The following is a 57,459-nucleotide window of genomic DNA, read 5'->3' on the forward strand; positions in this document are numbered from 1 at the left end:
ATGGGACAGTTTTCATAGAGTTGAAAATCTTCAAATAATAATTGCTGAGAGAAGCTAGGTATACTTAAAGCCAGTAATAATATTAGAATATAATACTTTATCATAATAATGATTATGGCACCTAACGCTCGAGCGCAAAGGCCTGGGCCGGGTTTTTGCTACCCGTGGCAGGCACCCAAACTTTTATCTTTTCCACTTTTCATTTTTCACTTTTTCACTAATACGCGCCTGCCGCGGGGAGCAATTTTAAGCGCCGGCCTGGCCTTTGCGCGTCTTGTTAGGCATTGTTTTATTCTCTTAATATCAATGCTATAAGTTCCGGGACTTGTTTTGCAGGTGTTGGGAAATTGTGGAGGCCAGCAGTATTGCCTTGGCTTACATATTCTGATAATTTATTGTTTGACGTGTCGTAGATTGAAATGATTAGAATATGCATAAAAGGTTTAAAATCCCAAGACCAGTAATCTTGATACTTGATAATATATTCGTTTGTATTAGGATGAGCATTCAAAAGATTTTGTTCGTTAGTTATTTCACATGAAATATGAAATTTGACTAATTCATTATAAATCAAGGAATCAATCCTTTGAATGGATGGTTTAGAGGTAAAAACAAACTGATCTATCTGTTTATAGTTTGGATATATACCCGCTGGAAAAATATTGGATTTAGAGTTATGGATAATTAGAAATTCTTTATCTGGTATGATCCTATCAATTGTTGAATTTGCGACAAAGACACTTGTCTTACAAGATGAAAAAATTAACAATCCAATTAACCAGGTAAACCAAATAGTCAAAGTAGATAATTTTCTGAACATAACGTCTATTTTTAAGTAATAATGCCTAACGCTCGAGTGCAGCGCCCTGGCCCGGGATATTATTGCACCATACGGGCAGGTGCGTTGCTCAAAGCTTTAAGGTTACACACTCTATTTCAAAAAGCACCTGCCCATAGGGTGCAAAGAATGATATAATCCGGGCTGGTCGCTGCACTATTGTTAGGCCTTGTGTTTAATATAGCTGGCTTTACCATCGATCGCTTCTAAATTGATCTGTTGACCGTAAATATCCACCTTTTCCTCCTTTGAATACGTTTCCCAACTCTTCACTAATCTTTTAAATTCAGATTCAGAACAAATTTCAAATCGCTTAAGTGCCCAATACATTCCGGTAATTGATACGGGTGAAAATTTAGATTGGGTATGTTTTTGACATTCTGGACACCACATCATCGGTGGTTTAATATTTTTTTCTTTTCTAATTTGGTTGAGTTTTGTATTCAATTCCGAAACTAGAAATAATTGTTCCGAAATGGATAATGAATCATTCCATTTCTCCTTCAGAAGAAGTTTTAATTCCTCAAACCATACGGTATGACTTTGACCTATAGGCATTTTACAAAATTAATTCATTGTCTGACTCCTATGACGGCAAATTTGGATTCTTTTCTAACTCTTTCATTTCCTCGTGAGTAAGCCCATATGGAACGCCATTCTCTGTGAAACCAATTATAAACCCAATATTACCATCACTTTTGAATAGGAGATCATTTTCAGAAAATGCCGCTTTTCTCTCTTTATTTTTAATCTTTCGTTTTTTACTCATGGTTTTTAAACATAAGGCCTAACGTCTGTGTAACCACACCAGGTTGTGTTATATCATCCTTGGACATGATTGATGGTAAGGTTATACATCCAATAAGTGTAGGTAACCAAACCTGAATCTTTCCAAGGATTATTGTTATCTAACTTGCCTGGTTTCATGGCATTAAAATTAAGTGATTTATATCAGATATCCAAATTATCCAAAGGACTTTTTATATTTTCCAGCCCTTTCTTTGTGATATGTGTATAAATCTCCGTCGTTTTAGGGCTTTGATGACCCAAAAGTGCCTGTATATATCTTAAATCAGTGCCCCTCTCCAGTAAATGAGTCGCAAAACTATGCCGTAAAGTATGGACCGTCGCTCTTTTATTGATTTTTGCATGCTCCAAAGCAGCCCTGAAAACTTTCTGAATGCTCTGCTCACTGTATTGACCCCCAAACTGACCTTCGAATAACCACTCCTTCGGCCGGTATTCTTTGAAATACTCACGCAGTAAAATGAGAATTTTTATCGATAACAAGGAAATCCTGTCCTTTTTACCTTTTCCCTGCCTGATTACGATCACCATTCGACCGGAATCTATCTCATTGATCCTTAAATTGATCAACTCACCGATTCTCATACCCGAAGAATAAATCAACGAGATGATTGTCCGATGCTTTAAATTTTGGATGCTTCTAATCAATGATCCTACTTCCTCTTCACTTAAAACATTCGGTAATTTTAATTCCCTCCTGGGGCGTTGGATATAGTAACTCCTCACCGGCCTCCCCAATACTTGCTCATAGTAAAACTTGATGGCATTGATCGCCTGGTTCTGGTACGACATTGAAACATCTTTCTCCTCGATGAGATACAACAAAAATTCCCGGATCTCTTCTTCCGAAATTTTTAAAGGATCCTTTCCTTTATAAAATTCTAAAAACCCTGACAGCATGGCTTTATATGTTCTTATCGTGTTTTGACTGTAATTCTTCAAAGTCAGCGTCTTGATAAACTCCTCCGGCACTATACTTCTTACAGTCTTACCGTCCTCCCGTCCTATAGTCCTCCCGTCCTCCCACCCTGCAGTCTTATCTTCCTTAAACACCAGTTTCCCCTCAAACCTTTTATTCAGTTTTTCCATAGGTCCCGCCAGCAACGATATATGCCAGCATTTTTCATTTGGATCCCACCGTGCACCAGGAATAGTCTTCACCAGGTCGATGATCTCACGATCGTAAGGGAAATGCAGCTTCAACCTATCTTTCCCTTCAATTTGGCCTTTTGTAATTTCGATGTTTTTCATTTTCTATAAGATATTTTTAAATCAACTTTTTGGTACTGTTTTGTGTTTTTGTGTGTTGGTGGCAAAAAAGGATACTGCCACCAAGGCATTTTCTTTTTATGTTAATCCGGAAAAAAGAAAAATATACCCGATTCACCCTCATTATGGTAGTGAGTTTTTGACTCTAATTTCTTTTCCCTAAATCTTATTCAATTGCATCTGATAAATTATTATTTTTACTATAACTACCTGGTGACTACTTAATGACCACTATCTGACAACCTTATGACCACTTTATGACCACTTTATGACTACCTAATAACCAATAACCAATAATCAATCTTATGGAAAGAAAGGAAATCAACCGGAGACAGTTCATCGGAACCACTGCAACTGCAGTTGCCGGTTTTACAATTTTGCCCAGTTTTGGGATCAAAGGTATGTGGAGAAAATCCCCCAGCGATCTATTAAACATTGCCGGGATCGGGGTTGGCGGTGTGGGTGCGACTAATATCGATAATTGCATCGGGGAGAATATCGTTGCCCTTTGCGATGTTGATTGGGCCTATGCTAAAGGGACGTTTGAGAAGTACCCGAATGCCCGGGTTTACAAAGATTACAGGAAGATGTTCGATGAGATGTATGGCCAGATCGATGCCGTCGTCATTGCCACACCCGATCATACCCATGCGATGATTGCAGCTGAAGCTATGCGCCGCGGCCTGCATGTGTACCTTCAAAAACCGCTGACCTACTCTGTTTCTGAATCGCGCCTGCTTACCCAATTGGCAAGGGAATACAAAGTTGCCACGCAAATGGGCAACCAGGGCAATTCCGACGAAGGGATCAGGCAGGTTTGTGAATGGATCTGGGATGGCGCCATCGGTGAAATACAGGAAGCTCATGCCTGGACTAACCGCCCGATCTGGCCGCAGGGCCTTGAGCGGCCGCTTGACGAGCCGCCTGTCCCGCCAACCCTGGAATGGGACCTGTTCCTCGGCCCGGCCCCGTTGCGTCCGTATAACCCGGCTTACCATCCCTGGAACTGGCGCGCCTGGTGGGACTTCGGCACAGGCGCACTCGGCGATATGGGCTGCCATATTTTCGACCCTGTCTTTAAAGCATTAAAATTGGGTAACCCGACTTTTCTTTACGGCAGCTCCACACAGGTGAATACGGAAAGTGCGCCTAAAGCCTCGATAGTCCATTACGAATTTCCGGACCGTGGGGAATACAAAAATCTGAAACTGGTTCCGGTCAAAGTGTCCTGGTTTGATGGCGGCCTGCTGCCTCCGCGCCCTGCAGAGCTGAAAGACGGCGAACCCATGGGCGACTGGAGTGGCGGATGCCTCTTTACCGGCTCAAAAGGCAAACTGCTTTGCGATTCCTATGGCCTTAACCCGCGTCTGCTGCCTGAAGAACTCAACAATAGCTATAAAAGGCCTGATCCTTACCTGAGAAGGATAGAATATGCCATGGAAGGCGGACATGAGAAAGACTGGCTGCGAGCCTGCAAGGAAAGCCCCGACAGCCGTGTCGAAACCAGTTCGAATTTCGATTATGCAGGACCGATGAACGAAGTAGTGGTCATGGGAAATCTCGCTATACGCCTGCAGGACCTTAAAAGAAAACTACAGTGGGATGCAGAGAAAATGATGATACCCAATATTTCAGATGAAGATGAGATCCGGGTGGTTACGACCGACAAGTTTACGGTTATCAACGGTCACCCTCATTTTGATACCAAATACGCTACCATCAAAGCCAAACCGGCGGCTGAGGAGTATATCAGGCGTACGTACAGGGAAGGGTGGAAGCTTTAGGAGGTTTAAGTTTTAAGTTTTAAGGTTTAAGTTGGGGACTTTTTTAATTATTAATTATTAATTTTTAATTTATTTCTACGTTATGAAAACAAAAATTATGATCTGCTTTATGGTAGCTTTTGCTCTGAACGGTTTCAGCCAGGAAGAAGGCTGGATCTCTATTTTCGATGGTAAGACGACTAATGGATGGAGAGGATATAACCAAAAGACATTCCCGGAAAAAGGATGGGAAGTGGTAGATGGTATGCTGCATGTGATCGGCACCAACCGCGGAGAGGCAGGGGGTGGGGGCGATATCCTGTTTGACAGGAAGTTCAGGAACTTTGAACTTTCACTGGAGTGGAAGGTTTCAGAAGGCGGTAACAGCGGCATCTTCTTCCTGGCCCAGGAAATCCCCGGCGAACCGGTTTGGAAGAATGCGCCGGAGATGCAGATACTTGATAATGAAAGGCACCCGGATGCCAAATTGGGAATTAACGGAAACCGTGCTGCAGGCTCTTTATACGACCTGATCCCGGGTAAATTCGAGGCAGTAAAACCTGCCGGCGAATGGAATCAGGTGAAAATCCTGGTATATAAAGGTACCGTCGTTCACTTTGTCAATGGCCAGCAGGTGCTGGAATGTCATCTCTGGACCGACGACTGGAAAGCCATGGTCGCTGCCAGCAAGTTTAAGGATTACCCGACTTTTTATAATACGGCAGAAGAGGGTTATATCGTGCTGCAGGACCATGGGGATGATGTGTGGTTCCGGAATATTAAAATTAAAGAGATGTAAAAAGATGAAAACCATTTTTAAAATTTCAATTATGATTTTGCTGCCTTTCTTTTTCGGTTCAAACTGCTCTTCGCAGGATAATAAAAGCGAATCAGGCCTGGTTGACCGCAAACCCGCCGTGGCCGGGCAGTTCTATGCTTCAAGCCCCAACACGCTCAAGTCAGATCTTTCAAAACTCTTCGCAAAAGCGCTGCCAAAACAATCAGGAGTGGTCCTTGCCCTCATCGCACCGCATGCCGGCTATGTCTTTTCCGGGGAAGTGGCTGCTACGAGCTTCAACCAGCTTGATCCGGATAAAAAGTACAATAACATTTTCATCCTGGCTTCCAGCCACCGGATGAGCTTTGAGGGTGCCTCCATCTATAACAAGGGTGATTATATTACCCCGCTTGGAAAAGTCAAAGTAAACCTTGACGTGGCTAACCAGTTACTTAATGACTACCCGGTATTCAATTCCAAAGCTGAAGCCCATATCAGTGAGCATAGTCTTGAGGTGCAGCTTCCTTTTCTCCAATATAGGCTTAAGCAGGATTTTCAAATCATTCCAATCATTTTGGGAACTCAATCGCCATCGACTTCAAAAAAGATCGCTGAGGCCCTGAAACCGTTTCTGAATGAGAAAAACCTTTTCGTGATCAGTTCCGATTTCTCCCATTATCCATCCTATGAAGATGCCTGCCTGGTCGATAAAATAACGGCAACGGCCATCACCATGAATTCGCCCGATATCCTGCTGAAGACCCTGGAGGATAATGATGGCAAGGGCATTGATAACCTGGCAACAAGCCTGTGTGGTTGGACATCGGTGTTGAGCCTGCTTTATATGACTGAAGGAAGGCAGGACCTGACATACAAAGCAATAGAATACCAAAATTCTGGAGATTCAAAGATTTATGGCGATACAGATCGCGTGGTAGGATATTATTCCATCGTGGTTGAAAAAAAAAGCTCTTCTAAAGATGATAAGGGATTCAGCCTGGATGATCAGGAAAAAGAAAAACTGCTTGATATCGCCCGACAGACAATGGAAGAATATGTTTCAAACGGGAAAATCCCTGTGATAGATGAGAAAACGCTTTCTCCCATACTTCGCCAGCCTTTCGGGGCTTTTGTGACGCTAAGGAAAGATGGTGACCTCAGGGGTTGCATCGGCAGATTTGAAGCTGTAGAGCCCCTGTATAAGGTGGTCCAGCAAATGGCCATCTCGGCTTCTACTCAGGATTCCCGTTTCCCGGAAGTGACACCAGCTGAGTTTGATAAAATCGATATCGAGATATCTGTCCTGACGCCGCTTAGAAAGATTAACTCCATTGATGAATTTCAATTGGGGAAACATGGTATTTACATGAAAAAAGGCTTTTCCACCGGTACTTTCCTGCCCCAGGTGGCCCAGGAAACAGGATGGACTACGGAGGAATTCCTTGGACACTGTGCCCGCGACAAAGCCCGTATTGGCTGGGACGGCTGGAAAGACGCCGAACTATATGTTTATGAGGCTTATGTATTTGGGGAAAAGGAATAAAAATAACTAGCGGGTGCAAATGGCTGTAAAAGGGCAGTAAGCGCAGTTTTCCGCATCTTCCGTTTGAACGAAGGGAATTTCAGGGTCGAGTATTTTTTCCAGCAAAGCTTTCAGCATTTCTTCAAATATTTTCATCGATTCTATATCGACTTCCTTTTCCTCCGGAAGTTTTACCTTCATAAACCCTTCACTGATCTTTCGCATCGTGATATTGCCCGTCTCTATCTTCTGATCTGAGTTTTCGTGATTCTTATAATAAAGATAGGCATATAGTAAAAGCTGGAATGCCTTTGCCATCTTTAGGTCACTGGTCAGCTTATCCCACGATTTAACCTTTAATTCATTGGACTGCACCGAGCCTGTTTTATAGTCAATTATCCTGATAGAATTCTCCCAGACATCAATCCTGTCGGTCTTTCCTTTGAGCTTAACCAATATTTCCTTGCCGGAAAGCTTGCAGCTAAGCAAACTATCGAAAAAACTCTCCAGGGAAATGATCTTTAATGATGCCGAAGGGTTATCGTTTGCCTGAAGGGCCTCTGCTTCCTGTTTAATGAACTGGTTGATAAGAAATAAAGATACTTTGAAGATAAGGTGGTTCTTCCCGTGATCGAGGTCACCTTCATGGTATTCTTCCGTGAAAGCATCCTTAAGGTATTTTTCTGTCTCTTTGATCCTTTCCAGCAATGAAGCCGGGTCAACAAATTTTCCCGTAAAAGGCTGGTAAACCTGTTGAAACACATGATGAATGGCGGTTCCCATGGTTTTTGACTCGATGGTCTCTTCTATGGTTTCCGCTTCCGATAACCCGAGCATTTCCTGGAAGTAAAATTGCAGGGAACATCTTATATAAAGATTAAGGGTGCTTGGGGAAAACCCCTTGTTTGCTTTATCCATCAGCCTGGCCATAATGACAGGTGTTTTGGCCATTGTAATCCCCTTATTTTCACCTGTTACCGGAGAGCTCGGGCTCAGGAGCTTTTCCTCAAAAAGAGTGTCGGGGTTATATTTCTTAAGTTCGTAACCTAACTGGGTGATAAAGCGGCTCTTTTCCCCGCCCTTCATCTGGTCGCCTTCGGTATCGTAAAGCAGGAATATTCTCCTGGCACGCTGGATCATCCGGTAAAAATGGTATGCGAAGACAGAATCTTTCTGCTGATATGTCGGAAGGCCAAACACGATTTTTATATCAAAAGGAATAAATGAATTCGGTGTCCGTCCGGACGGAAGGATGCCTTCATTCACAGAAAGCACGATAAGGTTTTCAAAGTCGATGGCACGGGTTTCCAATACACCCATCACTTGCAGCCCCTGCAGCGGTTCGCCGCTGAAGGGCAACCTGCTGGCATCCAATATCTGGAATAATATTTTGTGAAGTGTTTGCAGCGTCAGGATGAAAGGATAAGTTTCCATCATAGTCCTGCATCGTTTGATAATTTTGGAAAGATGGAAAAGATATTCCAGGTCCACCTGCTGATCGGCTGCCTGGACCTGCCCACCGGCTATCATCCGGTTACGGATCAGTTCCAGTATTCTTATCGTCCCGTCCAATGCCTGCAAAGGGGTTTCCCAGATAGAGAAAAGATTTTCAAGCAGGTTATTCAGTTCAGTTTCATTACCAGTCGATAAACGCCGTATTTCTTCTGGAGTCAGGAATACACGGTTTTTCTCCCTGATGGATTTAATGATCTTTTCTAAGGAGATTTCTTTGGATTGATCAGGAGGCTCAAATAATAACAGATAGGGATGTGCCAGGATTTTCAGAACATCTTTGACGTAAAATGACTTTGAAGCGTTTTTTCGCTGTTCGGCAAACTTCTCCGCGTTTTCCTGCATCTGGAAGAGCAGGCTGGCCAGGTGATAAAGATGGGTGTATTTAAATGGATAACCCATGGTGACATTGACGGGCCCTAAATCTTCAGGTAAAGAATACAGGACCGGAAGAAGCAGTTTTTCATCGGCAAGCACCAGGGCTGTCTTGTCAGGTGCCTCTACTTCCGATCTGAGCAAATTGACGATCTGGCTTGCCTTTATAGCCTGTCCCATGCTCCTGGGGATCCCAGAAACGCTGATCTCCTTTTTCATCAGTCTGAAATCATTTTCAACCCATTTCACCGGATCAGCAGGCCATTTGCCAAGATAATTCCGGATAAATTCCCCGGCTTCCTGCCCATGGTCTTTGATATAATATTCATCGGCATCCCAGAAAATCTCGGCCAGATTTTGATGCAGCAAATGATCGATGATTTTTTCCTCAGCACCTGAAAGAGCATTCAAACCCGCAAAAAATATTTTCTGCCATGGAAAATTACCTGCAAATTCTTTAATATTTGTAGCTGCAATCCGGTATGCCAGCCCCTGGTAAACAAGATTTTTTTCAGTTAACCGTTCATGAAGCCGGTTATAATAATCCAGGAAAGAATGATAAAACTCAAGATAACTTTTCTCATGATCTGTCAGGGGGCTTTCGCCAAGGTTCCAGACTGATAAGGCACGCGCTTCACTAAGAAAGTTGAAGATCTTATCCGGCTCAACCAGGTACTGGTCGATTTCATCGAAATCCTGTAGCAGTACCTGCCCCCAATCGGCAAAAACTTCGAAATCCTGTGCATTTGCGCCGTGGATTTCTTTATGGACATGGTAAAATTCGAATAGCAGACCGGCAGGATCGATGATCTGCAGGCCGGAAATGGAAGTTATAAAGTCTTCAACAGAAAATGTCTGTGGCGACCATGCCGTTCTTTTCAGCTCCCGGGCAAGGTATTTCTTCAGGTAAAGGCCTGCCCGCCGGTTCGGTAAAACCACGCAAAGCTGCCGGGGGTCATCGCCGTAGCGGGCTGCAATTTCTTCGGCCAACCGTTGAAGAAATGGTTTCATAGCTGTGCCTTATATTCCGGATGATCTGTCAGAAACATTGAAACAACAGCCAGTTGGTCTGGCTTTCCAAGGTCAAACCAGGTCTGTCCGGGCTGAAGATATCCATAAATTGACTTTGTTTTTGTTAACTTCAGGTAAGTATCGATGATGGAAAACCTTCCTTCTTCTTCCATCAGCCTGAATATTTCCGGGTTGATAATATGAATCCCGTTGAAAGCCAATGGCCGTGCCTGTTGAATCGAATCCCCGGCCCAACGGATTTCTCCGGAAGATGAATCCGTCCAGCCCCTTAATTTTAAAATATCATCAAATAATAAATAGCGCCGCGTCTGGCGTTCACTGACGGAAAGAGTGGCCACGCCTCCTCTCTTAAAATGTTCAGAAAGTAAAGCTTGAAGACTGATATCACTGATCACGTCTACGTTATGGACCAGGAAAGGTTCCTGCCCATCAAGGAACCACCGGGCTTTCAGGATGGCACCGCCGGTATCGAGCAATTGGCCGCTTTCATCGGAAATCGAAATGTTTGCTCCCTGAAATTGGTGCCGGTTTAAAAATTCCTTGATCATGCCGGCATGATGGTGCACATTGACGATGATATCGGTAAATCCATCCCTGGCCAGCTTCCGGATGGCGATTTCCAGCAGGGTGACCCCATTGATGCTGACCAGCGCTTTAGGGGTGTTGGCTGTCAGTGGCATCAGGCGGGTACCCATTCCGGCTGCCAGGATTAATGCTTTCAATGCAGGTTCAGATTTTTTTTAGGTTTACAAAGATTTTTCTCTTTTTCTGCCTGTGCACCGCAGGTTTTGCACTCATAGTCAGCTTTTCTGCCGAGCTTGGCTATGGTCTTCAAATCTTCTTCTTTACAAATCTTTTTCCCCATCTCACTAAAATAGTCAATAATAATTAAAACTGAGCTTATTCCGAAAAGTCTTTTTTGCCACTAAAGCACCAAAACACTAAATTTCACGAAAGTTTATTTTGATTTATATATTCTGTGGGATTTGGTGTTTTTGTGTTTTTGTGGCTTTAATTGATTTTATCTTTTAAATTTTTGTAACCCATCCAACATCTTATGAGCAATTTCAATACTTATCTGAGGATATTTTTGTTTCAACCGAGATGCCAGCGATTCCGCGCAATACACCGACCGGTGCTGCCCGCCCGTACAGCCGAAACTTACCATCAGTCTGCTGAACCCGCGTCCAGTATAATTTTCAACGGATTGACTCACCAGTTTTTCCGCACCCTTCAGAAAATCAATAACTTCAGGAGAATTTCTAAGGTAATCGATGATGATCTTTTCCTTGCCGTTGAATACCCTGTAACGTTCTTCCCGTCCCGGATTCGGCAGAGCCCTGCAATCAAATACAAAACCTCCGCCATGCCCGCTCAGATCGTCCGGAATGCCATGCTTGTAAGAGAAACTGTTAATTAAGACTGTAAATTTTCCTGCCATAGACTGTACATCGACTTTCTGATATTTTTCAAGTCCTGCCAACGATTTAATAGCTGGTAATAATTCCGGCAAATTCAATTGGAGATCAACATGAGTGAGCCACCAATCAAGGTTCTTCAACGCGAAAGGAATGCTTGAAAGAAAATGCAGCTTCTTTTCTATTAAACCCCTGAAGCCATAAGCACCCAGTACCTGGAGCAAACGGATCAGGACAAAGCCGTAATACTGCTTTTTGAATGTTGCCTGATCTGTTCTGACAAAAGGTGAAAGCTCTGAAAAATAAAAATCGAGCAATTCTTCCCTCAAAGGAAATGGCAAATCCGCTTTGACCTGGAAAAGCAATGACGCAATGTCATATTGCAGCGGCCCTCTCCGGCCGCCCTGATAATCAATGAAATAAGGTATACCGCCTTTTACCAGGATGTTCCTTGACTGGAAATCGCGGTACATAAAGTAATCAGATTCTGCATTGTTCAGGTAATTCACCAGTGTGTCGAAATCATCCTCCAGTTTTCCTTCATGAAAGGGTACATGCAATTTCAGAAAATAATACTTGAAGTAATTCAGGTCCCACTTCATTGAACGGGTATCGAATGATGAATGAGGGTAGCAATAATTATAATCAAGGCTTTTACCGGCTTTAACCTGAAAACGTACAAGTTCCCTGAGTGATTCCTGGTATAACCGGATAATTTCTTGCGGAATACCGGTGTCCGGAGGTTTATTTTCAAGGAGAGAAAACAAAGAGGTGTCGCCCAGGTCTTCTATTAAATAGATATTATTTTCAGGGTCAAAACTATAGATTGATGGAACATGAAGGCCGTTTGTAAGAAAGTGCCTTGTGAAATGCAGAAAAGCGCTGTTTTCCTCCTTTACCGGGTTCCAGACACCAATGGCGCTTACACCTTGATATTTTAACCGAAAATACCTTCTTTCAGAACCCGATGGCGGTATAACTGTAACATTGTCAGGAAAATTTCCTGACCACTGTTTGAAAAGTTCTTTTAGGTTTTCAAGGTCTGACTTCACAATAATGGGCTATATTAAGGCAAAAGTAACAATTATATCCGTGGAAGGTTTTACTGTTGTAAGAGGATGCTCGAAAAATAAACTTATATTTGCCGAATGATAACTCAAGTCGGATTAACTTATAAACATTACACAGTATGGGCAAATCAGCCGTTGATATCCTGAAAGAAGCGATCTTGCTGGAGCGTCGGGGGAAAGCATTTTACACGACAGCAGCAAGGCAGACAGAAAGCGAAGCCGCACGAAAGATTTTCGAAATGATGGCTGCAGAAGAAGATGAACACATCAACTTTCTTTCCAGGCAATTTGCTCATTATGAAAAGAATAAGGCATTCATGAAAGTTGATGAAATAGCTGATACAGACGAGGCGACAGTGATGGCAATTTTGTCTGAAGAAATAAAAACACAGGTCAATGCTGCTGGCTATGAGGCCGCAGCTATCTCAGCCGCCATGGATTTTGAAACAAGGGCTGTCCAGATTTATTCCGATCGTGCCGGATCAGCTACCGACCCTAATGAAAAAAAGATGTACCAGATGCTGGCTGATTGGGAAAAAGGCCATCACTTCTGGCTCCATAAGATCGATGAAGATCTGAAGGAACAAGTATGGTACGATAATAATTTCTGGCCTTTCTAAAAATATAATTATGAGTTCAGCAAAACTTGATTTCGAATCAAAACTAATTCACGCTGGCGGTTTTGAAGATGCATTAGGTAGTGCAGTCACACCGATTTACCAGGCTTCTACCTTTAAATTCAGGAATGCCGACCATGGAGCACAGTGTTTCACGGGCGAAAGTGACGGCTACATTTATACCCGGCTGGCTAACCCAACGATCAGGGAGCTGGAAAAAACAATGGCTGAACTTGAAAACGGATTTGGTGGCATTGCCACTTCTTCAGGGATGGGAGCAGTGAATACTGTTTACATGGCTTACCTTGGCCAGGGCTCACACATCATCTGTCACGAAGCCGTTTACGGGCCCTCCAGGATTATCCTGGAAACAATATATAGCCGCTTTGGAGTTGAATATTCCATGGTAGATACGACAAATATTGAAAATGTCCGGAAAGCTTTCCGACCAAATACGCGCCTGCTATATACCGAAACTCCCGCCAATCCAACCATGGGGATCAGTGACCTTGCCGCGCTGGCCGAACTGGCGCATGAGCATGGAGTCCCTCTCGTGGTCGACAATACATTCTGCAGTCCCTACCTGCAAAGTCCGCTCGATCTTGGCGCTGATATCGTGCTGCATTCTATGACGAAATTCATCAACGGGCATGCTGACGTTGTTGCCGGGATACTGGTGGCAAAAAATGAAGCTGATTACAAGAAATTAAGGGGTATGATGACCAATCTGGGTTGTAATATGGACCCGCACCAGGCTTTTTTGACCCGTCGGGGACTGAAAACCCTGGCCATCCGGATAGACCGGGCGCAGGAAAGCTCTGTTGTTATTGCCGAATTTCTTGAAAATCATCCAAAGGTTGCATGGGTCAAATATCCGGGCCTGAAATCACATCCGCAATATGAGCTTGGACTGAGGCAAATGAAGGGACCTGGCGCTATGATCAGTTTCGAATTGAAAGGCGGACTGGAAGCAGGCAAGGTGCTGATGAACAATGTTCACCTCATGTTGCTGGCCGTTTCGCTTGGAGGTATTGAAACCCTGATCCAGCACCCGGCTTCCATGACCCATTCTAAAATGAATATCGACGACAGGCACCATGCCGGCATTACCGATGGGCTTGTCAGGCTTTCAGTCGGAATCGAAAAAATAACCGATATTATCCACGATCTGGAACAGGCACTTGCAAAAATCCCATAAGACTTCCTGGTTTTTCAACAAACCTATTTTTTCATCATATTTTTTAAGCTTTTAAATAAATGCTATTTTTGCAATCCTTTAAAAATTGCTGAACCAATCCCGAAGTAAAATCCGGGAATACATCTGATACTAATAAAATAAAAGTTAACCTGATCTCAATCTGTTTGCGGTTTAAGCCGCCGGAGATGAGAATACTAAAAAGTAATAATTATTACGACTATGGCGAAAAAAAACCTTACCGCTGATACTAATCAGCCGGAGCCCCAGGAGAACATTGATAATGTTATTGAAACATCAGCTGGTATTGAAGCTGAAATCCAGAAGCAGGAAAAACCTTTTGCAGAAGAGCCCATTGCAGAAGAGCCTGTTGCAGTTGAGTTAGTACCAGAACCGTCTGTAGCAGAAGAACCAGTGGCAGAAGATCATGTTAAAGAGAAACCTGTTAAAGAGAAACCTGTTAAAGAGAAACCTGTTAAAGAGCAAATCGTTCCAAAAAGCTCTGTAATAACGGAAATTCCTGAATTGGCTGCTTCCCTTGTGGGTCATGCGGAAGATGCTGAGCATCATCCTGAAATCCATGCAGATGCTGCACTTTTACTGGAGATCAATGAGCTGGAAGTTGTCACAGCCGAAGCCGAGTTAGAAGAAGAGGACGAAGAGGGAGCTGAATTTCACGAGGAAATCGTTGAAAAATACGATACTTATGACCGTGAAAAACTGGTTGAGATACTGGAAGAAACTGTCAAAGAAGAAAACATCCTGAAGATCAAGACAAGGGTGGCTTTGATAAAGGTCGCTTTCCTGAGGCTTTCGAAGGAATACCGTCAGCTTATGCTGGATAATCATCTCAAAGTTGGGGGAATCAGGGAAAACTATACGCCTGCATCAGATGTACTGGTGGAAAAATTTAACCATGTCTTTGAAACTTATAAGAAAAACAAGATAAAATTCAATGAGCAGCAAGAAGTGGTCAAGCTGCGAAACCTTGATGCCAAGAAAGCCATCCTTGATGAGTTGAAAGAATTGATCAACTCTGAGGAAACCCTGAAAAAGACTTATGACCAGTTTAAAGATTTGCAGGTCAAATGGAAAGAAATCGGCCTGGTCCCTTCCACAGAGATCAATAATTTATGGCAGAATTATCACTTCCTGGTTGAGAAGTTCTTTGATAAAGTAAAAATCAGCAAAGAACTCAGGGACCTTGACCTGAAAAAGAACCTGGAGAGAAAGATGGAATTATGCGAAAAGGCCGAGGAACTCCTTATCGAACCTTCTGTTGTAAGGTCTTTCCAGCAATTACAGAAATATCATGAAGAGTGGAAAGAGATAGGCCCTGTTCCCCAGGACAAAAGGGATGAGATTTGGGAACGATTTAAAACGACTACCGATAAGATTAACGAAAGAAGAAGGGAGCACTATACCAGCCTTTCCAAAGACCAGGATACTAACCTCCTGGCGAAAACCGCCCTCTGTGAAAAAGCAGAGCAGCTTGCCTCCATGGAAATCGATAACCTGAAGGAATGGCAGAACAAGACCCGGGAGGTCAATGAACTTTTTAAAGTATGGAAAACCATTGGCCCGGCACCAAAGAAAGAAAATGACGAAATCTGGGAAAAATTCAAAACATACCTAAACGGTTTCTTTGCTAATAAAAAAGAATTCTTTTCCAGGATTAAGCAAGAGCAGCTGAATAATTTCAATATAAAGCTGGATATTGTTAAACAGGCCGAAGCCCTTAAAGACAGTACAGATTGGAGGATAACCACACAGGAACTTATCAACCTCCAGAAAGAATGGAAAAATATCGGGCCCGTACCCAGGAAACATTCGGATAAAATCTGGAAAAGATTCCGGGCAGCCTGTGATGAATTTTTCAATAATAAATCCAAGTTTTTCTCGACTGTAGTTGAATCAGAGAAGGAAAATCTGGGAAAAAAGCTGGATCTTATCCAAAGGATAGAAACATGGGAAGCTGGTAAAGATAAATCAGCTAACCTGGAAACACTCAAGGGTTTCCAACGGGAATTTACCGAGATAGGCCATGTCCCGATCAAGGATAAAAATAAGGTCCATGATGCCTTCCGCCTGGCTATTAACAAACGTCTCGATGAGCTGAAAATCAGTTCTTACGAAATCAGACCGAATATGGAATACCGTTCGCGGCAGGAGACATCCCACGAGGATTCAGGTGACAGCAGATATCAGCGCAGGGACGGCAATGACTGGGGCTCATTAAGTACCAAGGTCAGTAAACTAAGGGAAGAAATTCTCCTTTGGGAAAATAATATCGGCTTTTTAGCTCATTCGAAAAAGGCAGACCTGCTGAAACAGGAGTTTGAGAAAAAAATCCAGGATGCCAAGGGTGAACTGGCCCAATTAGAAGCAAAGTTGAAAAACATGCAGGAGTGATTTTTTTTATGAATGCCTGGTAATACTTTTGGATATTTATTCCGACTCACTACTTTCGGGGAGTCACACGGGGTTGCGATCGGTGGGGTAATCGATGGCTGCCCGGCCGGAATTTCGATTGATTTTGAGTTTATTCAACAGGAACTGAACCGCAGAAAGCCTGTTTATCCCGGATCAACCGCGCGAAAAGAACCCGACTTGGTTGAGTTTCTTTCAGGAATACTCAATGGCAAAACCCTGGGAACACCAATTGGTTTTCTTGTTAAAAACCTTGCCGGACAATCCTCTGATTATGATGATCTATCCCTGTTATACCGTCCTTCCCATGCAGATTATACATATGAGAAGAAATACGGAGTCCCCGTCTGTAATGGGGGCGGAAGGGCTTCCGGCAGGGAAACAGTTGCAAGGGTCGTTGCCGGGGCCATCGCCAAATTGTTGCTGAAGGGCTCAAATATTGAGATCAGGGCCTTTATTACCCAGGTTGGGAACATTATAGCCGATGCAGACATAAACAGCGCAATTATGTCAGGAAGTTTACGTTCACCGTTGGGATTTATTGATGAGCATATGGAGCAAAGGGTCGTTCCGCTGATCGCGGAAGCAGAGAAAAGTGGCGATACCCTTGGCGGGATCATTACCTGTGTGATCAAAGGCACTCCTCCCGGCCTCGGTGAACCGGTATTTGACAAATTACAGGCCGACCTGGCAAAAGCTATGTTAAGCATAGGCTCAGCCAAGGCTTTTGAATATGGACTTGGATTCCGGGCAGCTTTATGGAGAGGATCTGACTACAATGACCAGTTAACTGGCAAAGATGGAAAGGTCACTTTTCTGACTAATCATGATGGCGGCATCCAGGGAGGAATATCAAATGGCGAAGATATTATGTTCCGTATAGGGTTTAAGCCGGTGCCATCGGTGAAAATGCCTCAGTCTACGGTTAACCAAAGGGGCGAACCGGCAATGATCAAAATTGGCGGCAGGCACGATACCTGCCATGTTCCACGCCTTGTTGTAATAGTTGAATCAATGGCCGCACTCGTCCTGGCCGACCATCTTCTCAGAAATTCAACATACTAATGATTATTAATTGAATAACCACCGGATGCCGATCTGAGCCTGCCATCTGGCGCTCATAAGACCTGCATCGTCGATGCTCCATATTTCGCCCTTGGGTTTAGTGAAGGAGAAGTTCGGTGTAGTGCCGTCTTCCTGGAATCCTTCAAACTTAACCAATGGATAATTGTTGTAGTATCCTGAAACATAATACATTCTTCCCCATTCATTATTCAGCATATTGGTGAAGTTGAAAATGTCGAAGGTGAATTGCAAGGTATTCCTTTTGTCTTTTACATTGATATAGAAATCCTGGGCAAAATGTAGGTCAATAATGTTCTGGAAAGGAGCGCGTGAACTATTTCTTTCTGCATATTCACCGCGACGGGTACTAAGATAATCGTCTCCTTCAATGAAAGCATTCAGGTCATCCCATTGTTGTGCAGCAGATAAGGTAATATTTCCTTCACTGTCCATTTTGTCAATCAGGTTGATGTCAGTCTGGTCAACCGGAACATACATCAGTTCAAGGCTCTGATTATCCTCTCCCAGGAACTTAGTGCTGCCGTCAGCGTAGCCATAGGCATACCTTTGGCCGGATTGCCCGTTATAGTACAGGCCAATCGTGGTTCCCAGGAACTTCGCGTATTCGACCTTATAGGACAAGAAAGCCACTACCCTTGAACCCAGGTCAAAGTCAGAAATAGCCAGGTCGATGTCATTCTTACCCCTGACATTGGGAACACGCCACTGTGATGAATTCTGTGAAGAAATCCCATCATTCATTGACTTGGTATGTCCGTATGTGTAAGCAAGAAAAGCTGATAAACCGTGGAAATCGTCTTTCTGCAATTGAGCCGTGAAGTTATAGGAGTAACCTTTGTTAGTATTGGTTCCGAAAATAAAATCCGTGTATTTAGCGCTTCCTATATTAACCTTTGTATACAGAGGCCTGTCATCACCCGTCCCGGTGAGGTTGCCCGATTGCATATAACGGTAGTTATAATACAGCACATTGTTAAGGGTTTTAGTATAGGTGACTTCTAATGTTCCAACGATTCCCCAGGGGAGTTTCTGATCGATGGCCAGGCTTCCGCGAAGTACCTGCGGGAATTTGAAATTCTTGGCAAACAGGTCAACCTGTCCGGAAGGTGCTGTTGGCGGAACGGAGGGTTGATTCTCCCAATCGGGATTGAATAATAAAACAGTACTGTCTGGATTTTCGGGATCTAAAGTAACTCTCATGCCTCCAGTGGTTACACCGTTGTTGGTGTAGGAACCGCCCGGCCATACAAACGGGATGCGGCTGGTGAATATACCTGCTCCACCACGAACCTGGGTCTTTTTGTCCCCATTGACATCCCAGTTAAATCCAACCCGTGGTGAAAACATCAGTTTCGGGCTGGGCATCTGACCGGTTTTTGCTCCCATAAGATCATACCCGGCTTCTTCGATAAGGGGAATCATGTTTGTATTGAAATCTTCATTGACAGGTGACTGATCCAGGAACATCGGAACATCGAGGCGCAGTCCGATCGTGGTGTTGAACTTGTCAGACCACTCGGTTTCCCACTGGCCGTAAACGCCAATCTGCATGGCATTAAAGTCGGCGGCAGCTTTTGAGCCGTCTCCGGTAACATCATCAACCGCGGAGAATGTCCTGTCATATTGAAATGCCAGGTCACCGTTTATGAAAGCAGCCAGGTTATCATATTGGTATGAGCCGAAATTCTGGCGAACAAACAGGTTGTACATCTTGTAAAACTCGTTGTGCGTGCCAATCGTGAAAGTATGTTTGCCTTTGTAGATTTCGAAATTATCAGTGAGTGTGATAATGTCCTGACTGAGGTAATTAGCAGTGGAGAATTCTTCGCTGCCGAAATAAATATTCCTGGTCCCGTCTTTAATCCTGACATAGGGGAAATTTGCTTCCATCGGATCACGGTCATCCACCACGAAAGTGAGACCGATGATGAGATCATTGGAATATTTATTGCTGAAAATGCTTTTTAATTCGAGTGCAGTGGAGTTGGTTTTCGAAGGGAAATCAATCCCTGCATTGGAGTAATAGACGTTAGTGCTTGAAGGAGCCCCCGGAGTGACCTGTTCAGCTTTGGTGTACTGATGACGCAGGGTAAGCTTGTGTTTTTGGCTGATGTTCCAGTCGATGCGGGCAAAAAGTTTCAATCCGTCGAGAGTTCGCTCACCTCCGGTATAACTACCAGGATCATAACCGTAATTATTTTTGACAAAATCAGTAAGTCCGTTTAGTTCCTCAGTTGTTACATCTCCACCGTAAGTGGTGAAATCGAAAGGTTGAGGGGTTTCATCCTGTTGTATTTCAACATTAGCGAAGAAGAAGAGCTTATCTTTGATGATCGGGCCACCTAGTCTGAAACCGTAAGTGTTTGAACTGAAATTAGCCAGTTTTTCCCTTTCCAGATCTAAATTGTCAGTAGGTGTTTTACCGGCCAGGCCTTCATTCCTCATATAATAATAAGCTGAACCGGAGAATTCATTGGTCCCTCTGCGTGTCACGGCGTTAATACCAGCACCGGCAAAACCACCCTGTTTAATATCATAAGGTGCAATAGAAATGGTGAACTGGTCGATGATGTCCATACTGAAGGGTGAGATACCGGTTTGTCCGCCGTTGGTTCCGCTTTCGGCAAGACCATAAACATCGTTGTTAACGGCACCGTCAATAAAAATTGCATTATAGCGGTTGTTCATACCACCGACTTCCAACCCACCGTTAGTAGTTACTTTCGCCTGTGGTGTCAGTCTGGTAAAATCTGTAATATTTCTGCCAAGAGTAGGCATCCGGCTCATACTTTCATTGCTGATATTTGTCTGGGTACCGGTACGGTTTCCATCGAAAATATCATTTTGAACACCGAGGATTTCCACATCCTTTAATGTTGTTGCTGATTCGCTGAGTTTTACATCCAGCTTTAGAGTTTGCCCAAGGTTCAGGTAAATGTCTGGTTGGGTAAAGGATTGGAAACCAACAAAAGTAACGGTGAGCTTGTAAGGCCCTCCCGGGTTCATGTTCGGCAAACGAAACAGACCTTTGTCGTCACTGATCGTTCCATACTGTGCACCGGTCCCGGTTTCAACTGCGAGAATAGTAGCACCGGTAAGAGTAGCTCCATTGTTATCCGTAACCTTTCCGTTAAGGCCTGCAGTGGTCGTACCCTGTGCAAATAAACCGGCAGCAGTTAAAAAAAATGACGCCATCATAAGTAATTTGTAAATCTTTTTCATAGCCTTATTAGGTTAAATTTAGAAAATTCAATTGAGGCAAAATTAGGGAAAGATGAAACTTCTTTTGTTAAAATAAAGTTAATAAAAAATTAAAGATTCATGATGGCATCCAGGCAAATATTTGATTATCAATAACTAAATGAATATGATGTTGCTAACAAATAAATCACTTGAAAAAAGTTGTATTTAGTTGAATTTTAACACAAATGGTGCGCTGAGCCTGCAATGTGGGTTAGGGTTATTTATTAAGTATCTCAATATTATTATCTCCAAAAACCAGTTTTAAAACCTGGTCTTTTCTCTCTTTTTTAAGTTCTATTTGAAGTACAACTTTAGCTATCGCATCTTCAGATTGTGTTAATCCTACCGGGGCCCATTTTTCAGGATATGTGATAAGGCTTATCACATCGATGCCGAGAATTATAGCAATTTGGTTTAACACCTTGTATGAAAGACCTCTTTTTCCTGCCTCAATCAAGCTGTAAGCGTTTTGAGTCATGCCCATTTTTTGCCCAATCCAATCTTGGCTTAACCCCTGTTTTGTCCTTAAATTGCGGATGTTGTCTAAAATGTCATTCATGGCTTTATTTTTTAAAACTGATTAGTTACAATTTAATAAATTGATTGATACATGTTTAAAAAAAAATGTGATAAAAAATCACATAATAGTTTGGATAATATCACAAAATGGTTTATCATTGCATGCATTATTGAAAGAGGTAAACCGTCCCTCATGTAAAGCACGGTTTTTATAAACTAATAATAGGAGATTAAAAAAATGGTAGAAAAGACTATCGGGTCATCCAGCCTCGTAGAGGTGATCGACCGTATCCTCGACAAAGGTATCGTAGTTGATGCATGGGTAAGAGTTTCATTGGTAGGTATCGAACTTCTTGCAATTGAAGCAAGGGTAGTGGTTGCCTCTGTTGAAACATACCTGAAGTATGCTGAAGCAATCGGATTAACTGCTAAAGCCGCATAAGGCACATTGCAGTTAAATAGTTATTCTTGCTAAAACATCCTTCCAGATCTAATACCCGAAAGCATGATTTACCAGGAATTTCTCTTTTCTCGCAGAATTTCGCTTTTCTCCCAAGGTAAAATCGAAACAAATACATTATATATATGAATACCCCCCGGCCTGAATTAAATATAGATGGTTTTTTTGACAACATTATAACATCCTACGAAACCCGGATTCAAAAAATTCAAACTGTCTTCCAATCATCAGAAAACATTACGGAATCATCCCACTCCCTGTTCGATAATATCCATAGTTCCTTAAACAATCTTAAAAAGGAAAGAGACATTTTAAATACCAGGCTTTGCGAAACCCTGGCAAAAAATGGTTCCCTGCGTAAAAAAGATTACAATACGATGATGGCAGGCATTCTCGGCGCACTCGATGAAAAGGAAAGAGAAGCCGAAAGACAGTTTTTGAACTTTATTGAAGCCCAGAAAGAGACTGCCCAATCGCTTAAAAATAGCCTTTTGGGTATCAAAGATATTACCTCACAAGACGCCAGCGAAAAAATTACCACTGTAAAAGAGCAACTTTCTCAGATTTCAAAACTGCAGGAAATGAGAAAGGAAACGGTAATGAAGACATTCATGGATTTTCAGCAAATGCATAACAGAATGATGGAATGCCTTGAAAATTTGCTTGAAAAAGGCGATCACATCCTGATACAGGATATAAAAAAGGTTAATGATCAAATAATTAAAGAAATCAACTAACTCAGTTAACCAAACATTTATTAAAATAGAAAAAATGGAAACAGATGATAAAAAAATGGCAATAGAAACAGGGAAGAAAAATTTTATTAAAAAAGTTCTTTCTTCATTCAAAACATTTCTGCAAAAATTATTGCATTCCTTAAAAAGGCGATCACATTCTGATAAAGGAGATAAAAAAGCTTAAAGATCAATAAAAAAAATCAACTAAAATATTAAACTAATCTTTAGTAAAAATAATTAGGAGGAAAAAAAATGGGACTATCATCAGAAATGAAAAATTTGAGTGAAGATATACTTGCTTCATTCAAAAATCGTATCAAAGAAAATGAAGAGCTTGTAAACGATGTGCAAAAAACCCTCGACGGATTTAGGAAGGATCATCAGGAAATGGCCGCTGTTTTAAACGCCAAAGCTGCGGCTCTGAGAAAAGGTCTTGCAACCGGGGAAAAAGAACGGCTGAATACCTTCAATGAATTAATGACCGGCATCCATCGCACGATCGCCTCCATCCAGAAAGAAGTGGTGGCAATTCAAACTTCCACCTTCAACATGATCAATGAATTCACAACCGACAGGGCACAAATGGCTGACGAGTTGAATAAATTCTTTGCACAGGGCAGGGCCGACAGGATGCAAAACGAAAAAAACAGGATAAAGGAATTTGATGCCCTCATGAATAACATCAACGACGAAATCAAAAGCATAAACGAAGAGGTTTTGAGCATCTTCAAAAATACCAACGATATGCTCGGAAAGTTTGAGAAGGAGCATCTGGAAATGTCGGCTGAGCTTAGAGCAGAACTGAGTAAAAACCTGGCTGAAAGAGTTGAATATACCAGAACCTTGCTGAATGGGTTTCAGAAAAGATTATCGGAAATCAGCAAAGAAAATCAAAAAATGGCTCAAAAGTTAAGAAAAGATCTTGCCAATGGCGGAGTAGAAAGACTTAACGATTACAATGATATAATGAAAGGAATCCATGTGGCAATTAAAGGAATCCGTAAAGAAGTAAAGGATATCCAAAAAGCCACTGCCGAAATGCTTGGTGAATTTTCACAAGGCAGAGGCCAGGCCTCGGCTGAGTGGAACAAGATGCAGGACGCCATTGCTCAATTAAGGGAAACAGGCTTTGTCAAGCCGTCTAAGGAGGCAGTAAAGAAAGTTGAAAAGAAAGAAGCAGTAAAGGAAGCCCCGGTTGAAGCAGTAAAGGAAACCCCGGTTGAAGTAGTAAAGGAAACCCCGGTTGAAGTAGTAAAGGAAACCCCGGTTGAAGTAGTAAAGGAAACCCCGGTTGAAGTAGTAAAGGAAACCCCGGTTGAAGTAGTAAAGGAAACCCCGGTTAAAGAAGAACCGGCTTTTACCTCATTTCAAGAAGAGCCAAAGACACTGGAAGAGAAAGTATTGGATTATATCAACAAGCATCCCAAGGGTGTGAGAATTTCGGAAATGGAACAACCTCTTAGCAAAACCAGAATGAAATTGGGGTTTATTGCCAAAAACTTACTGGATGAAGGAAAAGTACTGAAAATTAAAAACATTTACTACCCAAAAACCAGGCGTGAAAGATAGCGGATTCAAAATATGCATTTAATTATTAAGTTACTTATCTAAATTATCAAACAGAGAAGATCATGGCAAAAATAATCAGATGTGTATTTTGTAGTGGAACGGGAAAGGATCCCTTCGATTTACTCTCTCCAATATCACATTGCCTGGTTTGTAACGGCACGGGGCGGGTTGAAGTTGATGAACCCATGAAAAAATGTGTTTTTTGTTCGGGTACAGGTAAAAACCCGCTTGGAGCCAGGGTTCCGTGCATCGTATGTGGAGGCAAGGGAAATAATCACTGCGAAAGTAACACAAAATGTACGCAATGCAAAGGGACGGGAAAATCAAGCGATGGCCTGCCATGTACCCGTTGTGGAGGCAAAGGATTGAATTGACAATGGATTATACCCAATGAACAATGCCGGAAACAATATCAGGAAGAGTTTGCTGAAAAGCCAAGAAGCATTAAATAGGTTTAAAGCCAGGAAGGAAGCCTTTTTACTTGCAAAGGAACAGATAACAAAGGATATTGAGAAGGCAAGGAACATTTGGAAAAACACTTTGGAACAATTACCCAACCAGGAATTTAATCAATAATTCATTAACTCATCAACCAAACCTACCATGAGCAACAACAATGAAATGAACACCGTACTTGAACTAAGGCCAATGTCTAATTTTGTTGAAACTGATTACATTAAAGACATTACAAGCCGTGGCCTTACCTACATAAAAGCGGGATTTCCGGTGCATTTCAGAGGCCCGTCGGGAACCGGGAAAACAACGATGGCCATGCATCTGGCAAGTAAAATCGGAAGGCCGGTGGTTATCATTCATGGCGATGCCGAGTATAAAACTTCCGATCTCATCGGCAGCGAACAGGGTTATAAATATAAAAAGCTGGACGACAAATTTATTCATTCTGTCCATAAATATGAGGAGGACATGACTAAACAGTGGGTGAATAACCGTTTAACCATCGCTGTTAAAAATGGTTTCACACTGATATACGATGAATTTACACGTTCACGTCCTGAAGCAAATAATATACTGCTACCCATCCTGCAGGAGAGAATGCTGAGCACATCGGCAGCAAAAGAGGAGGATTACTATATGAAGGTGCATCCTGAATTCCGTGCCATCTTTACTTCAAATCCTGAAGAATATGCCGGCGTTAACCGGACCCAGGATGCCCTTCGCGACAGAATGGTTACCATGGACCTCGATCATTTCGACTATGAAACCGAATTGCAGATTACCAGAGCAAAATCTAACCTTTCGCTAAAAGATACTGAAATAATAGTTAAAATTGTCAGAGGCTTGCGCGAATCGGGGAAAACTGAATTTGACCCGACCATTCGTGGTTCCATCATGATTGCAAAAACACTGGCAACTTTAAAAACAACACCATCGAAATCCAAAAGTGTATTCCGAAAAATTTGCCAGGATATTCTCACTTCCGAAACGAGCCGGATTGGCTCAAAAACCAACCAGGAAAAGGTAAAGACAATTGTTGATGAACTTATCGAACAATATTCCTGATTTCGCAATAAAACGCCCCATCAACCAATCCATAATATTATGCCAATTTCAAGTGCAATAAAAGGACTTCAGAGCATCAAAAGCATGCAGAATGTCGTCAAATCGGGTATCCCCAACAAGGAGGAATCAGATTTCATTAAATTGTATCTCTTCGAAAAAGAAAGAACCCGGTTGAAAAGTGAAGAAATAAGGATTCTATTAAGGCTTGAAATCATTCAAAACCGATTGAAGGAAATTCAGGCGTACAATGAGGAAAAAGCAGGACAGATGAATGTTCCTGACCCGGTAGAAAAGAGTAAAAAGTCCAGGAAGGACGATAAAAAAGATTGGAAAACCATGTCAATAGATTATTAAAAAAACAATGTACTATGGCTGAAATGACCCATGCGTTACAAGCGACCAATCTTGCCGATATTCTCGAAAGAGTACTCGACAAAGGGATCGTTATTGCAGGTGATATCAAAATTCAGATAGCGGATATTGACCTGTTAACCATTAAAATCAGGTTGCTTGTGGCTTCGGTCGACAAAGCCATGGAGATGGGAATTAACTGGTGGCAGGAAGATACCTATCTCTCGACGAAAGCCAGGGAAAAAGAGCTGATGCAGCAACAGGAAACTTTGGAGGCCCGCCTGCAAAAACTGGAAGCACTCAATAAACCTTTATAACTGTTATGAACCGTAAAACAGGATGAAAAATGGAAAAAGATAACAACAAAAAGAAAAAGGACGAAGCCGATTTTAACCTTTTCGGACTTGGCGGTCTGTTCAAAGGCATCGAAAAACTGGTTGACCTTGCCGGGAAGCTCGAGGAAAAGGGTGGCATCAGCAAGGAAGGCGAGATCAATTTTGATCATATTAAAAAAGGAATGAAAGGTGTTTATGGCTTTACCATCAACACGGCAGGCGGAGGTGTCCCAAAAGTGGAGACTTTCGGGAACATAAAAAAAACACCCGAAGGGCCTAAAGTGGATGAAGAGCGGGAACCGATAACCGATATCTTTGATGAAAAGGATGAGATCGTTGTTATTGCCGAAATGCCGGGAATAGAGGAAAGTGACCTTGAAATCGACCTGAAGGAAGATATCCTTGAAATTTCGGCTGTAAGCAAAAACAGAACATACCGAAAAGAATTGCTACTCCCGGCTAAGGTAATCAAATCAAATCTAATGCACAAATTCACCAATGGCATCCTTGAGATCAGGATAAAAAAATAAATGTCATGGCACTTGCTGGCTTAGAAAACAACGACCTTAAACTCATCATTTTCGGCGGGAAAGGTGGTGTTGGAAAAACTAGTTGTGCCATTGCCACAGCACTGGCGTTGTCTGAAAATTTCAAAACGCTGCTCATCTCCACCGATCCTGCCCATTCCGTGTCGGATTGCCTCGAACAGCAGATTGGCTTTAAAGTTCAGGAAGTTGCCGGCCATAAAAACTTAGCCGCAATTGAGGTTGTTGCCGACGAAGCACTTTCAAGGTTTAAAACGGAACATCAAGGCGAATTGAAAAAACTTCTTGAAACCTCCACAAATCTTGACAACGAGGACATTGATGAGATGCTGACTTTGTCGATACCTGGTATTGATGAGGTGATGAGCTTTAAAACGATTATTGATTTTATTGAGGAAGGACAATACGATAAATATGTTGTAGATACAGCGCCAACCGGTCACGCCATGCGACTGATCTCATCGCCGAAACTGCTGGATGAATGGATAAAGGTGGCAGTCAGAATGAGATGGAAATACCGCTATATGATCACCAGTTTTTCGGGGTCCTATCAACTGGATGAGGTCGATAGTCTTTTACTGAGCTTGAAAAAAACGGTAAAAAGAATCGAAAACCTGTTGCGTGATAAAACCAAATGTGAATTTATCCCGGTATGTATCCCCGAAGCGATGGCCATTATGGAAACCGGCCGGTTGCTATCAGACTTACGCAAATCTGAAATAATTGCACGGCAGATCATCGTGAACAATGTGATGGTTTCGGAGGAGTGTGGTTTTTGTAAACGAAGAAAAGCTGGCCAATTGAAATATATTCAACAGATAAGTGAAATTTTTAACTATTTGAACAAGGTTGAAGTACCGGTGTTTGCTGAAGAGATCAAAGGGCTGAAAGCATTGAATCAGTTGAGGATGTATCTTTTTGGTGATAAACCCATCAATCCATAAACCATGACCATAATCAAAGACGAAATAGTATTGCGTGTAAAAGAAGCCCCGGTAAGGGATGTGGGAAGGGCTATTGCCAGGATCGATCCAAAAGATATGAAGTTGATCGGCCTGGAAAGTGGCGACGTGATCGTTATTGAAGGCAAACGTGCCACACCTGTCAAAATCATGCCATGTTATCCCGAAGACAGGAATAAGAGTATTATTCAGATTGACGGGATTACCAGGGAAAATGCACAGGCTGGCATCGATGAAAAGGTGAAGATCGTTAAAACCACCTGCCGGCAGGCTGCAAAAATAAAACTCAAGCCCGATACAAAATCCGGTTCTTTGTTCAAGGCCGATGACGCCAAATACATTGGTTCGCTCATCAATGGCCTCCCGGTGACAAAAGGAGATAAAGTGAGGGCCACCCTGTTTGGTTCCCGGTCGGTGGATTATACGATAACCGGCACCAATCCGGAAGGCGTGGTGCTGATACACCCCAATACCGCGTTTCAACTTGAATTGGCAAAGCAGGAGGGGGAAAGCAAAAGAAAGGTTTCCTACGAAGATATCGGTGGACTTGGTAATCAAGTTCAACGAATCAGGGAGATGATTGAGCTCCCATTAAAGTATCCCGAAATTTTCGAACGACTTGGTGTTCAGGCTCCCAAAGGCGTATTTCTGTATGGCCCTCCGGGAACCGGGAAAACGCTCATCGTTAGAGCGGTGGCTCATGAAACGGATGCCTATTTTATCAACATCTCCGGCCCAGAGATCATGGGGAAATTTTATGGGGAAAGCGAAGGCCGGATAAGGAAAATTTTTGAAGAGGCTCAGCAACATGCACCCGCCATCATTTTTATTGATGAAATAGATGCCATTGCGCCAAAGCGGGAAGATATGGGCGGCGAAAAACAGGTTGAAAAGCGTGTTGTAGCCCAACTATTATCGCTTATGGACGGATTGGAATCGAGGGGGAAGGTTATAGTAATTGGCGCAACAAATATTCCTAATTCCATTGATCCGGCATTGAGAAGGCCGGGACGTTTTGATCGCGAAATTTCTATCTCCATTCCTGATAAAAAAGGCAGGCTCGAAATTCTTCACATCCATACCAGGGGCATTCCCTTGTCGATGGATGTAGATATGGAAAAACTGGCGGAAATCACCCACGGTTTTGTGGGCGCCGATTTGGAAGCTTTAGCCAGGGAAGCCGCCATGACTGCTTTGCGGAAAATACTCCCGCAAATCGATTTCGAGATGGCCGAAATCCCTTACGAACTTTTGATGTCGCTCGAAGTGACCATGGATAACTTTCTTGACGCGATGAAAGAGGTGGAGCCTTCGGCCATCAGGGAAGTATTTGTGGAGGTGCCCGATGTGAAATGGGATGATGTCGGCGGCCTTGATGAAATAAAAGAGGCTTTAAAGGAAACGGTGGAATGGCCATTGAAATATGCCGACCTGTTCAAAAAAGCCGATACCAAACCACCCAAGGGAATTATCCTTCACGGGAAACCCGGCACAGGCAAAACATACCTGGCAAAAGCGCTGGCAAGCGAAAGCGGCGTCAATTTTATCTCTGTAAAAGGTCCCCAGATTTTGAGCCGCTATATCGGGGAGTCGGAAAAAGGGGTGAGGGAACTCTTCAGAATGGCAAAACAGGCATCGCCTTGCATCTTGTTCCTGGATGAAATTGACAGCCTTACCCCCAGGCGAAATAATGACAGCTCAGGTTCCGGGGTGATCGAGCGGGTGATCGGCCAGTTCCTTACCGAAATGGATGGCATTGAAGACATGAAAGGCGTTATTGTGCTGGCTGCAACCAACAGGATCGATTTAATTGACCCGGCTTTGTTAAGAAGCGGCAGGTTCGATCTGATATTCGAATTGCCACTTCCCGATTTACTAACCAGAGAGAAAATATTCGACATCCATACCCGGAATAAACCCCTTGGTAAAAAAGTAAACCTGAATAAACTGGCGCTGAAAACCGACACCCTGACAGGGTCCGATATCGAATTTATTTGCCGGAAAGCCGCTATGCTTGCCATTCGTCAATTGATTGATAAAAACCGTGAGAAGCCGTCTGAAATTTTCGGTGACATCAGCATCCTTGAAAATCACTTTGAAGAAGCCATACAATTGGTGTTAAAACAAAACGCAACTAAAAAATAAATTCAGATCGCATGGCAACAAAAGGGATATATATTTACGGGATTGTGCCGAACTTTTACAGTACGGATATGTTTAGATCATTGGAGAATTCAGGGGTTTATGCCATCACTTTTCAAAACATATCTGCCATTGTTTCCGACAGGAATAGTACACACCTCGATTATTTAGACAGGGAATCCCTGGGATATTTGCTGGTTCATCATCAGAAAACGATTGAAGATCTCATGGGGAAAGGATTCGCCATGCTTATCCCTATGCGGCTCGGCACGATTGTAAGCTCAAAGGAAGAGGTTTTTAAAATACTTGCAAACGGCTATGATTTAATTATCGATACCCTGAAGAAAATCGAACACCTGACAGAAATTGACCTTGCAGTGACCTGGGCAGATTTTCCTGGTACCCTCAAAGAGATCGCTGGCCATCCAGACATCATAGCCATAAAAGATGACATTCTGAAAAAAGCGGACACGCTGTTAAAAATTGACCAGGTGAAAGTGGGGATGCTGGTTCAGGCAAAATTAAAAGAAAAAAACACAAAGGTTGAATTGAATATTCTGGATTCTTTGTCACCAATCAGTCTCGATATAAAAACCCATGAGGTGATGAACGACGAGATGGTTACCAATTCCGCGTTTCTCATTAACAGGAATAATAAAGAAAAATTTGAACAGGTAATGGATCAGCTTGATGAAGAATACAAGGGGTTGTTGAACTTCAAATTGGTAGGGCCTCTGCCGTGTTATAGTTTTTATACTATTGAAGTAAAAGACCTGAATTCTGAACAGGTGGAACAGGCCAGAAAAGAGCTTGGACTGAGAGAAGAAACATCGGAATCTGAAATAAAAAAAGCATACCTGGAAAAAGCAAAATTATTTCATCCCGATGCACATCCGGACAATGGCGACGAAGAAAACTTCAACAGGATCAATAAAGCCTATAATACATTGCTTGATTATTCAGTGTCGGCAAGGCAATCTTCGAAAGATGATTTAATATCTCTGGCAAAAGAAAAAGTGATTGAAAATTTGATTCTGGTAAAAATAAAGGAATAATATGCAGCGCGACGGAAAGTACATTTATTGCATCATTGCATCGGATTACGACATCAATCTAGGGTCGATAGGGGTAGGCGGACGCGGCGATCTGGTCTTCACCATCGGTTTCGATGGCTTGTGCATGGTGGTGAGCGACCATCCGCTCAGCAGGTTCGTTGTCAATCCCGAAAACATGCTGGCGCACCAAAAGGTAATTGAAGAGGTGATGAAGGAATTCAGAAGCGTACTTCCCATCAGGTTTGGCATCATCGCGGCAACCCCCGATGAAATAAGGAACCTGCTGAACCGCAGATACAGCGAGTTTATGGAATTGCTCAAACAGTTCGAAAATAAAGTGGAGCTCAATGTAAGGGGAACCTGGAAAAATATGGGAATGATTTACAAGGAGATCGACAAGGAACATGTTGAACTTCAAAAAATCAGGGCCGAAATCGAAAAACTGCATGACCAGGAAAAAAGAAACCTGAAAATTGCTGAAGCCGGAAAATTGGTCGAACATGCACTGGTTGAAAAGAAAGAGGATGAGGCGGGAAAGATTATCGATGCTTTCCGCAAATCGGTGTTCGAGTTTAAACACAATAAAAAAAACAACGACGCCATGTTTATGAATACAGCATTTCTGGTGAACAGCGGGAGGGAGGTGGAATTCGATAACATCATGGCCGACCTTGGCACCAGATACCAGGATCGGAGCGACTTTGTTTATACCGCTCCATTGCCGATCTTTAATTTCATCGACCTGAAAATTTTTCCTGAAAAATGGGAATTATAAAACCAATAGACTGAAAGACATTTATGAACAGCGAACTGGAAATACCGAAAGAAGGAAAATACATTTATGGGATCATTAGGCATGCCGGCCCGTTAGACTATGGCCCTATCGGAATCGGAAAACGGGCAGACAGGGTTTATGGTATCAATTTTAAAGATATCAGCGCAATAGTTAGTAATTCGCCAATCATCATATATGAAGCACGAAGGGTAAACATGATCGCTCACGAAGAAGTACTTGAGGAGGTTATGAAACAATTCACAGTTCTTCCGGTCCGGTTTTCAACCATCTCCGAGCACAACGATGACGCCGGAATCCTGAGAATCCTTGAAAAGGATTATAAAAAATTCGACGACCTGCTTAGTAAGATGGAAGGCAAGAAAGAACTGGGACTCAAGGTACTTGCACAGGAAGCTGCGATCTATGAAAGTATCATTGAAAAATATGATGAAATCAGGATACTGCGGGGAAAACTGATGAACCTGCCTCCGGACAAAACCCATTACCAGCGGATGAAAATCGGTGAAATGGTGGCCGAAGCGCTTAAAAATGAAACAGGCATTTATAAAAATACCACCCTCGATGTTCTAAACCCACTTGCAGACGACGTGAAGATAAACGACAACTATGGTGAGTTGATGATACTCAATGCCGCCTTCCTGATTAAAAACAGCGCTGAGCCCGCGTTTGATAAAGCGGTGAGCGATTTGGATGAAAAATATGGCAGCTTTATGACCTTCAAATACGTGGGGACATTGCCACCCTATAATTTTGTTAACCTTGTAATTAACACGAAAGGAATTTAACATGTTTTTAATCGACGATATATTGCTTGCACCTTTAAAAGGAGTCATTTTTATCGCAAAAAAAATCAATGAGGTGATCGAGAAAGAAACGTCAGACGAAGGCACTATCAAAGAAAGGTTGATGGCACTGCAGCTGAAATTTGAGATGGATGAAATTGACGAAGAAGAATACGACAAAAGAGAAGATGAATTATTGAAATTACTGGCAAATATCAGAGAAGAAAAACAAAATAAATAACGAAATAAAGAAAGGAGGGAAAAATGAATGCATTTACATGTCCGAAATGTGGAAAAGTAACAGGTGGAAACGAAAATTTTTGCATTGAATGTGGACAGCCACTCAATATTATATGCCCGGAATGTGGCGAAGGATGGCGATTTATGTTCGATTACAAATTTTGCCCCTTTTGCGGGCATAACATGAAGAAACCGGGTGAAAAGAAACCGTTACCGGGGAAAAAAGAAACCGTTACCGGGGAAAAAGATAAATAATAAGGAGGGAAAAATGAGTAAAATAATTGATGTAAAAAAAACAGTGGTTAAATTCCTGAAAGAGAACATTAACTGTTATGACGTAACGGTCATAAAAATTGAAAAAGTTAAAGAAATCTGGAGTGCCGTGGCAGAGGTATATGAAGACGATTCATTTTTAAAATCAATGAACCTGCCACCAAAACAGGTGCAGCTTTTTTATTCCGTTAAGATGGATGAAAAGCTTGAAATTACATCCTTCGAACGACTTAATTCCTTTGAAGGAATGGATAATACTGATCAGTAATATCACTTAATAAAGGAACCAGTTATCATGATCAATAAGCTGATATATGTTTATTGCATATCAAACAGTCCTCTTGGACTCGTCCATATCATGGAGTCCAAAGGCTTGAAATCTCTTATGTTTGATGATTTTTTCGTTATCGTTAAATATGTTTCCGAAAATGAATTCTCCAAAGAAAACTTCAAAAAGAATTTATCAGATTTTCAGTGGTTGGAATCCAACGCCCGGGAACATATCAGGGTAATCGACCTGATCATGGAATATTGTACCGTGATCCCGTTTAAATTTGGTACGATCTATCATTCAAAAGATAGTTTGAAAAAATTTATTGCGGATTATTCTGATTCATTGATCGAAAATTTCCATAATATCAAGGGAAAGGAAGAATGGTCTGTAAAAATTTATTGCGAAAGAAAAACGCTGAGCGAACAAATTGACGAATTGAGCGAGGAAGCAGCTGATCTGGAAAAACAGATCATGGCAAGTTCGCCCGGGAAAGCATTTCTTTTAAAAAGAAAAAAAGCAGACCTGATCGAAACTGAGATAGACCGGCTTTGTAAGAACTACGGACAGGAATATTATAATGAATTTAAAAAACTGAGCGAATCAACCAGCATCAACAACCTGCTCCCGAAAGAACTTACCGGAAGAGAGGATGCCATGATCCTCAATGCCACCTATCTTGTAAGTAAAAACAATTTGACTGATTTTAAAAGTATAGTCGACAGGCTGAGAAAAAATGATGGGAATTCCGGTTTTATTATTGAAGCAACCGGGCCCTGGCCTCCATTTAGTTTTATCTCCATTAAAGAAAAACAATAATGCACGATAATGTAATCGACCGGTCTAAAGACATTACCATCCTGGAGTTACTCGACAGGGTTTTGAACAAAGGGGTGATCCTTACGGGAGATATTGTAATTTCTGTAGCAGATATCGACCTGGTGTATGTTGGGTTGAAATTAATGTTAAGCTCGGTTGAGTCCATGGAGCAGTTAAGGTCCGGAAAATCAGTAGCGAAAGAGTAAATAATTAATTAAATGCGCTGAAATGGATAAGATGATTTATTCCATATTATCCGTAAAAAACAATCCTGAGAAATTAAATACGCTGTTGGTTGGGATAAAGGGTATTGCGGGGACGGGCTTATTTGCTGTTTCCTTTGATCAGATTTCTGCGGTAGTCAGCAACATCAAAAGAGCTGATTTAATTGCAGATAAAACAAATGCCATTGAATATGCCGGGGTGATCGAAAAACTGGCACAACAATTTACGCTTCTTCCAATGCGATATGGTTCCCTTATGGAATCAACCGACGCGATTAATAAAATGCTCGGAAGAAACTACCATGAATTTCAACAAAACCTTCATAAAGTTGAAAACAAGTGTGAATTCGGGCTGAAGATCTTTTGTGATTCCGAAAAGTTAAAGGCAGAACTGAGGGCAAAATCAGAGGCAGATACTAAAACACCCGCCAAACCTGCCCCGGAAATTAAAAATTCAGTGTACAGGGATTACGTAAATAAAAAGCTTAAAGAGCACAGGCTTGAGGAATTGCTCTTAACCTATGTTGATTCGGTCATTTCAGAAATCATGGGATACCTTGCCCGATTGAACGCGGTCAATAAATTCAAAAAGATGGCAACCGCAACAAATATAATCGATGCGGTTTTTTTACTTGAGAAGGAGAAGAAAAGCGAATTAATTCAGGCGGTTGAAGATTTACAAAACCAATATCCCGGGCTAAACTTTGTCTTAACCGGGCCCTGGCCGCCGTATAATTTTGTTGAAATCACCATAAAGTAATCAGGACGATGAGTGAAAATAAAATATTATTTAATACCGGATCGCTCGATGAACTTTCGGAGGAGATCGGGAAACTAACAAGCAATGAAGAATCCAGGCTAAAGCTCACCCCCGACAATGCAGATTCAGGGCTGGCAAAACTGGTACTAACCTTAGTTGAACTCATCCGTAAACTGGTTGAAAAGCAGGCTATGCGAAGAGTTGACGGCGGATCATTAACGGAAGCCGAAATCGAACGGTTGGGAGAAACCCTCATGAAGTTAGAGATGAAAATGGAAGAGCTGAAAAAGCATTTTAATCTCACCGACCGCGACTTAAATATCAATCTCGGTCCGTTGGGTGATTTGATGTAAAAGACAAAGCTAAAAGCCTTTCACAATGAGGACGCTGATATATGTTCCCATCATTCATTCAAGCGCCGACATGGGCTCTCTGGGAAAAGAACTTAAGAACAAAAGTGTTTCTGAATTGGGAGAAAATGTATGGCAAAAGCACACCGATACTGTAAATGGCTACTGGGATGCAATTGAATCCTACTTTGAAAACATTGATATTTACATTAAGGGGATTAAAATATATCAGGACGGAATGTTTGTTGATGGTGAAATAGCGATGAAAATCATTAACGAAGGCATCAAATCAGGGAGCAAAAATTTTGAAATAGTCTCAAACCTTATCGATCGGGGGGCATCACTTATCAAGACTGAAGATTTCAAAATGGTGAAAGATGAATACGATGGACTTCAATCTATCTTAAAATCAAAAACTAATATTAAGAAACTCTTTCTACTACTCAGGTATAAAGTTTTAAAACCAATATTTTTAATCAGGAGGGATAAATTTATTACCGGCAGGATAGCCGAAACGCTGGGCCAAAACGAAACCGGAATTCTTTTTATCGGGGCTTATCACAATATCATGAAAAGACTGCCCAAAGATATTACTGTGATCGAATTGAAGGAAATTGCAAAAATCCGAAAATATCAAAAAGCAATTCAATCTGATTCTAAAATTAAAACACTACAACTTAAACAACTTACGGAATACCTGATTAAAAAATGATGTTGGAAAAAGTTGCTGAAAAAGAAGTCGGCAAAAACAGGTTCGCAACCTTCTGAAGCCGAAACGCTGAAGCTCATTCATGAGCTTGAGGTACACCAGATTGAGCTGGAATTGCAGAACGAAGAACTCGTCCTGGCCGACCACTTAATGAGAAACTCAGGATCACGTATAGGGACAATCTGAATAACTCAAAACTCGAGTTTCAAAGAAAGATAAAAGGTTCTGCCAAATCCCCAGAAACCACTGAAGTCATCAATCGTATGGGAATAGCCATCCTGGCCCCTGATGATATACTTGCTGTTCAGCGCATTCAGGCAGCCCAGGTCAGCTCTGGCCTTTAAGGAACCAACCCGGAAAGGACATTCCAGGTGTATATCGAGAGTTTGATAAGACGGAATACGGTAAGATTGACTCCGGTCATTTGGATTTGTCCTGGAAGTTGGACTAAAATCAGCATAATACCGGTCATAATACATCCAGGAAACTGAAATATCAATGGTTCGCATGATCCTGATATCTGCAAACAAGGAAACCTGCGTCTGAGGGGCATCTCCAACATACAATCCATCGGCATAAACCTGTATCGTGTCAACAACAGCCTGATCATCATTAAAGACAAATGCCGTTACATCATTCTTCCATTTCCAGTTGCCTATTGACAGGCTTCCCCCGGCATTCAGCCAACTGGTGATCCGCTGGCTTAGTTCAGCTTCTGCTCCCCTGTGTAAGGCATCAAGACCCTGAACCATTGATGGGTCTTCAAACTGATTGTACTCATTAGTGAGTATCGATTTGTCCTGCCAACTGGTATAATAAGCATTCAGCCGCAAACGGGTATACCTCAGGTCTAAGCCGTAACCAACCTCTGCCGTTAAAGTTTTTTCATTTTTAAGGTCATGGGTCGGGACATTGGTGAAATTTCCGAAGACGAATTTAAAATAAGGTTCACGGGAGAAATATCCGCCATTAATGAATAAATGGTTAAACTCATTCAGGTTAAGATTCAGTCCTGCCTTCACATCGAAACCAGGCTTGAATACCCATTCACTACTGATATCGCTGACGTAATTGTAGCGGTCCTCCCTCCGGTACCAGTTACCGGATATGGTTCCGGAAGCAAACGCGTTAAGCCTGCCCGATTGATACTCCAATTGCGCAAAGATGCTGGCGAAATTATTGATCGCTCCGTTGTCGACCTTAACGATATCTCCGACCTTTTTAATCTGGTCACGGCCCGCCACGCCATCGACTGCATAAGCGTAATCATCAATGAAAAAGCGGCCGCCAAGCAGATCCCTGACCTTTTGCTGCAGCTTCGACTTGAATATTCTTCCATGGAAACCGGCAGTCAGAGTGAACCGGTCGTTGAATTCATGCCTGTAAGTCGATAAAAGCCCTGTCCAGATATGGCTTGCAAGAAAGTTCGTCTGAATATTAAGGGAATATCCGGTTGTGTCAGTGCCATCCGCCAGTGTATAATAACTTTCATTCCCGGCATTATTCCGGTAGATAGTTTCCCAATCAATTTGTCCACTGGGGTTATGATAACTAAATATCCAGGGATTACTGCCGAAAGTCTCGGTCCATTTACCCCCGCCATTGCCGAACGACAAGTAATAAGAGGTGGCCAGCATGCTTTTTTTGGAAATATTCCAGTAATCGTTGAGAGCGATATGAGGTTTATGATAGAAATTTTCGCTCGCATTGTTGATCTCCCCGTTATAACTACCCCAGTCTTTGTTGTAGCGCAGACCATACTGGTCTGTTTCTGCTTTCGACAACCTGTTATTCCGCTGGCCATGTTTTTCAGGATTGCCAAGCGCAGTGAAAACCAACATGTGGTCTTTACTGAATTCCTTGGAGATGGAGAGATAATAAGCCCATCCGTCGACGTAGGTTGCATCAGCGTAGCCCGGTCCTGTGAACCGGGAGCCAAGAAAAGTTACGGCCATATTGTTTTTAAGCCTGCCGCTGGATAACATGAGGGTGGTTTTCTGGTTGCCATAGTCAGTGATGGAATATTTGAGGCTTCCACCTGATTCCACATCGGTAGTTTTTGTGATGATATTGATCGTTCCACCGATGGAATTCAGCGCTACTTTTGAGGCCCCAAGTCCCCGCTGCACCTGGATCTGCTGGGTGGCTTCCGCTAAACCAAGCCAGTTGTTCCAATAGACAAGTCCGTTTTCGACACTCCCAATGGGAACCCCATTCAGCATCAAGGCCACATTCTCCTGTTTAAACCCCCGGATGTTCACGCTGGCATCGCCGCTGCCACCACCGGTTCGGCTCGCATAGACACCGGGCACTGCCTTCATGATCTCAGGGAATGGCTGGTCGCCGAGCCGTGTTTCAATATCTTCAGCCCTGATCATGGACACCGAAACAGGTGTTCGCCGGTCAATCGCTTCCGATGCTATGATGCTAACCTCGGCCAGGCCGATGGTGGCCCGCTTTAAATAGATCGTGCCAAGTTTTACCTCCCCGGTCATTGTCACTGGAATCTCTTTTGGAAGGTATCCTATATTTGTAAAGGAAAGAACATAACTTCCCGGTGACAGGTCAATCCGGAAAAAACCGGCCTGATCGGTGGAAGTTCCCTTGCTTTCATTTAATACTTTGATATTGACTCCTGTAAACTGATCGCCGGTCAGTGAATCGGCGACATATCCTGAAACCCAGGACTGACCATGTGCTAACTGGGTCAGTGTGAGGTTTAACAGGCAAATCAGGCAATAAAAGGATATTTTTTTCATAATCTTATTAGGTTAAATTTAGACCATTAAAAAACCCTGAAGGGATCCAACAGGGCGGGAATTATAAATCAATGATGATAGCCCTTTAGTAAAAAAGGTATATCCATCAGAAATTCTTCTTCCATCCAGACTTTAACTGTCGGTTCCGGAGTTACACCGGATCGGTCCCGCCATCAGACGGAATTCGCGGACTTTCACCGCCGGTCGGGGATTGCACCCTGCCCTGAAGAATATCTTCAAAAACTAACAGATTCAATTTCTGTCAGGTGACAAAATTAGGAATTTTCTTCCGGATAACTGATCCTCACGTGATAAATATTCTGGAGGCTTTTTTTGAAGATTTCTTTAACCATTGTGATATCACGCAAGGTGAGATCAGCATTGGAAAATTGTTCTGATTCCAGCTGACGGTTAATGATCCGCTCAACCAGATCATTGATTCTGTCATCATCCGGTTTGGTGAGGCTGCGGGAAGCAGCTTCCACCGAGTCGGCCATCATCACCAGGGCAGTTTCTTTTGAATAGGGAATAGGACCAGGGTAAGTGAATGTGTTCGCATCAACATTCTTTTCCGGATTTTCGAGCTTTTGTTTAAGGTAGAAATATTCAACCTTCCTGGTGCCATGATGGGTTGTGATAAAATCAGCAACTTCAGCAGGGAGTTTATATTTTTTGGCGAATTCAATCCCGCGTGTAACATGACGGATAATGATCCTGGCACTTTCCTCATAGCTAAGGTCATCATGGGGATTAACACCTGTAACCTGGTTTTCGATGAAATACATCGGTGCATCTATCTTCCCGATATCGTGGTACAGCGCCCCAACCCTGACCAGCAGGCTGTCTCCATCGATAGCGTATGATGCTTCTTCAGCAAGGTTGGCAACCTGGAGTGAATGTTGAAAAGTTCCGGGGGCCTTATGGGCCAGTTCCCTGAGCAGTTTATTATTGCTGTTGCCCAGTTCAATGAGCGTTACGTCGGTGATATAGCCAAACGTCCTCTCCAACAGGAAAATGAGCGGGTAAGCAAATAGCAGCAAAGCAGCATTGGCGGCCATTTGATAAACTTGCTGAATGTTTATTCCCCTGAAATTACCTTCCTGCATCAGGATAAGCCCGACGTAAATTGCAGTATAAGTGCAGAAAACCCAAAACGCCGTGTAGAAAAACTGGGAACGCCTTTCCAGCCTGACTATGCTCATGATCGCAACCACGCCGGCAATGAGCTGGATGAAAACAAACTGGAAGCTGTTTGGTGCGATGAAGCCGGTGGTGAATATAGTTACCAGGTGAACGAACAATGCAAGGCGGGTGTCATAAAAAACCCGGATTATAACAGGGACAAGGCAGACAGGGACGAGGTAAAAATAGCTGACATTAAACCGTACTATAAGGCTGGCAGTGAGTACCATCATAAATATGATCAACAGGATCAGAAAGGTCTTCTTGTTGTTGGCCAGGATATCCTTACGGTAATTATAAAGGAAAAGTACAAGGACCAGGATTGAAATCGATGTCAGAATGGCTTGTCCCCCGGCAATGGCATAAAATGCCCTGGTAGTGCCCAACTGGACCTCAAAATTATTTTTTAATGATGTGAGGATGCGGTAATGATCGTCATTTACCCTTGCCCCGCGTGGAATAATCAGCTCACCACGCTGTACCATGCCGCGGAAAGGACTGATATTTGAAAGTGCCGATTCTTTTTCCGCATTGGTTTTTTCGGCATCAAAGAAAAGATTATGGGTGATATGGTTGGTAAGAATATTAATAAGAAAATCCTTGTCCGTGAAGTTTTCTTTTCCAACTTTAACTAAAATATAACTGCTGGCCTGCTGCAATGTAAATACCTTGAAAAGCGGCACTTCCCTGGCAATATTATTTTCAATGATGAAAATTTCAAAATCGGCAGGTTTGTTTTCTATCGAAGGATCAAGCTGAATGATCCCTGCCCTGAAAATCGAATCAAAAATCATTAATCCTTGCCGCAATAGCTTATCTTTCTGTTGGCTGAACGTATTCAATTCCCCATTTCTTTCAGCCCATTTTTTATTGAACTCGAGTTCGAAGAGCTCTGCCTGTCGCGAAAATACAGCCGTATCCATCTTAAAAAAAGGCTTCAGGAGCGATAAAACCTGTTCCTGTTCGGCTTTCAGCTCATCATCATACTTAATGATCGCAAAATCAAAGGGAGCGTATAAGTCATCATGCAACCACGGTTTACCTTTGCTAAATTCATACCTGAATTTTCCTTCTTTCGGCAATACTAAAACCAGCAGGATCACAGTTGCTGCAAACATGGCAATCCTAAGGAAAAGATCCTTGTTCTTTCGCGTTTTTTCTGTGATCCGGTTCATGGCTGATCTCTTATTGCTGCTAATTTATGAATAATTGGTTTAAATTTGTATGAATTATTAAATTATGATTGAATTTGGTTTTTGTAACCTTGCAGTGGTACCAGTCCGACGCGAACCCTCCGACAAAGCAGAAATGTCTACCCAGTTGCTTTTCGGAGATCTGATGGAAGTTATCGGCCGGGATGATTCATGGTGCCAGGTGAAAATATTCTTTGATGGTTATGAGGGTTGGGTCGATGTTAAACAGATCCGGGCTGTCAGCAACCAGGAGTTCAGGCGCCTGACCACATCACCTGTTTGGGTGAACAGGCAGATGCATTCCGATGTTGTCCTTTACAGTGGGGTGAATATAAGTTTGCCAGCAGGGTGTAGTTTTTATAATATAAAAGGCCAGATTATGGAGATAGATGGAGAGCAATACCGGCTGGACGGAAAAGTATACCCGTTTACTTTTACAGGGCTCAACGGGTTAATGGAAACTGCTGCCGGTTATCTTTCCTGTCCATATCTATGGGGAGGTAAAACTTACCTTGGCATGGATTGTTCCGGATTTACACAAGTTGTGTTCAAACAGCACGGCATTAAATTATTGCGTGATGCGGCTCAACAAGCTACTCAGGGCGAATTAATCAGTATCCTTAACGATGGAAAACCCGGCGACCTGGCTTTTTTTGATAATGCAGAAGGAAAGATTGTCCATGTCGGGATCCTTCTGGAAGATCAACGGATCATTCATTGCTCCGGGAAAGTCCGCATTGATACTATTGACCACCAGGGAATATATAACCGCTATCTGAGCAAATACACGCACAGTTTGCGGTTGATAAGGCGGGTAGTAGCAGGCAGTTGGACAGTTGGACAATAGGCAGTCGGACAGGTTGTATGACTTTAGGGATTGTTTATTGACGATTTCTGACGGCGGATTTCTAACTTCCAATTTGCCAACTGCCAACTTATTTCATCACTATTTTATCCAAATACCTCCCTGCTTCCGGCCCCATATTAAACAACAGATCAAGGATGCTCAGGTTTGGCACAAAGCCATATTTATAATCGAAAACCTGTGGATATTTGGGGAATTGATTGAAAGGCTGATATTTTTTCGGAGATATTGCTGACCGCAGATCGAGCATACTCCCCGGTTTTTTTTCATAGTCCTGCGTGAACTGTATATTGAGGTCTATACCGAGCAGTGCGCTGATTGTTTTCAGAATGTTATGGTTGTTATTAATCAGGCTTGTCTCCTGTGTTTCGAAGAGTTGCTCAAGTATATCAGTATAATAGTTGAAAAAGGGAGATGAACGATAACCCGTCTGCAGCGTTTTCCAATGTTGTTCCTGCCAGTGTTCGCGGTAGCAGATTTCAACTTGTTTAGTCATTGTATGGTTGCCTTGCGGCTTAGTGACCGGGACTACCAGACTTGACTTACCGGACGCTGTCATTATCTCGCAGCGGTTACGGAATGTTTGCTTGGTAAAGGTTTCCATTTGTTCGATATATATGACCTTGCTCCGGATCATATGAACGAAATAGGAAATAGGAGGGAAGTAAGCGGTAGGAAGTAGGATATCTCCGGTTATGGTCATGACATGTGTTAGCTTTTTAGCAGGATATCCTCGATCGCCTTTTTAAAGGTGTCTTTTGGCAAGGCGCCCATCGCCATCTGCGGGGCTCCGTCAGCCGGGCAGAAAAGAATGGATGGGATGCTCCGGATGCCAAAAACGCCTGCCAGTTCCTGCTCTTTTTCAGTATCTACCTTATAAATGTTGATCTTGCCTTTATATTCTGTAGCAAGTTCTTCGAGGATAGGGGCAACCATTTTACACGGTCCGCACCAATCAGCGTAAAAATCAATCAGACAGGGTAATTCACCCTGGTAGTTCCATTCTTTATTGTTTTCGAAATCAAATACTTTTGAAATGAAAGTGTCTTTTGATAAATGTTCCAGTGACATAATTATGATAATTTTAAATTTTAAATTGGGGTTTTAATTATTTAATTAATTGATGTTGAAGGGGTTTTTAATAAAAACTCGTCAATGATTTTTTTGTAAGATTCTTTTGGTAATGCGCCTTTCTGTGAGGAAGGTTTTCCTTGCATGGGGATGAATAAAACTGTAGGAAGACTTGTGATGCCAAATACGGCAGCCAGTTCCCGCTGAGCTTCTGTATCTACTTTATAGATATTGATCTTGCCTTCATACTCAACTGCCAGTTCTTCAAGGATCGGGGCGATCATCCGGCAAGGCCTGCACCAGTCAGCATAAAAGTCGACGATAGCCGGTTTGTCACCTGCAAAGACCCATTGCTGTGGGTTCTTCTCGTAATCCATGACCTTGAGTTTAAAGGTTTTCTCAGTCAGATGTTCTGGTATTCCATTCGAAGATTCCGATTTTTTACTGCCACCATCAGTAACATTTGCAGAAGATTTCGATGACGTATTGCCCTTCTCACCGTCTGTAGTGCCATTACAGCTGATGAACAGGAAGATTATTAAAACAGAGAGGTATCCGATTTTTTTCATATTAATAATTTGTTTAAGATTAACGGATGCAAAATTAAGAATAATTTTTGAATTAAATCGCTTTAGTATCACTTTTTTTATAATTTTGCTTAAAAATTATTAAAAGGCACTTTTAGGATCAACATTTCGAAACGATGACACTATTTTTTCGTGAAATATCACCTCTTAAGTTAGAAGAGGTCTTGCTGGATGAAAACCGGTGCCTTGAATTCATTGCAGGGGAAAAATGGTATAAGGGCTTTGTTTGCCGGAAGTGCGGCCACGATAATTACTGCAATGGCAAAAAGCCTTATTCCAGGCGGTGCACCCGCTGTAAACATGAAGAATCGGCCACTTCCCATACTATTTTCCATGGCTGCCACCTGCCTCTGACACAGGCTTTCAGGCTGGCTTACCAGGTCTGCCATAACCCTGAAGTTTCCACCTATGAGCTGGCCAGGCAGCTTGATACACGCCAGATGACCTGCTGGAAGCTCAAGAAGAAGATGCTCGACTGCATTGCATCGAACGGCCAACTTCAGATCATCCCTTCATCAGCAAAACTAAAATACGTTTCTCCGCCAAGGATAAGGTGATCCAGAACAGGGAGGTCAAGCAGGAGACCTGCTTCTTTGAGTTTACGGGTCAGCCTGATGTCGGCCTCGCTGGGCTGGGTGTTACCGGAAGGGTGGTTATGGCAGAGGATCAGCGAACTGGCATTATGGTCGAGGGACATCTTGAATATTTTCTTTGGATCAGCCACCGTCCCGGAAATGCCTCCTTCGCTGATGTTTACTTTCCGGATTACCCGGTTGGCCCGGTTCAGCAAAAGCACCCAGAATGATTCGTATTGGGAATCTGCCAGCTCTCCATGGAAAAGTTCAAAAACATCCCGGCTGCCGGCCACTTTTTCCCTGGCCATTGCATCCTGACCCCGCTTGCGGTTGCCCAGCTCGAGCGCCGCTATGATCGTAACCCCTTTCGCCATACCGATCCCTTTGAATTTCAGCAAGTCATTGATCTGGTATTTCGACAGCTCAGCCAGGTTTTGACCGCTCTGATCAAGGATCCGTTTGGCCAGGTCAACGGCCGATTCATTCCGGTTGCCTGACCCCAGCAATAAAGCGATCAGCTCGGCATTGCTCAGTGCCGACTTGCCTTTCAGCAGCAGCTTCTCCCTCGGCCTGTCATCTTCCGACCATTGTTTGATGGGTATGCGTGATTCATATGTCATCGTTGCCTTTTTCCTGTTTATCCGGAAAAATGGAAATTATACCCGACCGGTTGAAAATATTTTTTTGGAATCAATCATATGCATGGGAGGATAGAAAGCAAAAAAAAAAGCCGCCGGTTGCTAAACAGGCAGCTTGAAATGATAGCTTGAAGTATTTCTTACGCTAACGTATTGACCTTACGGGTCAGCTTGGATTTCAGATTGGCGGCTTTGTTCTTATGAATGATCGAATGCTTTGCCATTTTATCGATCATAGAAACCATTTTCGGAAGCTGGGATGCAGCTTCATCTTTAGCTTCAATGGATTTGAATTTCTTGATGGCGTTACGCATGGTTTTACCATGATAGCGGTTCTGGATCTTTCTGTTTTCATTGGCCCTGATTCTTTTCAGCGCTGACTTGTGATTTGCCATGTCTCAGATATTTTTTATTCCTGAATGGGGGTGCAAAGGTAAAGAATATTTTTACAAATGAAAATGTTTTAGGAAAAAGTTTATTTATAGCTTTGATCAATCAATAATCGATATTTTATGAAAATGAAAATTTCCTTTACTGCCACTCTTCTCATTACCGGCATGCTCCTGAACGCGCAGACCAGTGTTCCTGCGTTTATTACGGATAGCCTGGATAGCTATACCGAACAGGCGCTAGCGGAATGGCAGATACCGGGTGTCGCGGTTCTTGTGGTCAAAGACGGACAGGTGATTGTCCAGAAAGGTTATGGATTCCTCGAATCAGGCAAACCTGAGCAAGTAGATGAAAATACGCTGTTTATGATCGCATCCAATACCAAGGCATTTACAGGAACGGCAATGGCAATCCTGGAACAGGAAGGCAAATGCTCACTTGACGACCGCGTTCAGAAATATTTGCCCGGCTTTAAAATGAAAGACCCCTGGGTAGCCGAACATATTACCCTGACCGATGTTATGTCGCACCGGATCGGTATGGAAACTTTCCAGGGCGATTTTATGTATTGGGAGTCGGACCTGAGCAGTGATGAGGTGATCGAAAAATTCGGCATGCTCACGCCAATGTATGATTTCAGGGCGAAATGGGGCTATTGCAATGCCGGTTTTCTGATCGCCGGAAAATGCCTGGAACAAATCACCGGGATGACATGGGAACAGTTTATGCGGGATCGCATCGTAAACCCATTGGAAATGAAAAGGACACTGGTTATGACCGCAGAAATTGCAAATGCTGAAAACCTTGCTGCGGCTCATACCCTGGTCAACGGAAAACTGCAGGTTATCCCGCACTGCCAGGTCGATAACATTGCACCGGCGGCCAGCATCAGCTCTTCAGTCAGCGATATGAGCCACTGGATCATTGCCCAGCTCGACAGTGGAAGGTATAACGGCCGGCAGGTTATTCCCTGGCAGGCGATCCGGAAAGCGCAATACCCAAATTCTATCGTCCGGCGGGCCAGGCACCCGTTCAATATTACACATTATTCCCTCTACGGCATGGGCTGGAGCCTCCAGGATTATGAAGGACGGGAAATGGTTTCCCATACCGGCGGTGTGGATGGTTTTGTAACTTCGGTTACCCTGATCCCCGAGGAGAAACTTGGCGTGGTCGTTTTTACCAACACCGATATGAATGGTCTTTACGAAGCTGTTAAATGGGAGATCATTGATGCATACCTTGGACTACCTTACCGGAATTACAGCCAGGTTTTCATCTCGCGTTATATGCCAGCTTATAAAAAAGAAATGGAGATGATCACTTCGTGGCAGGATTCGGCTAAAATGAATCTGCCCATGCCTGTGAAACTTGCAAAATTTGCGGGGAAATACAACCATGAAGTTTATGGCAGCGCTATCCTCGAATCTAAAGGAGATTACCTGCTCCTGAAGCTGGAACACCATCCTGATCTGACATCCAGGCTGGAATATATTGGAAACAACAGGTTTCTTTGCACTTACAGCAGTCCGCTCTGGGGTATCAAAGTTTTTCCCTTTGTTATAAAAGATGGAAAAGTCATATCATTTACCCTCAGCGTAGCCGACTTTCTTGAATTCACGACCTATGAGTTCGTGAAGGAATAATCAGTATTAGTGTTTTATTGAACGATGAAAATTAATGATATCAGTTTCTATATGTTCCTGCTTAAACTTTTCAGCATGTTGAAGGCCTTTCCCGACTAATTCATTTCTTAATGTTTCAGAATCCATCAGTTTATCGATCCAGCCTGCGATCTCTTCAAAATCATTCGGATTCACATAAACGGCACCATCACCGCCGGCTTCCGGAAAGCAACCTCCCTGTGATGTGATAACCGGAATATGACTGAAAAGTCCTTCCACGATCGGCATGCCGAAGCCTTCATATTGAGATGGATATACCATTAATTGAGCATTTCTGCAAAGAGCCGGCACATATTTATAGGGCACATTTCCCAAAAAATGAATCCGGTCCGACAACCGGTTTTTTTCAACATAATTTAAGATTGTTTTCAGGTAATCCCTGCCTAAACCCACAGCGGTGCCAATAACAACCAAATCCAGGTCATACTTGTCTTTGATCAGGTTAAAGGCTCGTACCGTCTTAAACAAGTTTTTCCTTGATGTAATAGCGCCAATGCTGATGATATATCTTCTTTCGGTACTAAAAAACTGATGGGCATCCACGGTATCTTTGCTATAGAAAATCGGATCGCTGCCTGGATAAATAACGTTAATTTTGTTTTCCGGGACATGATAATAATAAACTATATCCCGTTTGGTCTGCTCACTTGCGGCTATAATAAAATCAGCATGCTTGCCGGCATACTTAGTCTTTTGCTTATAAAAATAAGCATCAATCGCAGGGTATAATTGCGGATACCGCAAAAATATCAGATCATGAATAATAACGACTTTGACTATATCTGGGTTTTTATTGCCAAAGGGGATTTCATTGCTTAATCCATAATAAATACCGATATTGTCTTTTCTTAAACGGGCATTGATCAAGCCTGTACGCCAGGGTGCACCACCCAGCATTTTGTGCCAGGGTTTATCCGGACTGACGATTATACTGTTAGCCCGATCAACTTCTTTCAGGTAAGGATTGTCACCGGCGACTACCTTTGGGGAATACAGGTAGAAATTATCACCAGCCGATTTCTTTGCCAATCCATGGTAAAACCTCCGGCCATAATTGCCAAGGCCGCTATTATTAAAGAAAATCCTTTTTGCATCTAGGCCGATATTCATGTAACCTTTTTATGGATGACAGTCCGGTAATAAATTTCATAATAAAAAAACCTTAAGGCAGAAAGGAACAATGGGATTCCCATCATGACATATAAGACTGAAAGATATTCCGGGGAAATAATGCCTGATTCTCTGAGAATTACTCCGGAAGTGATCATGACAGCCATCATAATATAGCTTCTGATATTAAAAAAGGCAAACATACAGGGATTTTCATTCTCTAAATTAATGATCCGCCAGGCATGTTTTAAAGATATTTTGGAAAACAACAGTAAGTAAAATATTCCGCCACCAAAAATGCTGATCGTAATTTTTAGCCATAAGAGATCCCTGTACATACAGAATAGCGAAATGCCTTTATACAGAAGCATTCCTCCTGCAAATGTCCACACAACGCCGGCCACAAAAAGAAGGTAGCGCTTGGGAATTGCCGGTTTGAGTGTCTGAAGCAGGTTCATCTGATAGTGGGATAAAATTTATTGATTAACCAAGGGACCAGCCAACCAATGAAAGAACCTATGATTATGCCGCTTAACACATCGCTTGGGTAATGCACCCCTAAAGCCATCCTGGAATAAGCAACCACTGATGCCCATATAAAAAGCGGGATAATAAATTTTCTTTTCGGGATTAAAATTGTAAATGCAACAGCAATGGCAAAAGCTTCCATTGCATGTCCTGAAGGGTAGGATGAACTGCCGGCTTCCGACAGCTTTTCAATATCGGGGTAACTTATATAAGGTCGCTCTCTGATAATAATAGTTTTCAGGGTAAGGCTTAAAGTTGCAACAACAATAAACACCGCAAGGATTTTATAAAACACAATCCTGAGTGGCTTTGATTTTGTTTTCAGTGAATAGATGAGAATTGTCAGCAGTAATCCTATGCTTACAAATGTTGTGGTAAATGAAATATAATAAAGGATATTGTCAAGCGCTGCAACGCGATTGTGGTGTATCAAACGCAGAATTTCGATATCTAAACCGGATAATGCAGTATTATGCATTGGCATTAGTTATAGCGAAGAATATTTTGAAAAAATTTGATTTTGCAATTTCCAAATTTCAAATATCAATTTTCAAGTTTCAGTTATTTCTCATCCATAAACTGCTGTATAGCAGTTGCTGCGCGCCGGGAAGCGCCTTCGCCCCCAAGCTTTTCCCTGAGTAAATCATATTCTGATATGATCCGCGACCGGTTGCTTTCATCCAGTATGACATTCAGCTCTTTTTCAAGGTTTTCCGCATTAAAATCACCCTGGATCAGTTCCTTCACCACCTGCCGGTCCATGACCAGATTCACCAGCGAAATGAACTTCACATCCACGATCCGGCGGGCAATAGCATAGGAAATGGAACCGCCCCGGTAGCAAACCACCTGCGGTACGCCATAAAGCGCCGTCTCAAGGGTGGCGGTGCCTGATGTGACCAATGCCGCATGGGCACGGCGAAGCAATTCATGGGTCTGCCCGAAGAGGATCACCGGACTATCCTGTCCTGCTACCTGCCGGTAAAATGATGGTTCGATGGAAGGTGCGCCGGCAATGACGAACTCATACACGGGAAACCTGCCTGCAAGTGCAGCCATTACGGGAAGCATCCGCCTGATCTCCTGCTTTCTCGAGCCAGGTAACAAAGATATGATAGGCTTGCCGCTCAATTGATGGGCTGCCCGGAAAGCATCGGAATCCTGGTAAGCGGAAGGCCTGTTCACTACATCGAGCAGGGGATGGCCTGTAAAATCCACCGGGTAATCGTAACGCCGGTAGAACTCCTGCTCAAAAGGCAGGATCACAAGCATTTTATCCACATTTTTACGGATGCTGTAAACCCTTGATTTCTTCCACGCCCATAACTGGGGAGAGATGTAATAAATGACCTTAAACCCATTCCGGTGTGCGAATTCTGCTATCCTGAGGTTAAAACCGGGGTAATCCACCAGGATAATGGCATCGGGTTTGAACCGTAAAATATCTTCCTTGCAAAAACTCAGGTTCTTCATGATAGCGCGGATATTCAACACTACCTCGACGAAGCCCATGTAAGCCAGGTCGCGGTAATGCTTAACCAGCACTCCGCCGGCAGCTTGCATCAGGTCGCCGCCCCAGCAGCGGAACACCGCCCCCGGATCGGTTTTCCTGAGCTCCTGCATGAGGTTTGAAGCATGGAGATCGCCCGAAGCCTCGCCGGCAATGAGGTAATAGCGCATATCAGGAATATCTTTTAAAGATAAAATAAGCTACCATGAGCAAAAACGTTATCAGCAGCACACCGCGGCCGGTCTTATCAAACTTGTATCTGACAAAGTAAATCCTGATCGGGATTAAATTGATGATAAGCGCCAGCAACATCATTTTGTCTGATTCAAAAGGCCGTGACCATGTGCTGCCATATTCCACAACCAGTGAAACAAGCCACAAAAGGCCATAGAACAGGCCAGGCAAAATCAGCCCCACCAATGCTCCAAAAGCTATGTTATCTCTTTTTAGCATCAAAGTTCACAAAAGTAGATAAAATAGCCATTAAATTCTTTAAAACTGCCTTAACTCCTCGTAAAGCATCTGGACCGGCAGGCCCATGACGTTGAAATATGAGCCTTCAATCCGGTTGATGCCGATATAGCCTATCCATTCCTGGATGCCATAGGCACCGGCTTTGTCATAGGGCTTGAAATGAGTGAGGTAATAATCAATCTCAGCAGCAGAAAGAGGCTTGAAATAGACATTGGTCCATGCAGTGAAAGAGCGGCATTTATCGCGGCTGCGGATACACACACCGGTGACCACCTGGTGCATGCTTCCCGAAAGGGTCTGCAGCATTTTCACGGCTCCTTCTTTACCTTCAGGCTTTCCGAGGATATGGCCATCGATCAGTACCAGGGTGTCGGCTGTGATCAGGATGTTTTTCGCATCTTCAAGCAATTCTACGAAATGACCGGCTTTTTTCTCAGCCAGGAAAATCGCAATTTCATCCGGAGTCATTCCTTCCGGAATTGACTCATCGGTCTCAGCACTGATCGCGGTGAACTCCAGGCCCAGTTGCTCCAGCAGGAACCGTCTCCGCGGGGAAAGTGATGCGAGGATTATATGACGGTTTTTCAGGTTTTCCAGCATCATTATCACATATTTCTGAACCAGGTAGCGACCAGTGAAACCATACCCGCGACCATGACCAGTTTAAGGATCAGGCTCAGGCGGGTGAAAGCAGCTTTTTCCGTAGCCATAATCGTTTTATACACAGTTATAAGGAGTAAAACCTGGGTAAGTATCAGGATATAAGAAATCCATGGATAGCCGGAGCGGTACAGGATAAACTGGAACCAAACCAGTGTGGCAAAAGTCACAATTTCCAGAAATATGAGAAGATAGCGCGTTACTGAGAGCCCGAGTACTACCGGCAGGGTGCGGCAACCGAAACGGGTATCGCCTTCGATATCCTGGGCATCTTTTACAATTTCACGTATCAGGGTGGTAAGAAAAGCAAAAAGGGCAAATGCCAGGACAAAGCGGTTAAGCTGGGGAAAAGAACGGCTGGCTTCTATAAACAGCTCCGGTTGGCTTTTCAGGTGATAAAACTCGAATAACCAGTAAATAATGACAACAAGGGCAGCCAATAGAGAAACCACCAGGTTACCAATAGCGGGAAGATATTTGTACTTGAAACTGTAATAAAACAGTGCGGTAGGAATGATCACAAACAGGATACCCAGGAATATGTTACCGGCCAGGTAGCTGAAAGCGATGCCGAGAACCAGCCCGGCTGCGGTCAGGTTGAAATGCAGCTTATTTCCCGAAACCTCGCTGATCTGTCGTCCGATGACCTTTTTGGCAGGTTTGTTGATCTGGTCGATCTCGATATCGAGGACGTCATTTATCACGTAACCGCCGGCACCAATGAGCAGCGTCGCCATTACCAGCAAAAGGAATTGCCAGCCAGGCATCAGTCCTTCGAGGCCGTTTTGTTTAAATACCGGCAGGAAGATTGCATAGCGCACTAAAAGCAGCATCCCCGCCATAATGAGCAGGTTGACCGGCCGGATTATCCGGAGATAAGCTTTCCAGGGCATGGCGCTACCAGCTGAAGGCGTCATCATTCATCCACTTTCCCTGCACTTTCAGCGCCTGTTCGATGACATCGCGGGCGCAGCCTTCACCACCTTTAAAATGAGAAATATAATGAGAGATGGCCTTGATCTCTTCAGCGGCATCGGCAGGGCAGGCGGCAATACCGCAATATTTCATGGCATGAAAATCAGGGATGTCATCGCCGAGATACAGGACATTTTCGGGCCTTAAATCGTTCGATTCCAAAAAGTCTTTAAGTGTGCTGAGTTTATGTTCAACGTTGAGGAATACGTGTTGAACCTTCAGCATCATGAACCGGTTGACCATCGAGCGTGACCGTCCGCCGGTAATAATGGCGACGTGAAACCCCTTTCTGACGGCTAATTGAATGGCATATCCGTCACGGACATTTGCGGTGCGCAAAGGCTCACCTTCGTCGAGCATTATTATGGTCCCATCAGTGAGGGTCCCATCATAGTCGAAAACAAAAGTGGTGATATGCTTTAACAGTTCTTTATAATTATTCATTTTATTGAGAATGATGGTGGATAATATTTTCAGTGATCAGGCGGTAAATATCGCGGAAAGCCGGGTCATCACGAAGGAGTTCCAGGTGTTTTTCAATGACCCGAAGGTCTTTCCTGACTGCCGGGCCGGTCTGGCTGCGAAATGGGTGCTGCTCTCCGGCTTTGGCGGCCGTTTCAAGGATCAACGGGGCAAGTACGGCAAATGGAATGTCTTGCCGTTCAAGAATGGAGGCCGCGATAGAATAAAGCTGGTTGGTGAGGTTGGAAGCGATTACCGCAGCCAGGTGGATCTTTTGCCGGGTAGGGGAGTCTGTGATCATCACCCGGTCGCTGACCATTCCTGCGAATTGCTCCAGTTTCTCAGAAATTTCGGTGGATTGACCTTCTATAAAAAAAGGAATGCTTTTATATTCAATGCTTCTGCCTGACGTAAGTGTTTGCAGTGGCCACAGTACACCGGTTCGGGTGGAGGCGCCTGATAGTGAGTCAAGTGAAGAGAATCCGGAAGTGTGAACCAGGAGCTGGTCTTTAAGATGGAGTTGGAGGGCAGCTTCACGGATATGATCGTCCTGAACGGTCAAAAGGTAAAGATCGGCTTCTTTAAATAGCTTGGAAGTGTCAATGATATAAGGCACTGAAAAGGTTTTCGACAGGATGCAGGCGGTTTTCTCATTATGTGCAAGGATCTGCAGCACACGGATACCCTTTTTGCTGAAAGCTTTGATCAGGTGAAAGGCCACATTGCCTGATCCCACAACAACCATATTTTGAATACCTTTTTCCAATGCTTGCAAATTTATGCGATTAATTCCAGTCTGGGTCTTTCATTTATAATTTCTGTATAATTTGCTTACTTTAAATTTGAACAAATCAATTTTCGCATTGTTAGGTGTTTACTTTCAACCACAGGAATGGCCCATTATTCCATCAAAGACTTAGAAAGAATATCCGGGGTGAAAGCCCACACTATCAGGATATGGGAAAAACGCTACGGAATTGTTGAACCCAAGCGGACTGACTCCAATATCCGATTCTATTGCGATATGGACGTCAAAAAGCTGATGAACGTGTCGATTTTACTTCATCACGGGTATAAGATCTCCAGGTTAGCCAGCCTTGACCCGCAGGAACTTTCCAAAAAGGTCTTGGAAGTATCGATGATTTCCAACGGTCACGATAGCCAGATTGAAAACCTGGTGGTTGCCATGATTGAGATGGATGAATCCAGATTCGAAAAGATACTGAACATGTCGATCATGAAGGAGGGGTTTGAGAATACAGTTTTTAACGTGCTTTACCCTTTCTTCGAGCGGATTGGAGTACTATGGCAGGCCGGCAGCATCAATCCGGCACACGAGCATTTTATCACCAACCTGGTAAAACAGAAAATTTACGTGGCCATCGACAGTATACCTGTTCCCACAGGAAATGATACGAAAAAAATCCTGCTGTTTCTTCCCGAATGGGAGCTTCATGATCTGGGCCTGTTGGTTTACGATTACCTGGTTAAAAGCCGTGGCTTCAAGGTTATCTATTTAGGCCAGAATGTTCCGGAAGACGACGTTTACTCCGTCACAGATTTTCTTCAACCCGATTATTTCCTGGTGGCTTTTGCCAATGCAGTTGATATGGATAATTTGGAAGCTTATATTAAACGTTTAGCTGCCCGCTATCCTGGGAAGAAGATATTCATTACCGGCCATCAGACAACCGGCCTGACCTGCGCCCTTCCTTCCAATATTACAATCATCAATTCCGCCCTCCAGTTTTCCAGCGAAATCATTCCCGGTTTACAATTAAATAATTAATACCAACTAATCCCTCTTACCGTCTTACCGTCTTCCCTCATTCCCCCTTTGTTAAACAAAATTTCATCTTTTATTTAACAGCTTTTAACATTTAACATTCCCGGTCTTATATACAAGTAATATTTATAATATTGAAAAACAGTATTGTAAATATCACTATTTAGAATAATTGTTAATAAATTGTTAAATAACTTGACAAGATGCTATATTCGTGTTTAACTTTGTATCGTTAAGTTTAAACAAAAAATACTTATCATCATGACCGTATTAGAATTCAATTATAGACTCATCAGCATGCAAAGTTACCTTCAGTACTTTGCCAAAAAGCTGACCATGAATGAAGAAGATGCCAACGACCTGGTTCAGGAAACAAATTACAAAGCACTTTTGTTTCGTGAAAAGTATGTGCATCACACTAATTTCAAGGCCTGGTTGTTTACCATCATGAAGAATATCTTCATCAACAATTACAGGCGGAACAAAAAAGCCAGGACTTTTCTTGATACTACAGACAACCTGCATTACATTCACAAGCAGATCGATGCTTTCCCGGTTTCTCCTGATTCCGAGCTGCAGGTGAAGGAAGTGCGTAAAGCTGTTGATAGTCTGGAGGATGACCATAGGATGCCATTTGAGATGCATACCCAGGGGTTCAAGTATAAAGAAATTGCCGATGAACTTGATATCTCAATAGGAACTGTTAAAAGCCGTATTTTCTTTGGCCGCAAGAAACTCATGGAAAGACTTGAAGGTTATGGAAACTGAAGAGTTTTGAGTTCTGAGTTCTGAGTTATTATTTTTCAAACCACTAACCATTAACCAATAACTTTTAATAAACCTGCCGGACTTCGGCCTTCAGCTGGTCGATGGCTGTCTTTACCGGATTTTGATCCAGCTGTGCCCAACGTTCCAGTAATATCTTTGCCAATTCACCGGCACCGGCGCCCGCATCTGTTTCCGTTGCCGAAGTGTTGATGAGAAGGATAATTTCTTCCTTGGCTGATTTTATCATGGCCCAGCCGGAAGGGGAAACATAGATCTGCTGGGCAACATTGTGTTCAAATTCTTCCCGGATATTCTGTACCAGCATTAACTGAAGGTGGTAAGTGGTCATACCGGGCTGAAGTGCCCTGTTGATGGCCTGGGCCGGCGTAATCCTTTCAAGAAGGAGTATGAGCCTTTCATAAGCCTGTAAACGCAAAGGGAGGGTCGTCTGGCTATTACCGGCTTTTTTGCTCTCTTCCCTTTTCTTTTTTTCATTTTTCAGGTATGCCAGCACGACTAATCTGACAGTGAAAAAAAACACCAGGGAGGGAAGTAAAAATTTGAGGATTTCAAAAGATAATGCTAAGATCATTTTTTTAAGATTTAGTTGCAAAGATAGAGTTTCTTGAGAAGAAGTCAGAAGTCAGAAGTCAGAAGAATAACAGTTTAACGATTTAGCAATTTGGCCCCCATAATTTTTCTATTTTTGTAAATCTCTTAACAAAGCAGAATACACTATGGAACTCCCTGCGCAAAGAATCCTTAATCTATCTGAATCGGAAACACTTGCAATGACACGCCGCTGCCGTGAGCTGGCGGCCGAAGGTGTCGACGTGATCAACCTCAGCATTGGTGAACCTGACTTCAACACACCTGAACATATTAAAGAAGCTGCCATCAAAGCCATTCATGAAAACCGCACGCATTATCCGCCTGTACCGGGTTATCCTGAATTACGCAAGGCCATTTGTCACAAGCTCAAACGGGATAATAACCTCGAATTCACGCCGGAGCAGATCGTTGTATCCACCGGTGCGAAGCACTCCATAGCCAACGCCATGATTAGCCTGGTTAATGCCGGTGAGGAAGTTATTCTGCCTGCGCCTTACTGGGTTTCTTATAAAGAGATGGTCAAACTGGCAAGGGGAACGGCAGTTTTTATTCCTGCCACTGTGAAGACCGATTTTAAAATCACACCGGAGCAGCTGGAAAATGCCATTACACCAAAGACCAAAGTCATCCTTTATAGCAGTCCGTGTAATCCTACAGGTAGTGTTTATTCCCGTGAGGAACTTCATGCCCTGGCCGAAGTCATTGCCCGTCATCCAAATATCTTTGTGATCTCCGATGAGATATACGAGCTGATCAATTTCGACTGCCAGCATGAGAGCATTGCCCAGTTTGACTTTATCCGCGACCAGGTGATCGTGATCAACGGGGTTTCAAAAGGATTTGCCATGACCGGCTGGCGGCTCGGCTACCTGGCAGCGCCAACCTGGATTGCCAAAGCCTGCGATAAACTTCAGGGACAAATGACCTCTGCCACTTGTTCCATCTCACAATATGCGGCTATTGAAGCCATGATGACTGATCCGGAAAAGTCTCCTGACATCAGGGATATGATCTTTACTTTCAGGAAAAGAAGAAACAGAATGCATGAATTGCTTCAAACCATTCCTGGCCTAATCACGAACCTACCTAAAGGAGCTTTTTATTTCTTCCCGGATGTGACGCATTATTTTGGGAAGAGCTATGGTGGAAGAACCATAAATAATGCCTGCGATCTGGCAGATTACCTTTTGGATGTCGGACATGTGGCGCTTGTGCCAGGTGATGCATTCGGAAATCCGGACTGCATCAGAATTT

General features: G+C 43.0%; 61 protein-coding genes and 1 riboswitch (1 of these 62 only partly in view). Of the genes, 34 read left to right on the forward strand and 27 right to left on the reverse strand.

Annotated elements, in window-relative coordinates; all coding sequences use genetic code 11:
- Positions 1-289 precede the first annotated feature (289 nt).
- The 4 genes from M0Q51_08320 to M0Q51_08335 all read right to left on the reverse strand — a co-directional run bounded on the left by M0Q51_08320 (position 290) and on the right by M0Q51_08335 (position 2,896).
- Positions 290-820: a hypothetical protein gene (locus M0Q51_08320; GenBank protein MCK9399978.1), complete on the reverse strand. Its 531-nt coding sequence runs from the start codon at positions 818-820 to the stop codon at positions 290-292.
- Between the two features lie 180 nt (positions 821-1,000).
- Positions 1,001-1,396 carry a hypothetical protein gene (locus tag M0Q51_08325; GenBank protein MCK9399979.1) on the reverse strand — a complete coding sequence of 132 codons (396 nt, stop codon included), beginning with the start codon at positions 1,394-1,396 and terminating at the stop codon, positions 1,001-1,003.
- A 28-nt stretch (positions 1,397-1,424) separates the two neighbouring features.
- Positions 1,425-1,607: a hypothetical protein gene (locus tag M0Q51_08330; GenBank protein ID MCK9399980.1), complete on the reverse strand. Its 183-nt coding sequence runs from the start codon at positions 1,605-1,607 to the stop codon at positions 1,425-1,427.
- A 182-nt stretch (positions 1,608-1,789) separates the two neighbouring features.
- The gene (locus M0Q51_08335) at positions 1,790-2,896 is read right to left on the reverse strand and encodes a tyrosine-type recombinase/integrase (GenBank protein ID MCK9399981.1); all 1,107 of its coding nucleotides are present in this window, start codon (positions 2,894-2,896) and stop codon (positions 1,790-1,792) included.
- A gap of 323 nt (positions 2,897-3,219) precedes the next feature.
- On the opposite strand from M0Q51_08335, the gene M0Q51_08340 reads away from it, so the two are divergent.
- The 3 genes from M0Q51_08340 (at position 3,220) to amrB (ending at position 6,998) form a co-directional block, all read left to right on the forward strand.
- Positions 3,220-4,698 (forward strand): Gfo/Idh/MocA family oxidoreductase, encoded by a 1,479-nt coding sequence (locus tag M0Q51_08340; GenBank protein ID MCK9399982.1) that lies wholly within the window; start codon positions 3,220-3,222, stop codon positions 4,696-4,698.
- 82 nt (positions 4,699-4,780) lie between these two features.
- Entirely contained in the window at positions 4,781-5,476 is a 696-nt protein-coding gene (locus tag M0Q51_08345) for a DUF1080 domain-containing protein (protein MCK9399983.1), read from the forward strand.
- 4 nt (positions 5,477-5,480) lie between these two features.
- Entirely contained in the window at positions 5,481-6,998 is a 1,518-nt protein-coding gene (amrB, locus tag M0Q51_08350; protein MCK9399984.1) for an AmmeMemoRadiSam system protein B, read from the forward strand.
- A gap of 6 nt (positions 6,999-7,004) precedes the next feature.
- On the opposite strand, the gene M0Q51_08355 is transcribed toward amrB, so the two are convergent.
- The 4 genes from M0Q51_08355 to M0Q51_08370 all read right to left on the reverse strand — a co-directional run bounded on the left by M0Q51_08355 (position 7,005) and on the right by M0Q51_08370 (position 12,366).
- Positions 7,005-9,875 (reverse strand): PD-(D/E)XK nuclease family protein, encoded by a 2,871-nt coding sequence (locus tag M0Q51_08355; GenBank protein ID MCK9399985.1) that lies wholly within the window; start codon positions 9,873-9,875, stop codon positions 7,005-7,007.
- Positions 9,872-10,618, reverse strand: a complete 747-nt coding sequence (locus M0Q51_08360; GenBank protein MCK9399986.1) for a nucleotidyltransferase family protein — start codon at positions 10,616-10,618, stop codon at positions 9,872-9,874. Before M0Q51_08360 ends, M0Q51_08355 begins: the two co-directional genes overlap by 4 nt.
- Positions 10,615-10,761, reverse strand: coding sequence for a hypothetical protein (locus M0Q51_08365; protein MCK9399987.1), 147 nt, complete (start codon positions 10,759-10,761; stop codon positions 10,615-10,617). The genes M0Q51_08360 and M0Q51_08365 overlap by 4 nt, the downstream gene beginning before the upstream one ends.
- 156 nt (positions 10,762-10,917) lie before the next feature.
- Positions 10,918-12,366 (reverse strand): phosphotransferase, encoded by a 1,449-nt coding sequence (locus M0Q51_08370; GenBank protein MCK9399988.1) that lies wholly within the window; start codon positions 12,364-12,366, stop codon positions 10,918-10,920.
- Between the two features lie 137 nt (positions 12,367-12,503).
- Between M0Q51_08370 and M0Q51_08375 the strand changes: the two genes are divergently transcribed.
- From M0Q51_08375 to aroC, 4 genes are all read left to right on the forward strand, one after another.
- Positions 12,504-13,004: a ferritin family protein gene (locus M0Q51_08375; GenBank protein ID MCK9399989.1), complete on the forward strand. Its 501-nt coding sequence runs from the start codon at positions 12,504-12,506 to the stop codon at positions 13,002-13,004.
- A 10-nt stretch (positions 13,005-13,014) separates the two neighbouring features.
- Positions 13,015-14,199 carry an aminotransferase class I/II-fold pyridoxal phosphate-dependent enzyme gene (locus tag M0Q51_08380; GenBank protein ID MCK9399990.1) on the forward strand — a complete coding sequence of 395 codons (1,185 nt, stop codon included), beginning with the start codon at positions 13,015-13,017 and terminating at the stop codon, positions 14,197-14,199.
- Between the two features lie 219 nt (positions 14,200-14,418).
- Positions 14,419-16,608 carry a DUF349 domain-containing protein gene (locus tag M0Q51_08385; protein MCK9399991.1) on the forward strand — a complete coding sequence of 730 codons (2,190 nt, stop codon included), beginning with the start codon at positions 14,419-14,421 and terminating at the stop codon, positions 16,606-16,608.
- A 12-nt stretch (positions 16,609-16,620) separates the two neighbouring features.
- On the forward strand, positions 16,621-17,691 hold the full coding sequence (gene aroC / locus M0Q51_08390; GenBank protein ID MCK9399992.1) for a chorismate synthase: 1,071 nt from the start codon (positions 16,621-16,623) through the stop codon (positions 17,689-17,691).
- A 6-nt stretch (positions 17,692-17,697) separates the two neighbouring features.
- Here aroC and M0Q51_08395 read toward each other — a convergent pair whose 3' ends face one another.
- Both M0Q51_08395 and M0Q51_08400 read right to left on the reverse strand, forming a co-directional pair.
- Complete coding sequence (locus M0Q51_08395; GenBank protein ID MCK9399993.1) at positions 17,698-20,934, reverse strand: TonB-dependent receptor; 3,237 nt, start codon at positions 20,932-20,934, stop codon at positions 17,698-17,700.
- 238 nt (positions 20,935-21,172) lie between these two features.
- Complete coding sequence (locus tag M0Q51_08400) at positions 21,173-21,514, reverse strand: helix-turn-helix transcriptional regulator (GenBank protein ID MCK9399994.1); 342 nt, start codon at positions 21,512-21,514, stop codon at positions 21,173-21,175.
- Between the two features lie 198 nt (positions 21,515-21,712).
- Here M0Q51_08400 and gvpA point away from each other — a divergent pair, with 198 nt between their 5' ends.
- The 21 genes from gvpA (at position 21,713) to M0Q51_08505 (ending at position 36,378) form a co-directional block, all read left to right on the forward strand.
- A complete protein-coding gene (gene gvpA / locus M0Q51_08405; protein ID MCK9399995.1) occupies positions 21,713-21,916 on the forward strand; it encodes a gas vesicle structural protein GvpA in 204 nt (67 codons plus the stop codon).
- Positions 21,917-22,059: 143 nt separating this feature from the next.
- Positions 22,060-22,671: a hypothetical protein gene (locus tag M0Q51_08410; GenBank protein MCK9399996.1), complete on the forward strand. Its 612-nt coding sequence runs from the start codon at positions 22,060-22,062 to the stop codon at positions 22,669-22,671.
- 34 nt (positions 22,672-22,705) lie between these two features.
- Positions 22,706-22,855 (forward strand): hypothetical protein, encoded by a 150-nt coding sequence (locus tag M0Q51_08415; GenBank protein ID MCK9399997.1) that lies wholly within the window; start codon positions 22,706-22,708, stop codon positions 22,853-22,855.
- An 86-nt stretch (positions 22,856-22,941) separates the two neighbouring features.
- Positions 22,942-24,240, forward strand: coding sequence for a hypothetical protein (locus M0Q51_08420; GenBank protein MCK9399998.1), 1,299 nt, complete (start codon positions 22,942-22,944; stop codon positions 24,238-24,240).
- Positions 24,241-24,302: 62 nt separating this feature from the next.
- Positions 24,303-24,614, forward strand: a complete 312-nt coding sequence (locus tag M0Q51_08425; protein ID MCK9399999.1) for a hypothetical protein — start codon at positions 24,303-24,305, stop codon at positions 24,612-24,614.
- Positions 24,615-24,843: 229 nt separating this feature from the next.
- Positions 24,844-25,761 carry a gas vesicle protein GvpN gene (gvpN, locus tag M0Q51_08430; GenBank protein MCK9400000.1) on the forward strand — a complete coding sequence of 306 codons (918 nt, stop codon included), beginning with the start codon at positions 24,844-24,846 and terminating at the stop codon, positions 25,759-25,761.
- A gap of 39 nt (positions 25,762-25,800) precedes the next feature.
- Entirely contained in the window at positions 25,801-26,115 is a 315-nt protein-coding gene (locus M0Q51_08435; protein MCK9400001.1) for a hypothetical protein, read from the forward strand.
- A 14-nt stretch (positions 26,116-26,129) separates the two neighbouring features.
- Positions 26,130-26,429, forward strand: coding sequence for a gas vesicle protein (locus M0Q51_08440; protein ID MCK9400002.1), 300 nt, complete (start codon positions 26,130-26,132; stop codon positions 26,427-26,429).
- 29 nt (positions 26,430-26,458) lie between these two features.
- Positions 26,459-26,977, forward strand: coding sequence for an Hsp20/alpha crystallin family protein (locus M0Q51_08445; GenBank protein MCK9400003.1), 519 nt, complete (start codon positions 26,459-26,461; stop codon positions 26,975-26,977).
- A 5-nt stretch (positions 26,978-26,982) separates the two neighbouring features.
- Positions 26,983-27,936 (forward strand): ArsA family ATPase, encoded by a 954-nt coding sequence (locus M0Q51_08450; GenBank protein ID MCK9400004.1) that lies wholly within the window; start codon positions 26,983-26,985, stop codon positions 27,934-27,936.
- 3 nt (positions 27,937-27,939) lie between these two features.
- Positions 27,940-30,099: a CDC48 family AAA ATPase gene (locus tag M0Q51_08455; protein ID MCK9400005.1), complete on the forward strand. Its 2,160-nt coding sequence runs from the start codon at positions 27,940-27,942 to the stop codon at positions 30,097-30,099.
- A gap of 11 nt (positions 30,100-30,110) precedes the next feature.
- Positions 30,111-31,151, forward strand: coding sequence for a GvpL/GvpF family gas vesicle protein (locus M0Q51_08460; protein ID MCK9400006.1), 1,041 nt, complete (start codon positions 30,111-30,113; stop codon positions 31,149-31,151).
- Between the two features lies 1 nt (position 31,152).
- A complete protein-coding gene (locus M0Q51_08465) occupies positions 31,153-31,926 on the forward strand; it encodes a GvpL/GvpF family gas vesicle protein (GenBank protein ID MCK9400007.1) in 774 nt (257 codons plus the stop codon).
- A gap of 23 nt (positions 31,927-31,949) precedes the next feature.
- Positions 31,950-32,732 carry a GvpL/GvpF family gas vesicle protein gene (locus tag M0Q51_08470; GenBank protein MCK9400008.1) on the forward strand — a complete coding sequence of 261 codons (783 nt, stop codon included), beginning with the start codon at positions 31,950-31,952 and terminating at the stop codon, positions 32,730-32,732.
- A gap of 1 nt (position 32,733) precedes the next feature.
- Entirely contained in the window at positions 32,734-32,970 is a 237-nt protein-coding gene (locus M0Q51_08475; GenBank protein ID MCK9400009.1) for a gas vesicle protein GvpG, read from the forward strand.
- Between the two features lie 267 nt (positions 32,971-33,237).
- Positions 33,238-33,510 (forward strand): gas vesicle protein, encoded by a 273-nt coding sequence (locus M0Q51_08480; protein MCK9400010.1) that lies wholly within the window; start codon positions 33,238-33,240, stop codon positions 33,508-33,510.
- 27 nt (positions 33,511-33,537) lie between these two features.
- The gene (locus M0Q51_08485) at positions 33,538-34,332 is read left to right on the forward strand and encodes a GvpL/GvpF family gas vesicle protein (protein MCK9400011.1); all 795 of its coding nucleotides are present in this window, start codon (positions 33,538-33,540) and stop codon (positions 34,330-34,332) included.
- Positions 34,332-34,538, forward strand: coding sequence for a gas vesicle protein (locus M0Q51_08490; protein ID MCK9400012.1), 207 nt, complete (start codon positions 34,332-34,334; stop codon positions 34,536-34,538). Before M0Q51_08485 ends, M0Q51_08490 begins: the two co-directional genes overlap by 1 nt.
- 22 nt (positions 34,539-34,560) lie before the next feature.
- Positions 34,561-35,316 (forward strand): GvpL/GvpF family gas vesicle protein, encoded by a 756-nt coding sequence (locus M0Q51_08495; protein ID MCK9400013.1) that lies wholly within the window; start codon positions 34,561-34,563, stop codon positions 35,314-35,316.
- An 8-nt stretch (positions 35,317-35,324) separates the two neighbouring features.
- A complete protein-coding gene (locus M0Q51_08500; protein MCK9400014.1) occupies positions 35,325-35,669 on the forward strand; it encodes a gas vesicle protein K in 345 nt (114 codons plus the stop codon).
- A gap of 25 nt (positions 35,670-35,694) precedes the next feature.
- Positions 35,695-36,378, forward strand: coding sequence for a hypothetical protein (locus M0Q51_08505; protein MCK9400015.1), 684 nt, complete (start codon positions 35,695-35,697; stop codon positions 36,376-36,378).
- A gap of 188 nt (positions 36,379-36,566) precedes the next feature.
- Here the strand turns inward: M0Q51_08505 and M0Q51_08510 are convergent, their stop codons facing one another.
- Together M0Q51_08510 and M0Q51_08515 are read right to left on the reverse strand one after the other, a co-directional pair.
- A complete protein-coding gene (locus M0Q51_08510; GenBank protein ID MCK9400016.1) occupies positions 36,567-39,134 on the reverse strand; it encodes a TonB-dependent receptor in 2,568 nt (855 codons plus the stop codon).
- 109 nt (positions 39,135-39,243) lie between these two features.
- Positions 39,244-39,369: riboswitch (FMN riboswitch) on the reverse strand.
- Positions 39,370-39,409: 40 nt separating this feature from the next.
- Entirely contained in the window at positions 39,410-41,491 is a 2,082-nt protein-coding gene (locus tag M0Q51_08515; GenBank protein MCK9400017.1) for an HDIG domain-containing protein, read from the reverse strand.
- Between the two features lie 64 nt (positions 41,492-41,555).
- Between M0Q51_08515 and M0Q51_08520 the strand changes: the two genes are divergently transcribed.
- Positions 41,556-42,356 carry a C40 family peptidase gene (locus tag M0Q51_08520; GenBank protein MCK9400018.1) on the forward strand — a complete coding sequence of 267 codons (801 nt, stop codon included), beginning with the start codon at positions 41,556-41,558 and terminating at the stop codon, positions 42,354-42,356.
- 88 nt (positions 42,357-42,444) lie between these two features.
- Here the strand turns inward: M0Q51_08520 and M0Q51_08525 are convergent, their stop codons facing one another.
- The 3 genes from M0Q51_08525 to trxA (M0Q51_08535) are packed head-to-tail and all read right to left on the reverse strand — an operon-like array spanning position 42,445 to position 44,014.
- A complete protein-coding gene (locus tag M0Q51_08525) occupies positions 42,445-43,077 on the reverse strand; it encodes a WbqC family protein (protein ID MCK9400019.1) in 633 nt (210 codons plus the stop codon).
- Positions 43,078-43,085: 8 nt separating this feature from the next.
- Positions 43,086-43,445, reverse strand: a complete 360-nt coding sequence (trxA, locus tag M0Q51_08530; GenBank protein MCK9400020.1) for a thioredoxin — start codon at positions 43,443-43,445, stop codon at positions 43,086-43,088.
- Positions 43,446-43,486: 41 nt separating this feature from the next.
- Positions 43,487-44,014, reverse strand: coding sequence for a thioredoxin (gene trxA / locus M0Q51_08535; GenBank protein ID MCK9400021.1), 528 nt, complete (start codon positions 44,012-44,014; stop codon positions 43,487-43,489).
- Positions 44,015-44,148: 134 nt separating this feature from the next.
- Here trxA (M0Q51_08535) and M0Q51_08540 point away from each other — a divergent pair, with 134 nt between their 5' ends.
- Positions 44,149-44,589 carry a transposase gene (locus M0Q51_08540; GenBank protein ID MCK9400022.1) on the forward strand — a complete coding sequence of 147 codons (441 nt, stop codon included), beginning with the start codon at positions 44,149-44,151 and terminating at the stop codon, positions 44,587-44,589.
- Here M0Q51_08540 and radC read toward each other — a convergent pair.
- Positions 44,532-45,227 carry a DNA repair protein RadC gene (gene radC, locus M0Q51_08545; GenBank protein ID MCK9400023.1) on the reverse strand — a complete coding sequence of 232 codons (696 nt, stop codon included), beginning with the start codon at positions 45,225-45,227 and terminating at the stop codon, positions 44,532-44,534. The two genes, M0Q51_08540 and radC, sit on opposite strands and share 58 nt — an antisense overlap.
- A 158-nt stretch (positions 45,228-45,385) precedes the next feature.
- The gene (gene rpsT / locus M0Q51_08550; protein MCK9400024.1) at positions 45,386-45,640 is read right to left on the reverse strand and encodes a 30S ribosomal protein S20; all 255 of its coding nucleotides are present in this window, start codon (positions 45,638-45,640) and stop codon (positions 45,386-45,388) included.
- Between the two features lie 117 nt (positions 45,641-45,757).
- Here rpsT and M0Q51_08555 point away from each other — a divergent pair, with 117 nt between their 5' ends.
- The gene (locus M0Q51_08555; GenBank protein ID MCK9400025.1) at positions 45,758-47,281 is read left to right on the forward strand and encodes a serine hydrolase; all 1,524 of its coding nucleotides are present in this window, start codon (positions 45,758-45,760) and stop codon (positions 47,279-47,281) included.
- Positions 47,282-47,287: 6 nt separating this feature from the next.
- Here the strand turns inward: M0Q51_08555 and M0Q51_08560 are convergent, their stop codons facing one another.
- From M0Q51_08560 to M0Q51_08600, 9 genes are all read right to left on the reverse strand, one after another.
- Complete coding sequence (locus M0Q51_08560; GenBank protein ID MCK9400026.1) at positions 47,288-48,430, reverse strand: glycosyltransferase family 4 protein; 1,143 nt, start codon at positions 48,428-48,430, stop codon at positions 47,288-47,290.
- Entirely contained in the window at positions 48,427-48,888 is a 462-nt protein-coding gene (locus tag M0Q51_08565) for a hypothetical protein (GenBank protein ID MCK9400027.1), read from the reverse strand. Before M0Q51_08565 ends, M0Q51_08560 begins: the two co-directional genes overlap by 4 nt.
- Positions 48,885-49,436 (reverse strand): phosphatase PAP2 family protein, encoded by a 552-nt coding sequence (locus M0Q51_08570; GenBank protein MCK9400028.1) that lies wholly within the window; start codon positions 49,434-49,436, stop codon positions 48,885-48,887. Before M0Q51_08570 ends, M0Q51_08565 begins: the two co-directional genes overlap by 4 nt.
- An 83-nt stretch (positions 49,437-49,519) precedes the next feature.
- Entirely contained in the window at positions 49,520-50,638 is a 1,119-nt protein-coding gene (gene lpxB / locus M0Q51_08575) for a lipid-A-disaccharide synthase (protein ID MCK9400029.1), read from the reverse strand.
- Position 50,639: 1 nt separating this feature from the next.
- Positions 50,640-50,924: a hypothetical protein gene (locus M0Q51_08580; GenBank protein ID MCK9400030.1), complete on the reverse strand. Its 285-nt coding sequence runs from the start codon at positions 50,922-50,924 to the stop codon at positions 50,640-50,642.
- Between the two features lie 36 nt (positions 50,925-50,960).
- Positions 50,961-51,542, reverse strand: a complete 582-nt coding sequence (locus M0Q51_08585) for a Maf family nucleotide pyrophosphatase (GenBank protein ID MCK9400031.1) — start codon at positions 51,540-51,542, stop codon at positions 50,961-50,963.
- 5 nt (positions 51,543-51,547) lie between these two features.
- A complete protein-coding gene (locus tag M0Q51_08590) occupies positions 51,548-52,522 on the reverse strand; it encodes a geranylgeranylglycerol-phosphate geranylgeranyltransferase (GenBank protein ID MCK9400032.1) in 975 nt (324 codons plus the stop codon).
- Complete coding sequence (locus tag M0Q51_08595) at positions 52,500-53,021, reverse strand: HAD hydrolase family protein (protein MCK9400033.1); 522 nt, start codon at positions 53,019-53,021, stop codon at positions 52,500-52,502. Before M0Q51_08595 ends, M0Q51_08590 begins: the two co-directional genes overlap by 23 nt.
- A 1-nt stretch (position 53,022) precedes the next feature.
- Positions 53,023-53,805: a DUF2520 domain-containing protein gene (locus M0Q51_08600; protein ID MCK9400034.1), complete on the reverse strand. Its 783-nt coding sequence runs from the start codon at positions 53,803-53,805 to the stop codon at positions 53,023-53,025.
- Between the two features lie 126 nt (positions 53,806-53,931).
- Here M0Q51_08600 and M0Q51_08605 point away from each other — a divergent pair, with 126 nt between their 5' ends.
- Positions 53,932-54,828 (forward strand): MerR family transcriptional regulator, encoded by an 897-nt coding sequence (locus M0Q51_08605; GenBank protein ID MCK9400035.1) that lies wholly within the window; start codon positions 53,932-53,934, stop codon positions 54,826-54,828.
- A 258-nt stretch (positions 54,829-55,086) separates the two neighbouring features.
- Positions 55,087-55,593 (forward strand): RNA polymerase sigma factor, encoded by a 507-nt coding sequence (locus tag M0Q51_08610; GenBank protein ID MCK9400036.1) that lies wholly within the window; start codon positions 55,087-55,089, stop codon positions 55,591-55,593.
- A gap of 64 nt (positions 55,594-55,657) precedes the next feature.
- On the opposite strand, the gene M0Q51_08615 is transcribed toward M0Q51_08610, so the two are convergent.
- Positions 55,658-56,185 (reverse strand): hypothetical protein, encoded by a 528-nt coding sequence (locus M0Q51_08615; protein MCK9400037.1) that lies wholly within the window; start codon positions 56,183-56,185, stop codon positions 55,658-55,660.
- A 145-nt stretch (positions 56,186-56,330) separates the two neighbouring features.
- Between M0Q51_08615 and M0Q51_08620 the strand changes: the two genes are divergently transcribed.
- Positions 56,331-57,459, forward strand: the 5' portion of a protein-coding gene (locus M0Q51_08620) for a pyridoxal phosphate-dependent aminotransferase (GenBank protein ID MCK9400038.1). It continues 74 nt past the right edge of the window; 1,129 of the gene's 1,203 nt are visible here — the first part of the coding sequence; its start codon is at positions 56,331-56,333; its stop codon lies off the right edge, out of view.

It is taken from the genome of Bacteroidales bacterium, from assembly GCA_023229505.1.
Taxonomy (GTDB): domain Bacteria; phylum Bacteroidota; class Bacteroidia; order Bacteroidales; family JAGOPY01; genus JAGOPY01.

Bases quoted from the DNA above. Each gene is read 5' to 3' on its own strand.
- M0Q51_08320 (MCK9399978.1), bottom strand. From the start codon at position 820: ATGTTCAGAAAATTATCTACTTTGACTATTTGGTTTACCTGGTTAATT.
- M0Q51_08325 (MCK9399979.1), bottom strand. From the start codon at position 1,396: ATGCCTATAGGTCAAAGTCATACCGTATGGTTTGAGGAATTAAAACTT.
- M0Q51_08330 (MCK9399980.1), bottom strand. From the start codon at position 1,607: ATGAGTAAAAAACGAAAGATTAAAAATAAAGAGAGAAAAGCGGCATTT.
- M0Q51_08335 (MCK9399981.1), bottom strand. From the start codon at position 2,896: ATGAAAAACATCGAAATTACAAAAGGCCAAATTGAAGGGAAAGATAGG.
- M0Q51_08340 (MCK9399982.1), top strand. From the start codon at position 3,220: ATGGAAAGAAAGGAAATCAACCGGAGACAGTTCATCGGAACCACTGCA.
- M0Q51_08345 (MCK9399983.1), top strand. From the start codon at position 4,781: ATGAAAACAAAAATTATGATCTGCTTTATGGTAGCTTTTGCTCTGAAC.
- amrB (MCK9399984.1), top strand. From the start codon at position 5,481: ATGAAAACCATTTTTAAAATTTCAATTATGATTTTGCTGCCTTTCTTT.
- M0Q51_08355 (MCK9399985.1), bottom strand. From the start codon at position 9,875: ATGAAACCATTTCTTCAACGGTTGGCCGAAGAAATTGCAGCCCGCTAC.
- M0Q51_08365 (MCK9399987.1), bottom strand. From the start codon at position 10,761: ATGGGGAAAAAGATTTGTAAAGAAGAAGATTTGAAGACCATAGCCAAG.
- M0Q51_08375 (MCK9399989.1), top strand. From the start codon at position 12,504: ATGGGCAAATCAGCCGTTGATATCCTGAAAGAAGCGATCTTGCTGGAG.
- M0Q51_08380 (MCK9399990.1), top strand. From the start codon at position 13,015: ATGAGTTCAGCAAAACTTGATTTCGAATCAAAACTAATTCACGCTGGC.
- M0Q51_08385 (MCK9399991.1), top strand. From the start codon at position 14,419: ATGGCGAAAAAAAACCTTACCGCTGATACTAATCAGCCGGAGCCCCAG.
- aroC (MCK9399992.1), top strand. From the start codon at position 16,621: ATGCCTGGTAATACTTTTGGATATTTATTCCGACTCACTACTTTCGGG.
- M0Q51_08395 (MCK9399993.1), bottom strand. From the start codon at position 20,934: ATGAAAAAGATTTACAAATTACTTATGATGGCGTCATTTTTTTTAACT.
- M0Q51_08400 (MCK9399994.1), bottom strand. From the start codon at position 21,514: ATGAATGACATTTTAGACAACATCCGCAATTTAAGGACAAAACAGGGG.
- gvpA (MCK9399995.1), top strand. From the start codon at position 21,713: ATGGTAGAAAAGACTATCGGGTCATCCAGCCTCGTAGAGGTGATCGAC.
- M0Q51_08410 (MCK9399996.1), top strand. From the start codon at position 22,060: ATGAATACCCCCCGGCCTGAATTAAATATAGATGGTTTTTTTGACAAC.
- M0Q51_08415 (MCK9399997.1), top strand. From the start codon at position 22,706: ATGGAAACAGATGATAAAAAAATGGCAATAGAAACAGGGAAGAAAAAT.
- M0Q51_08420 (MCK9399998.1), top strand. From the start codon at position 22,942: ATGAAAAATTTGAGTGAAGATATACTTGCTTCATTCAAAAATCGTATC.
- M0Q51_08425 (MCK9399999.1), top strand. From the start codon at position 24,303: ATGGCAAAAATAATCAGATGTGTATTTTGTAGTGGAACGGGAAAGGAT.
- gvpN (MCK9400000.1), top strand. From the start codon at position 24,844: ATGAGCAACAACAATGAAATGAACACCGTACTTGAACTAAGGCCAATG.
- M0Q51_08435 (MCK9400001.1), top strand. From the start codon at position 25,801: ATGCCAATTTCAAGTGCAATAAAAGGACTTCAGAGCATCAAAAGCATG.
- M0Q51_08440 (MCK9400002.1), top strand. From the start codon at position 26,130: ATGGCTGAAATGACCCATGCGTTACAAGCGACCAATCTTGCCGATATT.
- M0Q51_08445 (MCK9400003.1), top strand. From the start codon at position 26,459: ATGGAAAAAGATAACAACAAAAAGAAAAAGGACGAAGCCGATTTTAAC.
- M0Q51_08450 (MCK9400004.1), top strand. From the start codon at position 26,983: ATGGCACTTGCTGGCTTAGAAAACAACGACCTTAAACTCATCATTTTC.
- M0Q51_08455 (MCK9400005.1), top strand. From the start codon at position 27,940: ATGACCATAATCAAAGACGAAATAGTATTGCGTGTAAAAGAAGCCCCG.
- M0Q51_08460 (MCK9400006.1), top strand. From the start codon at position 30,111: ATGGCAACAAAAGGGATATATATTTACGGGATTGTGCCGAACTTTTAC.
- M0Q51_08465 (MCK9400007.1), top strand. From the start codon at position 31,153: ATGCAGCGCGACGGAAAGTACATTTATTGCATCATTGCATCGGATTAC.
- M0Q51_08470 (MCK9400008.1), top strand. From the start codon at position 31,950: ATGAACAGCGAACTGGAAATACCGAAAGAAGGAAAATACATTTATGGG.
- M0Q51_08475 (MCK9400009.1), top strand. From the start codon at position 32,734: ATGTTTTTAATCGACGATATATTGCTTGCACCTTTAAAAGGAGTCATT.
- M0Q51_08480 (MCK9400010.1), top strand. From the start codon at position 33,238: ATGAGTAAAATAATTGATGTAAAAAAAACAGTGGTTAAATTCCTGAAA.
- M0Q51_08485 (MCK9400011.1), top strand. From the start codon at position 33,538: ATGATCAATAAGCTGATATATGTTTATTGCATATCAAACAGTCCTCTT.
- M0Q51_08490 (MCK9400012.1), top strand. From the start codon at position 34,332: ATGCACGATAATGTAATCGACCGGTCTAAAGACATTACCATCCTGGAG.
- M0Q51_08495 (MCK9400013.1), top strand. From the start codon at position 34,561: ATGGATAAGATGATTTATTCCATATTATCCGTAAAAAACAATCCTGAG.
- M0Q51_08500 (MCK9400014.1), top strand. From the start codon at position 35,325: ATGAGTGAAAATAAAATATTATTTAATACCGGATCGCTCGATGAACTT.
- M0Q51_08505 (MCK9400015.1), top strand. From the start codon at position 35,695: ATGAGGACGCTGATATATGTTCCCATCATTCATTCAAGCGCCGACATG.
- M0Q51_08510 (MCK9400016.1), bottom strand. From the start codon at position 39,134: ATGAAAAAAATATCCTTTTATTGCCTGATTTGCCTGTTAAACCTCACA.
- M0Q51_08515 (MCK9400017.1), bottom strand. From the start codon at position 41,491: ATGAACCGGATCACAGAAAAAACGCGAAAGAACAAGGATCTTTTCCTT.
- M0Q51_08520 (MCK9400018.1), top strand. From the start codon at position 41,556: ATGATTGAATTTGGTTTTTGTAACCTTGCAGTGGTACCAGTCCGACGC.
- M0Q51_08525 (MCK9400019.1), bottom strand. From the start codon at position 43,077: ATGACCATAACCGGAGATATCCTACTTCCTACCGCTTACTTCCCTCCT.
- trxA (MCK9400020.1), bottom strand. From the start codon at position 43,445: ATGTCACTGGAACATTTATCAAAAGACACTTTCATTTCAAAAGTATTT.
- trxA (MCK9400021.1), bottom strand. From the start codon at position 44,014: ATGAAAAAAATCGGATACCTCTCTGTTTTAATAATCTTCCTGTTCATC.
- M0Q51_08540 (MCK9400022.1), top strand. From the start codon at position 44,149: ATGACACTATTTTTTCGTGAAATATCACCTCTTAAGTTAGAAGAGGTC.
- radC (MCK9400023.1), bottom strand. From the start codon at position 45,227: ATGACATATGAATCACGCATACCCATCAAACAATGGTCGGAAGATGAC.
- rpsT (MCK9400024.1), bottom strand. From the start codon at position 45,640: ATGGCAAATCACAAGTCAGCGCTGAAAAGAATCAGGGCCAATGAAAAC.
- M0Q51_08555 (MCK9400025.1), top strand. From the start codon at position 45,758: ATGAAAATGAAAATTTCCTTTACTGCCACTCTTCTCATTACCGGCATG.
- M0Q51_08560 (MCK9400026.1), bottom strand. From the start codon at position 48,430: ATGAATATCGGCCTAGATGCAAAAAGGATTTTCTTTAATAATAGCGGC.
- M0Q51_08565 (MCK9400027.1), bottom strand. From the start codon at position 48,888: ATGAACCTGCTTCAGACACTCAAACCGGCAATTCCCAAGCGCTACCTT.
- M0Q51_08570 (MCK9400028.1), bottom strand. From the start codon at position 49,436: ATGCATAATACTGCATTATCCGGTTTAGATATCGAAATTCTGCGTTTG.
- lpxB (MCK9400029.1), bottom strand. From the start codon at position 50,638: ATGCGCTATTACCTCATTGCCGGCGAGGCTTCGGGCGATCTCCATGCT.
- M0Q51_08585 (MCK9400031.1), bottom strand. From the start codon at position 51,542: ATGCTGGAAAACCTGAAAAACCGTCATATAATCCTCGCATCACTTTCC.
- M0Q51_08590 (MCK9400032.1), bottom strand. From the start codon at position 52,522: ATGATGACGCCTTCAGCTGGTAGCGCCATGCCCTGGAAAGCTTATCTC.
- M0Q51_08595 (MCK9400033.1), bottom strand. From the start codon at position 53,021: ATGAATAATTATAAAGAACTGTTAAAGCATATCACCACTTTTGTTTTC.
- M0Q51_08605 (MCK9400035.1), top strand. From the start codon at position 53,932: ATGGCCCATTATTCCATCAAAGACTTAGAAAGAATATCCGGGGTGAAA.
- M0Q51_08610 (MCK9400036.1), top strand. From the start codon at position 55,087: ATGACCGTATTAGAATTCAATTATAGACTCATCAGCATGCAAAGTTAC.
- M0Q51_08615 (MCK9400037.1), bottom strand. From the start codon at position 56,185: ATGATCTTAGCATTATCTTTTGAAATCCTCAAATTTTTACTTCCCTCC.